Consider the following 56,375-nt stretch of genomic DNA (forward strand, 5'->3'; position numbering starts at 1 on the left):
GCGCACGGGGTCGCGGTCCATGGCGTTGATGGGGCGGCGGTCCATGGGCTCGGCGACCACGTCCTGCAGGGGCCCCTGGCCGTCCAGCGGAATGCCCTGGGGATCGACCACGCGCCCCAGCAGGCCCTGCCCCTGCGGCAGGCGCAGCATGCCGCTGCGCGCGCGCACATCGCGTTCGGGCTCGCCCAGGCGGGGCACCGGCACGTAGGGAGCGGCGGGCACAACGCTGGCACCGGCCGACAGCCCATGCACATCGCCGGCGGGCATCAGGTAGGCCAGCTCGCCGGAAAAGCCCACCACTTCGGCCAGCACCGGCGCGCTGCCGGGCATCACCACCTGGCACTGGGCGCCGATGGGCTCGCGCACGCCGCGCGCCTCCAGCACCAGGCCGGCCACGCGCGTGAGCGTGCCCCGCACCTCCAGGCCGGGCGCCTGCTCGACGCGGCGGCGCGCGTCGTCCATGAAGCGTTGCCACACGGCGCGCTCAGGCGGCATCAACGTCGGACTCCTGTTCGTCCGCCGAACGGGCCGCGGCCGTGGCCGGCACCTGGTCCGCGCCGGGCGCCTCCCAGGGCACGGTCAGGCCCAGGCTGGCCACGGCGCGGGCCCAGCGTGGGGCGATGCCGCCGTCGACCACCGCGCCGGCCGATTCCAGGCGGCAGTCGCCCGGCGGCATCGCACCCTCGGCGACCACGGTCAGGCCGCGGCTGGCGAATTCCTGTTCCAGCGCAGCTGCCAGCCAGGCATGGTCGTCGGGCGAGAGCACCACGCGCACGCTGCGGCCGTCGGCCACCAGCAGGTCGATGGCCTCGCGTACCACGGGCTCCAGCAGTTCGGGCCGGGTGGCCAGTTCCTGGCGCAGCACCTGGCGGGCCAGCGCACAGGCGATGTCCAGCGTGCCGCGGGCGATGTCCTGCTGGGCCGCATCCAGGCCCTCGCGGGCGGCATCGAGCAGGGTGGCGAAGCGCTCGGCCTGCTCGTGCAACTGGCCATCGGTCAGCGCACGCATGGCCTTGTCGGCCTGCGCCCGGGCCTCGGCGGCGCCGGCGGCGTGGCCTTCGGCATAGGCCTGGGCACGGGCCTCGGCCAGAAGCGCCTCGATGTCGATGGGCGGCTCGGGCGGCGGGCCCTCGTCCTCGGCGATGGCCGGTGGCGGCGCATCCATGCGCTCGAAGGTCCAAGGCGCGGCCGTGCCGCCGGCCAGCAGGGCCAGTCGCTCGGCGCTGATCAGTCGGGATCGGCTCATGGGCGCAAGCAAGGCCAGGGACATGGCAGGACGGGCGGCCTCACACCATGCCCGCGCCGCCGCCCAGCACCACCTGGCCTTCTTCGGCCAGACGGCGCAGCGTCTTGAGGATCTCCTTCTGCTGCGCCTCGACCTCCGAGACGCGCATCGGGCCACGGGCCTCCAGGTCCTCGCGCAGGGCCTCGGCAGCGCGCGAGGACATGTTCTTCAGGAACTTGTCGCGCAGCGGATCGGCCGCCCCCTTGAGCGCGACGATGAGCGTCTCGGTGGCCACTTCCTTGAGCAGCAACTGCACCGAGCGGTCGTCGAGCTTGAGCACGTCGTCGAAGACGAACATCAGGTCGGCGATCTCCTGGGCCAGGTCCGGATCCTGGATGCGGATGGCGTCGAGCGCGGAGGTGTCGTTGCCGGCGCCCAGCAGGTTGATCATGCCGGCCGCCGTCCTGGTGCCGCCCGGCGAGGGCTTGCGCACCTTGCCGCCGCCGGCCAGCACGCGGAACATCACGTCGTTCAGGTCTTCCAGCGCGGCCGGGTGGATGCCTTCCAGCTTGGCCACGCGCAGCAGCACGTCGCCGCGCATGTCCTCGCCGAGCTGCACCAGGATGGCGGCGGCCTGCTCCGGCTCCAGGTGGGCCAGGATGGCGGCCACGATCTGCGGATGCTCGTTGCGCAGCACCTCGGCCACGGCCACGGCGTCCATCCACTTGAGGTTCTCGATGCCGGTCAAGTCGCTGGTCTGCAGGATGCGGTCGGCCAGGATGCCGGCCTTTTCCTCGCCCAGGGCATGCTGCAGCACCGTGCGCACGTACTGGTGCGTGTCGGCGGCGTACAGGCCCTGGCCCGACGTCGCGGCGATGAAGCGCTCGGCCACCGCACCCAGGCGCTCGCGCGACACCACATGCGTGCGCGCGATGGTCTCGCCGATCTTCTGCACCTCGCGCGGCGACAGGTGCCGCAGCACCTCGCCGGCCTCCTGCTCGCCCAGCGACATGAGCAGCACGGCGGCGTCTTCGAGTCCTTGTTCGTCCATGGCGGCTCAGGCCTTCTCGGCGTCTGCGTTGATCCAGCCTCGCACGATGTTGGCGACGGCGGCGGGGTTCTGGCGGGCCATGACGCGGGCGCCTTCGAGCTGGGCCTGTTCCAGCAGCAGCTCCGGGCGCGGCAGCGCGATGGGCTCCGGGCCGCCCTCGATACCGGGGGCTTCCAGCGCCGGGCGCTCGGGGTCGTCGCCCACCACGGCGTCCAGCGCGCCGCCCGGGCCCGGCAGGGCCGCGGCGATGGGCCCGCCTTCCAGCGCGAGGGGCTCCTGCGGCGCCTTGTCCTTGGCGGCCTCGGGCTTGGGCGGGGCCAGGGCCTTGAGCGCCGGGCGTACCAGGCCGAAGAGCACGGCCAGGCCCAGCACGGCCAGGGCCGCCGGCCAGGCCAGGCTGCGGGCCAGCTCGTACAGCTCGGGCCGCTTCCACAGGGGCAGTTCGGGCGCCACGGCACCGTCGGCCATGAAGGCGGCATTCATCAGGTTGACCGAATCGCCACGCTCCTTGCTGAAGCCGATGGATTCGCGCACCAGCGCGGTCATCTGCTCCAGCTGGGCCGCGGGCAGCGCGGTGGGCGTGACCTTGCCCTGCGCATCGGGCACACCCTGGTAGTTGACGACCACGGCCGCCGACAGGCGCTTGACGGTGCCCACCGCGCCGCGCACGGTGCGCACGGTCTTGTCGACCTCGTAGTTGGTGATGGACTCGCGCTTGCCCGGCGGGCGCTGGCCGGCCTGGGCCTGGCCTTGTGCCTGGGCACCGTTGGGGGCCAGCGGGGCGGCCTGGCCGTTGATGGGCGCGGCCGGCGCCCCGGGCGGTTGCGGCTGGTTGGAGGCCGCCCCCGGCACGCCCGAGGGCTGGGCCGGCGTGGCGCCCACCGTCTCGATGGTCTGCTGGCTGCGCACCGCGCTGGCGTCCTGCGACAGGTTGGGCCGGTGCTCCTCGCTGGTGGCCTCGGTCTGGGAGAAGTCCACGTCGGCCGTCACCTGGGCCTTCACGTTCTGCTTGCCGACCACCGGCTCCAGCATGTCCAGGATGCGACGGGTGTAGAGCTGCTCCAGCTGCTGCACATAGGCCAGTTGCTGGGCATCGACGCTGCCGTTGGCATTGGCGTCGCCGGTGCTGGACAGCAGCTTGCCGCTGTCGTCCACCACGCTGACGGCCGCGGGGCTGAGCTCGGGCACGCTGGAGGCGACCAGGTGCACGATGCCGGCGATCTGCGCGCGGTCGAGCGTGCGGCCCGGATGCAGCGTCAGCAGCACCGAAGCCGAGGGCTTCTGCTGCTCGCGGAAGAAGCCGTTCTGGTTGGGCAGCGCCAGGTGCACGCGGGCCGACTGCACGGCCGCCAGGGCCTGGATGGAACGCGTGAGCTCGCCCTCCAGCCCGCGCTGGAAGCTCAGCTTCTCCTGGAACTGCGTCATGCCGAAGCGGTTGGCATCGGTCAGCTCGAAGCCGGCGACCGAGCCCTTGGGCAGGCCCTGCGAGGCCAGGCGCAGCCGCACGTCGTGCACCTTGTCGGCCGGCACCATGATGGCGCCCCCGCCCTCGGTGTACTTGTAGGGCACGTTCATCTGCGCCAGCTGGGCGACGATGGCGCCGCCGTCCTTGTCGCTGAGGTTGGAGAACAGCACGCGCCATTCGGCCGAACGCCCCATGACGATGGCGGCGATGGCCACCGCCGCCAGCAGCACGGCGCCGAGCGCCAGCTTCAGGCGCTGGCTGCGGTCCAGGGCGGCGAAGCGGCTGGCCAGGCCGGCCGGCACCAGGGCATTGCCGGGCATGGGGCTGGTGGCGGGAAGCTGGGCGGCAGCGGCGGACATGAGGGGAGCGGCGGCGTTGGAGGGCGGACGCCAGGACAGCCTCCGCATGGCCGCCGATTATTCGAAGCACTGCCGCCGCCAAGCCTTGGATAAGGCCCCGGATTCGGCCTCAATTCCCGCCATGGCATGCCGACGGGCGCCTTAGCATCCGGGCCATCATGGAACTGCGCCTGAACACCGTCACCCCCTCGGCCGCGGGCCTGCGGCCGGCAGGCGCCGCCCGCCCTGCACCCGGCGTGGATGCCGCGGCCGGCGGCGGCTTCTCGTCGGCGCTCTCGGGCGCACTGCGCGAAGTGAGCAATGCCCAGAACGAGTCGTCGCGCCTGCAGAAGGAAGTGCAGATGGAGAACCCGCAGGTCAGCCTGGAGCAGACCATGGTCGCCATCCAGAAGGCCCAGGTGGGCTTCCAGGCCACCCTGAACGTGCGCAACCGGCTGGTGCAGGCTTACACGGACATCATGAACATGCAGGTGTGAGGCGCGGCCGGGCGCTCCCTCAGTGCATGGTCTGCAGGCGAGCGTCGAAGAGCTGGGCCACGTCCGACAGCCAGGGCTCGGCCAGCACGCGGATCTCGGCATCGTTGCGCAGGATGCGCTGCATGATGCGCGCCTTCTCGGCCCGCTCGGTGCGCTCCAGCTTCTCGCTGCGGCCCTTGAAGCGCAGTTGCTCGATCAGCACCGCGCAGGCGCCCTCGCAGCGCACCACCTCGTCCCAGTCCTCGCGGCGTGCGGCCTCCAGCATGCGTACGCTCGCGTCCTCGATCGCCTTGTAGTAGTCCAGCAGTCGATGGGACATCGCGAGCTCCTGCATAGCGGCTTCAGGCCGGTTGGGGGGCCACTGCATGCGCCTGCGGACCGATCTCGCGCCAGGCCTGCGCCACGGGACCGATCAGGGCGGCCACCTCGGCCACGATGGCCGCGTCGTTGCGCAGGTTGGCCGTGGTGAGGCGGCCGATGCAGTAGTCGTACAAGGCGCGCAGTCTACCTGCCAGCTCGCCGCCGCGCGACAGGTCCAGGCCAGCCTTGAGCCCCTCTTCGAGCAGGCGGACGGCGCGCCCGATCTGCTCGCCCTTGGCGGCGATGTCGCCGCGGGCCAGCGCGCCCTGCGCAGCCAGCAGCGACTGGCCGACGCCTTCATAGAGCATCTCCACCAGGCGGTGGGGGCTGGCACCGCCTTCGATGCTGGATTCGACCGCGACGCGCTGGTAGGCACGGGCGACGCGGGCGGCGGGAGGTGTGTACATGGCGGCTCCTGATTCGATGCTTTCCTTCTTTATCGGCCGCCGCCGCCCAAAATCAAGTCAGTTACACGTCAACTGCCCGACTTGTTCCACTGCGCGATCTGCTGCTTGACGTAGGTGTCCAGCGAGGTGAGCGTGCTCAGCTTGGCGTCCAGCGCCGAGTACTGGGCCCGCAGGCGCGACTCGACCAGCGTCATGCGGTCGGTCTGCTTGGTCTGGTCGTCCGAGTTGGCGTCGAGCTGCTTCTGCAGCGCCGCGGTGCGCGTCTCCAGCGTGCCGTCGGTGCCCACGGCGCCCTGGGTGAAGGCCGAGAAGCGCGAGGCCCAGCCGTCCGTCGTGCCGCCGGCACCATCGCTGCCCCCCATGAAGAAGGTCTTGACCGCATCGGGGTTGGCCAGCGCTTCGGACAGCTTGGTGCTGTCCAGCGTGAGGCCGCCGTCCGCGCTCTTGCCGATGGAGATGCCCAGCTGCGACAAGGTGGTGAAGGTGCCGCTCGCATTCGCGGTCCCTACCAGCCGCCGCATCATGGTCTGCAGGCCGGTCACCATGCTGTCGCCCTGCATCAGCCCCGCCTTCTTGCTGGCCGCGTCGTACGAGGTCAGCGAGTTGATCTGGCTGTTGATGTTGTTGTAGGCGTTGACGAAGCCCTGGATCGCGTTGGTGAGCGCATTGGTGTCGGTGCTGGCGGTGACGGTGACCGGATCGGCACTCAGCTGCGACAGCGTCAGCGACAGGCCCGGGACGGCGCCCGTGACGGTGTTGGTGGCCGAGGTGACGGTCACGCCGTCCACCGTCGCGACGGAGTTGGCCGCCCACTGCACGCTGTTGGCCGCCATGCCGGCGCCCGAGCCCGGCGCGTCGAAGGCCAGGCCGCTCAGGGCGGTGCCAGTGCCCGAGCCGCTGGCCGAGACCTGGAAGCCCGCGGCCTCGCCGGTGGTGGCCGAGCGCATCACGAGCCGCTGGCCGCTCAGGTCGGTGACCACGCTGGCCGTCACCCCGGCGCCGGCCGCGTTGATCTTGGAGGCGACGGTGGAGAGCGTGTCGCCTTCGCTGATGGCGACGTCCACGGCAGCGGCACTGCCGGCCGCGAAGCTGGGGCTCGTGCCCGAGGTGCCGCTCCAGGTGCCGACCTGGATCGACAGCGTGCCCGCCTGGAAGCCATCGGTGGCGGCCACCGCCGAGGACGACACCGACTGCGAGCGCGCCAGTTGCGACACGCTCACCTGGAAGCTGCCGGCGGCCGCCAGGCTGGAGTCCAACACCTTCACGCCCACCGCCGCGGAAGAAGAACTGGCCGTCTTCGTGGCCCACAGCGTCGCCTTGGTCAGCGCGGTGGCCGAATCCGACAGCGTGGACAGCATCGACTTGACCGTGCCCACCGCCGACACCTGGCTCTGGATGGTGCTCGCCTGGTTCTGCAGCTTGGTGACCGAGGTCTGCTCGATCGACATCAGCTTGCTGACGATGGAGTCGATGTCGATGTTGGTGCCGCTCGACGTCACGGTGCCGGTGCTGGCCATGTGCGGTGCTCCTCAATGGTTGAAGGCGGCGGGCGAAGAATCGCCAGCCGCCTCGATGGAGACGCCCTGCCGGGCGGCAGCGCGCCCCTCGTCCTGCGAACGATCAGCCCAGCAGCTTCAGCACGGTCTGGGGCATCTGGTTGGCCTGCGCCACCATCGAGGTGCCGGCCTGCTGCAGGATCTGCGCGCGCGACAGGTTGGCCGTCTCGACGGCGAAGTCGGCATCGGTGATCCGGCTCTTGGCGGAGCTGGTGTTCTCGGCCGCGGTCTGCAGGTTGGTGATGGTGGCCTCGAAACGGTTCTGGGCGGCACCGAAGGTGGAGCGCGAGTTCGAGATGCTGTCGATGGCCGAATCGATCGCCGTCATGGCGGTGCGTGCACTGGCGGCGGTCGTGCCCAGGGTTGCCGAGGCGCCCTGGGTGGCGGTGGTCATCGCGCCTGCCACGTCGGTGGTGGCGACGGAGATCTGGTTGTCCGCCGACGTGTTGGCGCCCACCTGGAAGGTGAACGTGCCGCTGGAGCCCCCCGTGCCGGTCAGCAGCGACTGGCCGTTGAACTTGGTGTTGGTGATGATCCGCGAGTTTTCCTGGGCGAGCTGCTTGAACTCGTTGTCCAGGGCCGTGCGGTCGGTGCTGGTGTTGGTGTCGTTGGCCGACTGCACGGCCAGTTCGCGCATGCGCTGCAGGTTGTTGCCGATCTGGGCCAGCGCGCCTTCGGCCGTCTGCGCCAGCGAGATGCCGTCGTTGGCATTGCGGGCCGCCACGTTCATGCCGCGGGCCTGGGCGTCCAGGCGGGAGGCGATGGCGAGGCCGGCGGCGTCGTCCTTGGCGCTGTTGACGCGCAGGCCGGACGACAAACGCTGGATCGAGGTCGCCAGCGAGTTCTGGCTCGCGGCCAGGTTGCGCTGGGCGTTGAGCGAACCGATGTTGGTGTTGATGATCGAGGCCATGGTGACTACTCCTGTTGCAAGCCGGTGGATCCGGCATCCGTTGCCAATGTCTGCCAGTGCCGACACTGGCTGCCAGACGGACCGGTGAGGCCCGTTGCCTGGATTTCGGGTCTCGCGGGGCTCGACTTGAGCACTTTATTTTTCGGTGCAGACCCTAAAGATTCCGGCCCTGCGCAAGACACCCGGCCCGTTGTCCGGCAGTCGGCGGCGGCCTGCCCAACACCGATACGACCTGTTACTGTTCTAACGCATTGCCCGCGACAGCTGTAACTCGCTAGAACTTTCGCTGACTCGACGCCAAAACCCCACAGTGTCCTTGACAGCGCCATCCATCGCGGGAACGCTGACACCTGGTGTGACAAAGTTAATGCGTAGGCACTAGATGCACCGGATTGCTGGCACCAAGTCTTGGAATGAATACTTTCCGTGTAACCAAAAATCTCGCGAAGTTGCAGCTTGGATGACACCAAGTACCGCCTGCTTCGCATTAAGTTTTTTGTTACCAATCTCACAATTACTTCCATCGACTGACACAGTTCCTTGGGGGCCCACCATGACCAGCGACCAGATCCTTTCCGAGATCAAGGAAGCCAACCTCACCTACCTGATGCTGGCCCAGAGCCTCATCCGCGAGGACCGCGCGCAGGCGCTCTACCGCCTTGGCATCTCCGGCGAATCGGCCGACCTGATCGCGGCGCTGTCGCCGGCCCAGCTGATGAAGATCGCGTCGGGCAACATGCTGCTGTGCACCTTCCGCGCGGACGACGACATGGTCTGGAGCCTGCTGACCAACCACAACGTCGGCCACCGCACCATCAACGAGGCCACGGCCCGGCTACATGCCAACATCGTCATGTCCAGCCGCATCGCGGAGCAGGGTCTCTGAACCTGTCACCTCGTGGATAGCAAGAAGATGCCTACCCCCAAGAGCGTGCTCGACGAGTCGCGCCAGATCGACCGGGCCGTCAGCCTGATCGAGATGGGCGCCCGGCTGCAGGTGCTCGAAAGCGAAACCGATCTGTCCTACGAGCGCCTGCTGCGCCTGTACAAGGAAGTGGCCGGCCGCTCGCCGTCCAAGGGGCAGTTGCCCTTCTCGACGGACTGGTTCCTCACCTGGCAGCCGAACATCCACGCCTCGCTGTTCCAGAACATCCACGCCTACCTCAGCCGCTCCAGCGCCGACCTGGAGAACGTCGACGTGATGATCAAGGCCTATGGCCTCTATTCCGAGCAGGTCGGTGCGCAGGGCCTGGAGCCGCTGCTGACCATCACCCGCGCGTGGCGCCTGGTGCGCTTCGTCAAGAACAACATGCTCAAGATGGTGCCCTGCACGCGCTGCGGCGGCCACTTCGTCGCCGATGCCTACGAGAACCCCCGCCACTTCGTGTGCGGCCTGTGCGAGCCGCCGGCTCGGGCGGGCAAGGGGGCGGGTGCAGGTGCGGCCAATGGTGTGCATCTTCAGTGAATTGAACCCCAGGCACCCTGCCTCCGAACTGTCGATATGGGCCCGTGATCGGGCCCTTTTTGCGGGACCGGTTCAGCCCGCCGTCAGGCCCAATAGCACCACCTGATCTTCGATCTCCACCATGTTCGTCATCCTCGGTTACCTGGTCGCCCTGGGCTGCATCTTCGGCGGCTTCATCGCGCACGGCGGCAACATCGGCGTGGTGCTGCATGCCCTGCCCAACGAGATCCTGGTGATCGGCGGCGGCGCCATCGGCGCCTTCGTGGTCAACAACCAGCCCAAGGTGCTCAAGGCCACGATGAAGGCCCTGCCCGCCTCGCTCAAGGGCTCCAAGTACACCAAGGCGCGGTACATGGAGCTGATGGCGCTGCTCTACGACATCCTCCAGAAGGCCCGCAAGGACGGGCTGATGTCCATCGAGAAGGACGTGGAGTCGCCGGCCGAGTCGCCCATCTTCCAGGCCTATCCCAAGGTGGGCAGCGACCACCACGTGGTGGAGTTCACCACCGACTACCTGCGCATGATGGTCTCGGGCAACCTCAACGCGCACGAGATCGAGTCCCTGATGGACAGCGAGATCGAGACCCACCACCAGGAGGCCCATGGCCCCGTGGCCGCCCTCACCCGCCTGGCTGGCGGCCTGCCGGCCTTCGGCATCGTGGCCGCCGTGCTGGGCGTGGTGAACACCATGGGCTCAGTGGGCCAGCCCCCGGCCGTGCTCGGCGCCATGATCGGCTCGGCGCTGGTGGGCACCTTCCTGGGCATCCTGCTGGCCTACGGCGTGGTGGAGCCGCTCGCGGGCCTGCTGGAGCAGAAGGCCGAGGACGCGGGCAAGGAGCTGCAGTGCATCAAGACCACGCTGCTGGCCAGCATGCAGGGCTACAACCCGACGACGGCCATCGAGTTCGGCCGCAAGGTGCTGTTCTCCACGGAGCGGCCGACCTTCAGCGAACTGGAAAACCACGTCAAGAAGAAGCCAGCTTGAGGCCCCTGAACGCCGCGCCGCCCCGTCACTGAAGCACGAACGCAACCATGGCCACCGGCTCGTCGGGGCGCAAGCTCCAGCCCATCATCGTCAAGCGCGTCAAGAAGACGGTGCATGCGAGCCATGGCGGCGCCTGGAAGATCGCGTACGCCGACTTCGTGACGGCCATGATGGCCTTCTTCCTGCTGATGTGGCTGCTGGGCTCGACCACCAAGGGCGACCTGCAGGGCATCGCCAACTACTTCAACTCGCCGCTCAAGGTGGAAATGGCAGGTGGACCGGGCACCGGCAGCAGCTCCAGCATCGTGACCGGCGGCGGCAACGACCTCACCCGCACCACCGGCGAGATGCGCCGCAGCACCGAGGTGGGCAAGGACCCGACCCGCTCGCACACGGCCGAGGCCCGCGCCCAGGCCGCGCGCGAGGACGCACGCAAGCTCGAAGCCCTGCGCGGCCGCATCGAGGTGCTGATCACCAGCGACGTGAAGCTGCGCGAGTTCCGCTCGCAGATCCGCCTGGAGACCACGCCCGACGGCCTGGAGATCCAGATCGTCGATGCCCAGCAGCGGCCGATGTTCGACACCGGCAGCGCGCTGGTGAAGCCCTACATGCGCGACATCCTGGGCGCCATCGGCGGCTCGCTCAAGGGCATCGACAACAAGGTGAGCCTGGCCGGCCACACCGATTCCACCCCCTACGGCAACGGCGAGCGCGGCTACAGCAACTGGGAGCTGTCGGCCGACCGCGCCAACGCCTCGCGCCGCGAACTGGTGGCCGCCGGCATGCCCGAGGACAAGCTGATCCGCGTGGTGGGCTTGGCCGCCAGCGACCCGCTGGACAAGAACGACCGCACCGCCGCCATCAACCGGCGCATCAGCATCACCGTGCTCACCCGCGAGGCCGAGGCCCGCATGGACGGGCGCCGGAGCATGGAGGCCGGCGATGCCGTGAAGGCGTTGCAGGAGCAGGCGACGCCCGCGCCGGCCGCCGCGGCCAGCGCGCCGGCGGCAACGCCCCGGCAGAACGTGGCGGACGCCAAGCCCTGAACCGGCGCACGCGTGCGCCGGACGGCCCGCCGAAGGCCCGAACAGCCACGCCACGCCGCCGCATATCGGCCCTTCGGCGCACGGATGCCGCCCCTACAGTGGCAAGGCCCCGATTGCGTCGAAAGCGACCATGCCTCCTTCCACCCTCCGGCCCTCCGAGTTGCCCGCACTGCTGGCGCTGCTGCCGCCCGGCGTGCGCACGCTGTCGCTGGACTGCTTCGACACGCTGCTGTGGCGCCGCGTCGCGCAGCCCATCGACGTGTTCCATGCCCTGCAGCAGCGGCCTGCGGCCCAGGCAGCGGGCCTGACGGCCGCCTGGCGCGCCATCAGCGAAACCCAGGCCCGGCGCCGCAAGGAGCTGCGCACCGGCCTGCCCGAGGTGACGATCGACGAGATCTACCGGCAGGCCTTGCCCCAGGCCACGACCGCGCATCGCCAGGCGCTGTGCGACGCCGAGTTCGACTGCGAGGCCGAGGCGGGCTTCATCCATCCACGCACGCTGGCACTGATCCGCGAGGCCAAGGCCCGCGGCCTGCGCGTGATCATCGTGAGCGACACCTACTGGAGCGCCGCCGAGCTGCGCCGCCTGCTGTGCCGGGTGATGGACGACCCCGACTGCGCGGGCATCGACGCCATCCACTGCTCCAGCGAACTGGGCCGCGGCAAGAGCGCCGGCGGCTGGAAGGAGGTGCTGCGGCGCGAAGGCGGCAACCCCGCCCATCTCTTCCATGTGGGCGACCATCCGGTGGCCGATGCCGAGGCCGCACGCCAGGCCGGCATCGGCGCGGCCCAGTTGCTGCCGCTCGACGAGACCACCACGGCCCAGGCGGGCGACCGCCTGCAGGCCGCGCTGCAGCTGATGCCGCAGCTGCGTGCGGAACGCCCCGTGCCCAGCCTCTTCCACGGCGTCCTCTCGCTGGGGGACGAGCAGGCGGCCACGGTGGCCGATCGCATCGGCCATGGCGCCGTCGGACCGATCCTCGCGGCCTTCGCCGAATTCATCCTCCAGCAGCAACAGGCCCTGGCCGCACGCGGGCCGCAGGTGCGCACGGCCTTCCTGATGCGCGACGGGCACCTGCCGCAGCGGGCCTGCGAGGCCCTGGCGCCGGGCGTGCTGGACGCCAGTGCGCTGCACATCTCGCGCTTCGCGGCCATCGCCGCCTCGCTGCGCACGCAGGACGACGTGCTGGGCGTGCTGGCCAGTTCGCTCAGCGTGCACACGCTGGACATCCTCGCGCGCCAGCTGCTGCTGCCGCCCGACATGGCGCGCCAGCTGGTGGCCCAGGCCAGGCGGCAGCCAGACCCGGCCCGCGCCTTCGCCAATGCCGTGCAGCAGCCGGCCGTGTTGCGCACCATCTTTGCGCAATCGCAGACCTACGGCCGCCGGCTCGTCGCCCATGTCCGCAGCCGCACCGGCGTGCAACCGGGCGAGCGGCTGATGCTGGTGGACCTGGGCTATGCGGGCACGGTGCAGACCGCGCTGGCGCCCGTGCTGAAGGAAGCCCTGGGCGTGGAGCTCTTCGGTGCCTACCTGCTCGCACGCAATGCCACGCTGCATGGATCGGACCGCCGCGCCCTCATCGATGCGCACTGGGCGGACGAACGGCTGGTGGTCGCGCTCACCACGTTCATCGGCATCTTCGAGAAGATCTGCGCCCTGACGGCCCCCAGCACGGAGGACTACGACGACGACGGCACGCCGCGGGCGGCGGCCGGGGCGCGCCCGCGGGTGGCATCGCCGCAGGTCGAGGCGATGCAGGCGGCCTGCCTGCGCTTCGTCGCACAGTGGCGCGATTGGCCTGCAGCCTGCCGCGGCCCGGCGGACCTGGTGGAGCTGGGCATCAATGCCGCAGCCGACCTGGGGCGGCTCGTCTACTTTCCCTCGCCCGAAGAGACCGAATGCCTGGCCGGCCTGCAGTTCGACATGAACCTCGGCTCGTCGCTCGCCCATCCGGTGATCGACCTGGCGGCGGCAGCGCAGGAGTTCCGCCGGGAGGGCTTCGCCATGCTGACGCACGACTTCCGCGATCTCCGCGTGGGGCATCCCGCCGAATTGCGGCACCTGGATGCGGGACTGTCCAACCTGCTGCTCGACGCCGTGCGCTTCGGCTTTGCGCTGGACGCCGGCCGCGGTGGCCAGCGTCGGCAGCAACTGGCCGTCCTGCTGGCCAACCGCACGCAGCATGCCCTGCAGGAAGTGACCGCCATCGCCACCCATGACGGCTACCACCAGCTGGTGCTGCCCCTCAGTGCCAGCTTCGACATGAGCGTGCTCTGGGGCCGCCATCTGCGCTGCATCCAGCTCGACGCCATCCAGCGCCTGACCCTCGGCACCCTGCAGGATGCGCCGGTCGACTTGCAGCTGGGCCGCGATGTGCTGCTGGACCAGGCCGCCTTCGACGACGACGGCCTGCTGCGCCTGGAACCGGGCGGAATGATGTACGTCCCCGCCGCCCGCGCCCCCGTGGTACCGGGCACCGTGCTGCGCATCGTCTACCGACCCCTCGTCGAGCGCGGCACCGTGCCGGCCGCCCATCCCTCCCCCGCGGCCGATGCCGCGGCACCGGAGCTCGTTTCGTGAACGCCCCGCTCGCCGCCTTGCCCGCGCCCTTGTTCGCCCGGCGCGCCGCGCAGCTCTGCCTGGGCCCGACCGCGCCGCTGTGCCTCGGCAGCTCGGCCGAACTGCTCGCCGAGCTGCTGGGCCCTGCCGATGCCGGCGCCCCGCGGCTCGTGGGCGCCGACGCTGCGATGGACGTGCAGGCAATTCGCAGTGCACTGGGTGAATGGCCGCGCGCGCGCGGCGCTAGCACCCCTGGCATCGCCTGGGCACTGCGCTGGGCGGACGCGGACGGCCCCGGCCTGCGGGCCCAGCTCGATGCACTGCGCGCCGCGGGCGCGCAGGATCTGCTGGCCCTCGTGGCCGAACCGCCCGCCGGACTGCCGGCCGCCGCCGCCCGCGCGCACATCGAGCGCCAGGCCTTCGCCGCGGGCTTCCGCAAGCATCCGGCCTACCACCTGTGCCTGCCCTACGAGGCACTGGACGCCGACGCGTGGCCGCTCGTCGTGCCGCTGCAGCGCATTCCCGATGCGGCCTTGGCGGCGTATCCGCAGGACCAGCTGCTGGCCGAGCGCGACCTGCACATGGACATGCTGCGCGAGACCGGCGAGCGCGCCGATGCCCACCTCATCCGCTACCAGTGGGCCGCCAGCCTGGCCCGTGCCGGCGACCGCGTGCTCGATGCCGCCTGCGGCCTGGGCTATGGCAGCTACATCCTGGCCCGGCACAGCACCTGCGCCAGCGTCACCGGCATCGACGGCAGCGCCTATGCCATCGACTATGCGCGGCAGAACTTCGCCACGCAGGACCAGCGCCTGGCCTTCCACGCCGGCTACCTGCCGCGCGACCTGGCGCAACTGCCCGACGCCAGCTTCGAGCTCATCGTGTCCTTCGAGACCCTGGAGCATGTGGAGGAGCCGCAGCAGACGCTGGCCGCCTTCGAGCGCCTGCTGGCGCCGGGCGGCCGCATCGTGGTCAGCGTGCCCAACGACTGGAGCGACGAGACCGGCGAAGACCCCAACCCGCACCACCTGCATGTCTACACCCTGGACCGGCTGCGGCGCGAGTTCTCGACGCATTTCGTGCGCGACCGGCTGGTGCAGCAGATCGCCAGCGGCTGCAAGTCCGGCCTCAACGGGGGCCAGTGGATGCGCATGCCGCGCACCTGGCGCGAACTGCCGGCCGAGACGCGCATGCCACCGGACAGCGAATGGTGGATCATGGGTGGCCACAAGCCGGCACTGCAGCCGGCGGTCGACCTGTCGCACATCAGCTATGCCACGGCCCAGCGTCCCTGGCGGCGCGTGGCCGGCGCGGCCCAGGCCCCCATCGCCCGCGGCTTGGTGCTGGCCATGCACTGCGTGCCTGCCAGCGTGGACCCGCGCATCGAAGCCTTCTGGCTGGCGCTGGCAGAGCAGTTGGCCAGCCAGGGCCTGCGCCTCGTGCTCCTGGCCACCACGGCCATCGAGACGCCAGGGCTGGACGCCCTGCCCATCCCCTTCGCGCTCATCGACTTCGCCCGCTGGCGCGGCCAGCCCTCTCAGGGCATCGCCATCGAAGAGCAGGACATCCTCGACACCGTGGCCTGGTACCGCTGCAGCTATGCCGAGGCCGAAGACGCGCAGCGCGTGGCCCATGAGTTCCTGGGCGATGTGCTGGACCAGCTGCGGCCCTGCGCCGTGCTGGGCTGGCAGAGCCTGAACCCGGTGACGCGCCGCCTGCGCCACCTGAGCCGTGCGCGCGACATCCCCTTCTGGTCGGTGGAGCGCGGTTGGCTCAAGTACACGCTCATGGTCGACACGGGCGAAAACAACGGCCTGAGCGAGCAGACCACCAGCCTGGCGCTGGGCCGTGCCGTCGCCACCTGCGCCGAAGAGCCAGGCCAGGTTGCCGCACTGGTCGAGCGCACGCGGGCCATCGACTCGCCCGACCGCTACGACGCGCCCGCCGAACTCGACCGGGCGGCCGCAAGAAGCGCCTGGGGCATCGGCGACGAGGACTGGGTGCTCGCCTTCTTCACGCACGGCGAGCCCAGCCTGCACGGCCGTGACCAGGACTGCCTGGCCGACCTGCACGATTGCAGCCACGCCAGCCTGCAGGCGCGCGTGGACGCCCTGTGCGAACGCGTGATGGCCGACGGTCACTGGCTGCTGGTGCAGGAGCATCCCTTCAACCTCGCCGCCGGACGCGTGCTGGCCTTGCCGGCCCATCCGCGCATCCTGCGCGTGCAGCAGAGCACGGCCACCGTATTCGGTGCGGCTGACGCCCTGCTCTTCACGCTCAGCACGCTGCAGTTCGACGCCGTCTTCACCGGCAAGCCCGTCGGCCTGCTGGCGCGCAGCCTGCTCGCCCCGGTGGAGGGCATGCCCTGGATGCGCGAGGCCGCACAGGCCCAGGACTTCCTGGGCCTGCTGCGCGACACCGCGGCCTGGCCGGCCACGCAACAGCGGCTGCTGCAGCGCCTGGCGCACTGGCAGGCGCAGGCGCTGCTCGATCTCCATGGCGACGCGCTGGCACCCGCGGCCGGCCGCCTTGCGGCGCACCTGTCGCAGTTCGAACGGCCGCTGGACGGCGGCTTCGACCAGCGCGTGGACCGGCTGCTCCAGCGCTGGGGCGGCTGAATAAGGGGCACGGGCCGCCCCTTATCCGGCTTTTGAAACATCACCCGCTGCCGAGAATGCCCCGAACCGCCCACCGCCGTTCGCGCCCATGTCATCCAGCAGCCAGGACAAGAAGCTCCCCGCCACGCAGCGGCGCCTGGACCAGGCCCGCCGCGACGGGCAGGTGCCCCGCTCGCGCGACCTGACCCACCTGGCCGTGGTGGGCACCGGCGCGGTGGCGCTGCTGCTGCTGGCCCCCACCGCCTTCGGTGCGCTGCGCGACGCGCTGGCCGCGGCCCTGCATTTCAATGCCGCCGATGCCATGCGCCCCGCCGCCATGGGCGAGCGGCTGACGCAGCTGGGCCTGCTCGGCATCGCGGCCTGCGTGGGCTTTGCCGCCATCGTCATCGCGGCCTCGGTGATCGCCACGCTGGCCACCGGCGGCTGGGTGATGAGCGCCAAGGCCATCACGCCGGACCTCGATCGGCTCAACCCCTTCTCCGGCCTCGGCCGCCTCTTCAGCAAGCAGCAGGCGAGCACCGTGCTCAAGCTGGTGCTACTGTCGGCCATCCTGGCCTGCGTGGGCTTCGTGTACGTGCGCGGGTCCATGGACGCGCTGGCGCGCATGGTGCTGATGCCCGCCCCCGGTGCCCTGCCCTACTTCGCCGACTGGCTGGTGCAGGGCACCGCGCTGGCGATGCTGGTGCTGGTGGCCGCCGCCGTCGCCGACGTGCCGCTGCAGGGCTGGCTGCACCGCTCACGCCTGCGCATGTCGCACGAGGAGGTGAAGCAGGAGCACAAGGAGACCGACGGCAACCCGCACGTCAAGGGCCAGCAGCGCAAGGCCGCGCGCGCGATCCTCCAGCGCGCCAGCATCACGGCGGTGCCGCGCGCCGACTTCGTGGTGATGAACCCGACCCACTTCGCCGTGGCCTTGCGCTACGACGAGACCAACATGGCCGCGCCGCACGTGATCTCCAAGGGCTCAGACCTGCTGGCCATGAAGATCCGCGACATCGCCAAGTCGCACGACATCCCGGTCATCCAGTCGCCGATGCTGGCCCGCGCGCTGTATGCCCATGCCGAGATCGACCAGCCCATCCCCAGCCAGCTCTTCACCGCCGTGGCGCAGATCCTCGCCTATGTGTACCGCCTGAAGGCCGCCATCGCCGGCCGTGGCGCCTGGCCGCAGACCGTGCCCGAACCGGTGGTGCCGGCCGAGCTCGATCCGCTCAACGACCCCAAGGCCCTTGCCGACCTGGAGGATGAGGCATGAACGCCCTCCAGCGCACCATGCAGGGCCTGTTCGGCGACGGCCCCGACTCCGCCGGCCTGCAGCGACTGGCCGCGCCGCTGCTGGTCATCGCCATCCTGGCGCTGATGGTGCTGCCCATTCCGGCGTGGATGCTGGACGGCTTCTTCACCCTCAACATCGCCGCCGCCCTGATGGTGATGATGGTGGCGGCCTATATGACGAAGCCGCTGGACTTCGCCGCCTTCCCCACGGTGCTGCTGCTGACCACGCTGATGCGCCTGTCGCTCAACGTGGCTTCCACCCGCGTGGTACTGCTCGAAGGCCACACCGGCCCGGGCGCGGCCGGCGCGGTGATCGAGGCCTTCGGCCACTTCCTGATCGGCGGCAACTTCGCGGTCGGCCTGATCGTGTTCGCCATCCTGGTGGTCATCAACTTCGTGGTGGTGACCAAGGGCGCGGAACGGATCGCCGAGGTGTCGGCCCGCTTCACGCTGGACGCCATGCCCGGCAAGCAGATGGCGGTGGATGCCGACCTCAATGCCGGCACGATCAACGAGAAGGAGGCCCGCCGCCGCCGCGCCGAAGTGGCGGAAGAGGCCAACTTCTTCGGCGCCATGGACGGCGCCTCCAAGTTCGTGCGCGGCGACGCGATGGCCGGCATCCTGATCCTGGTCATCAGCGTCGTGGGCGGCTTCACCGTCGGCGTGCTTCAGCACGGCATGCCGGCCGGCGAGGCGGCCAACAGCTATGTGCTGCTGGCCGTGGGCGACGCGCTGGTGGCGCAGATCCCGGGGCTCCTGATCTCGGTGGCCGCGGCCATGGTGGTCTCGCGCGTGGGCAAGGAAGACGACGTGGGCCGGCAGATCGTGCAGCAGGTCTTCACCTCGCCGCGCGCGCTGGGCCTGACGGCCGCCATCCTGCTGCTGCTGGGCAGCGTGCCCGGCATGCCGCATGTGGTGTTCCTGAGCATGGCCGCGCTGCTGGGCTGGGGCGCATGGACGATGGCGCGCCGCCGCCGCATCGAGGCCGAGACGCCCAAGCCCAGCGAGCCACCGCCCGAGGCCGACGCCACCTGGGCCGACCTGCAGCCGGTGTCGCTGCTGGGCCTGGAGCTGGGCTACCGCCTGATCACGCTGGTCGACAAGAACCGCCAGGGCGACCTGCTCACCCGCATCAAGGGCGTGCGCCGCAAGTTCGCGCAGGAGGTGGGCTTCCTGCCGCCGGCCGTGCATGTGCGCGACAACCTGGAGCTCAAGCCCAGCGCCTACCGCGTGACGCTGCGCGGCGTGGTGGTGGCCGAGGGCGAGGCCTTCCCGGGCATGTTCCTGGCCATCAACCCCGGCGGCATCGGCACGCCGCTGATCGGCACCGCCACCACCGACCCGGCCTTCGGCCTGCCCGCCACCTGGATCGAGGCGCGTTACCGCGACAGCGCACAAATGGCGGGTTTCACGGTCGTTGATCCAGAGACCGTGATGGCCACCCATCTGTCACATTTGATGCAGACCCAGGCAGGACGCCTGCTCAGCCGATCCGAAACACAGCAACTCGTGGAACACGTCAGCCAGTACAGCCCCAAGCTGATCGAGGAAGTGGTGCCCAAGCTCATCCCGATCGCCACCTTCCAGAAGGTGCTCCAGCTGCTGCTGGAGGAAGGCGTGCACATCCGCGACATCCGCACCATCGTCGAGACCCTGGCCGAGCATGCGGCCGTGGTGACCGATGCCGTGGAGCTGGCCCGCCGCGTGCGCGTGGCGCTGGCACCGGCCATCGTGCAGCAGATCTACGGCCCGGTGAAGGAGCTGGACGTGATCGCCATCGAGCCCGGCTTCGAGCGCCTGCTGATGCAGGCCCTGGGCAACGCACAGGGCCCGGCACTGGACCCCGGCGTGGCCGACACCTTCACCCGCAGCGCGGCCGACATCGCCAACCGGCAGGAAGAGCGCGGCGTGCCCGCCTGCCTGCTGGTGCCCGACGCCATCCGCGGCGCCATCGCCCGCCTGGTACGCCGCACGGCGCCTCGGCTGGCGGTGCTCTCGCACAGCGAGATCCCCGAGACCCACACCATCCGCATCGGGCCCATCCTGCGCGGTGGCGGCGCGGCCGCCTGACGCGCGCCGTGCCCCCCGCATCGCCCCCATCGTCCGCCTTCAGCCGCTGCCCGCCTGAATCATGAACATCCAACGCTTTCTGGCCCCGACCGCACGCGAAGCCATGGCCATGGCCCGGGCTGCCTTCGGCGACGACGCGCTCATCCTGTCGAACAAGCAGACCGAGCAGGGCGTGGAGGTGATGGCCGCGTCCGAGGAGTCTCTGGCCGGCCTGCAGGAGGCCGCCTCCGCGCGTCCTGCGACGGCGTCCGCGCCGGCCGCCCCGGTGACGCCTGCTGCAGCGGCCGTCGTGCCCCCACGCACGCCCAACCTCGCGGAGACCTCGGTCGAGGAAGACGCCAACCGCCTGGCGATGAGCACCCTCTCCTTCCAGGACTTCGTGCGCGAACGCATGCTGCGCAAGCAACTGGGCGACGCGGCCGCATCGACTGCCGCCGCCCTGCCCGCCGGCCCGGCCGCGGTGGCCGCGCCCAGCCAGGCCGCCGTCGCGCGTGGGGCAGCTCCCGTGGCCGCGATGCCCTGGAACCCCGCCGCCGCACAGCGACCCGCGCCGCTGACCGGCATGCCCTTGTCCGCGCAGCGCCCGGCTGTTGCTGCCGCCGCCGAACCCGCGCCGGCCGGGGCGATGGTTCCCGCCCAGGCCCTCTCCGAGGTGATGGCCGAACTGCGCGCCCTGCGCCAGATGGTCGAGACCCGCTTCGAGGCGCTCTCCTGGCTGGGCCGCGCGCGCCAGGACCCGGCGCTGGCCGATCTGATGCTGCGCCTGGTGCGCGCGGGCTTCTCGGCACCGCTGGTGCGCGCCGTGCTGCAACCCATTGCTGCCGGCACCGACGCCGCCGCGGCTGAGGCCCATGTGCTGGCCACCTTCACGCGCCTGCTGGCCATCGACGAGCAGGCCGTGCCGCTGGAGGACGAAGGCGGCATCCTGGCGCTGGTGGGCGCGACCGGCGTGGGCAAGACCACCGCCATCGCCAAGCTCGCCACACTGTGCGCGCGCAACCATGGCGCCGCCAGCGTGGGCCTGATCACGCTCGACACCCAGCGCGCTGGCGCCCATGAGCAACTGCGCGCCTTCGGCCGCAGCATCGACGTGGTGGCCCACCAGGCCCATGACACCGCCGCGCTGCAGGAGCTGCTGGCCCTGCTGGCGCACAAGCGGATGGTGCTGATCGACACCGCGGGCCATGCCTCGCACGATCCGCGCCGCCAGCAGCAGATGGCGCAACTGGACCTGCCCGGCGTGAAGCCGCTGGTCGTGCTCAATGCCGGCGCCCAGGGCGACGCACTGGACGAAGTGGCCCAGGCCTTCCGCGAAGATGGCGCGCGCCACGCGCTGCTCACCAAGGTCGACGAGGCGGTCAAGCTCGGCCCCGCGCTGGACGTGCTGATGCGCCATGGCCTGCAGTTGCGCGGCCTGGGCTGCGGCCAGGTGGTGCCGGACGACTGGCGCATGCCGCGCACGGCCGAACTGCTGCGCGAGACCTTCAACGCCCCGTTGCGTGGTGCCTTCGAGCCCCGATGCGTGGACGACCTCGACCTTCTGCTTTCCCCGGCACAATGCAGCACTCGGCGCTGAACCACGGGGACAGACCCGCCATGCTCGCCGCCGCCGCTCTCCAGAAGATGTACACCGCCAAGGGCCGCCTCGACCGCGACGCATTGATCCGCCAGTATGTGCCGCTGGTGCAGCGCCTCGCCCACCACATGGTGGCCAAGCTGCCGCCCAACGTCGAGGTGGACGACCTGATCCAGGTCGGCATGATCGGGCTGGTCGACGCCCTCTCGCGCTTCGACGCCACGCAGGGCGTGCAGTTCGAGACCTTCGCCACGCAGCGCATCCGCGGCGCCATGCTCGACGAACTGCGCGATGGCGACTGGATGTCGCGCGGCTCCCGCAAGAGCCAGAAGCAGATCGAGCAGGCCGTGGTGCGGCTGGAGCACAAGCTGGGCCGCGCCCCGCACGAATCCGAGATCGCCGCCGAGCTGAACATGCCGCTGGCCGAATACCAGTCGCTGCTGGGCCGCGTGCGCGGCACCCAGCTGCTGTACCTGGAGGACATGGGCGGCGAGGGCCGCGACGACGAGGAGGCCTTCCTCGAACGCCATGTGGCCGACAACGAGGCCGACCCCATGAGCGTGCTCAAGGACCAGCGCCTGCGCAGCGCGCTGGTCGCGGCCATCGAGTCGCTGCCCGAGCGCGAGCGCTACATCATGGGCATGTACTACGAGCACGACATGAACCTCAAGGAGATCGCGGCCGTGCTCAGCATCACCGAATCGCGGGTGTGCCAGCTTCATAGTCAAGCCGTCGCGCGGTTGCGCGCCAAGATGCGCGGGCACTGACGACGCGAGCGCCTGAAGAGCGCCGCGTGGCCTCTCAGCCAGCGTGCTGAGATCCGGCAGCTTCCTCGGATCGCGCGCGCGCCAACGCTGGCGCGCGCTTGGCCAACCAGACGCCGTGCCGCACCGGCCAGCGCCGGAACTGCGGATCGGCCCCCAGGGCCTGGGCCGCGTGGTGGGCCCAGTACGGGTCCCACAGCGCCTCGCGGCCGAGCGCGACCAGGTCGGCCTGGCCGTCGCGCAGCACCGCCTCCGCCTGCTGTGCGTCCACGATCATGCCCACGGCCTGCGTCCTCACACCGGCAGCCTCGCGGATGCGTGCGGCGAAGGGCACCTGGAAGCCCAGCCCACGCGGCACGGGCAGCGCCTTCGTCTCTTCGGTGAGGCCACCCGAGGAGCAGTCGATCACGTCCACGCCACGCTCGGCCAGGGCGCGGGCGAGCAGGACCGAGTCCTCCAGCCCCCAGCCACCCACGCTGCCATCGACCGCCGACAGGCGGCAGAACAGCGGCTTGGCGGCGGGCCACACGGCGCGCACCCGCGCGGCGATGTCCAGGGCCAGCTTCATGCGCCCCTGCAGGCCGCCGCCCCAGGCGTCCTGCCGCTGGTTGGCGTGGGGCGAGAGGAAGGCGGCGACCAGGTAGCCATGGCCGAAGTGCAGTTCCACCACGTCGAAGCCCGCGCGGTCGGCGCGCACGGCGGCCTGCACGAAGGCCTCGACCACCGCCTCGATCTGTGCCTCGTCCATGGCCTCGGGCGCCGACCAGCCCGGTCCCGCCGGCAAGGCGCTCGGGCCCAGACGGGTCCAGGGCAGACGGTCGGCCTGCATCTGCGCATCGCCGAGCGCGGCGCCACCCTCCCACAGCGGCTGGCTGCCGGCCTTGCGGCCGGCATGGGCCAGCTGCACGCCGATGGCTGCGCCGTTGTCGTGCACGAAATCCACCACGGCCTGGAGGGGCGCGATCTGGCTGTCGGACCACAGCCCCAGGTCGGCCGTGCCGATGCGCCCGCGCGGGTCCACCGCCGTGCTCTCGGTCAGGATGAGGCCGGCACCGCCCAGCGCGAACTTGCCCAGGTGCACCAGATGCCAGGCCCCGGCCTGCCCGTCCTGGGCGGCGTGCTGGCACATGGGCGAGATCACCACCCGGTTGGCCAGGGTGAGGCCGCGCAGCTGGAGGGGCTGAAAGAGCCGAGGCCCCGACGCGTCCGGCGTCCCGGCACCAGCGTCCATGGTGGCGCCGCTCAACCTTCCAGCGCCTTCCACATCTCGAGGTCGCGCTCGGCGGTCCAGATGCGCGGGTCGGCGTACTGCGTGGCCTCGTCGTAGCAGCGGGTCACGTCGAAGGGCATGCAGTGGTCGAAGATCACCCAGTGCCCGTACTTGGGCTTGAGCGCGGCATAGGTGGCGCGGTAGACGGCATTCAGGTCCTGCCCCGCCGCCACGCCGGCCTGCACGCTGGCGTACACGTCGGCGATGAACTGCCGCGTCTCGGCCAGGCCCTGGGCCACTTCCTGCGGCGTGGTGAGCGCGGCGCCACGGCCCGGCACCAGCACCTGGGGCTTCAGTGCCTCCACGCGGCGCAGGGTCTCGGGCCAGTCCTTGAAATAGGCGTCGCCCGCATAGGGCGTGGCGCCGAACTCGACCAGGTCGCCCGACAGCAGCGCCCCCTCGCTCGGCAGCCAGGCGACGGTGTCGCCCTTGGTGTGGCCGCGGCCCAGCTGCAGCAGTTGCACCTCCAGCTTGCCCAGCCACAGGGTCATGCGGCCGGTGAAGGTCATCGTGGGCCAGGTCATGCCGGGCGGCACGGTCTCGACGTTGCTGAACAGGCGAGGGAAGCGGCCGATCTCGCTGGCCTTGTCGGCCTCGCCGCGTTCGACGATGAGGTCGTAGGTGTCCTGGCTGGCGATGATCTGCTCGGCCCCGTAGGCACTGGCGCCCAGCACACGCACCGCGTGGTAGTGGGTGAGCAGCACGTAGCGGATGGGCTTGTCGGTGACCTCGCGGATGCGACGGATCACGTCCTGCGCCATCGCGGGCGTGGCCTGGGTGTCGGCCACCAGCACGGCGTCGTCGCCGATGATCACGCCGGTGTTGGGGTCGCCCTCGGCGGTGTAGGCCCAGGCATGTTCGGAGATCTGGGTGAAGCTGATCTTCTTTTCTTCCAGGTCGGCCTGGCTGGCGAATGTCTTGGTGGCGGTCATGGGGGTCCTTGGATGAAGGGGAATGGGACGGGGCGGAAGGTCAGTGCGCGCCCAGGTAGGCGGCCCGCACCTTGGCGTCGCCCAGCAGCGCGCGGCCAGCGCCTTCGAGCGTGATGCGGCCGGTTTCCAGCACGTAGGCGCGGTCGGCCACGCCCAGCGCCTGCCGCGCCATCTGCTCGACCAGCAGGATGGTCAGGCCCGAGCGGCGCAGCTGCCGGATGGCCTCGAAGATGTCCTTGATGATCAGCGGCGCCAGGCCGAGCGAGGGCTCGTCCAGCAGCAGCAGGCGCGGCTCGCTCATCAGTGCGCGGGAGATGGCCAGCATCTGCTGCTCGCCGCCGGACAGCGTGCCCGACAGCTGGTGCTGCCGCTCGGCCAGCCGCGGAAAGCGCTGGAACTCGCGGGCGATGGCAGCCTCGACGGACACCGGGTCCTTGCGCCGGCCATAGGCGCCCAGCATCAGGTTCTCGCGCACCGTCTGGTCGGCGAACACGCCCCGGCCTTCGGGCGACATGGCCACGCCCATGGCCACGCGCCGGTGCGGCGGCACGCGGGCCAGGTCCTCGCCGTCGAGCAGGATTCGACCGCCGGCCACAGGCTCCAGGCCGCAGATGCTCTTGAGCAGCGTGCTCTTGCCCGCGCCGTTGGCACCGATGATGGCCACGACCTCGCCGGCGCGTACCTCCATGCTGACGCCCTTGACGGCCTCGATGGCGCCGTAGGACACCTGGACGGATTCGATCTTCAACATGGCGGGCTCCTCAGGCGGCGCAGCGTTCCGGCGCGGGGACGGGCTCCGGCTGCGCCTCGGGTTCCGGTTCATCGGTGCCGAGGTAGGCCTCGACCACGCGCGGATTGCACTGCACCTCGGCCGGCGTGCCTTCGGCGATCTTGATGCCGTAGTCCAGCACGATGACATGGTCCGACACGGCCATCACCAGGTCCATGTGGTGCTCCACCATCAGGATGCTGACGCCGCAGCGGCCGATGCGCAGCAGCAGCTGGCCCAGCTCGGCGGTCTCCTGCGGGTTGAGGCCCGCGGCCGGCTCGTCGAGCAGCAGCAGCTGCGGCTCGGTGGCCAGCGCCCGCGCCAGCTCGGCGCGCCGCTGCAGGCCGTAGGGCAGGCTGCCGGCCGGCTGGTGGGCCAGGTGGGCCAGGTCCACCAGCGCCAGCAGCTGCAGGGCACGCTCGCGCGTAGCCGTCTCCTCGCGCCGTGCCGCCGGCATGCCCAGGAGCGAGGCGAAGAAGCCGTTGTGCATGCGGCTGTGCCGGCCCAGCATCACGTTGTCGAGCACGGACAGCTCGGAGAACAGCCGCAGGTTCTGGAAGGTGCGGCCCATGCCGAGGCCGCAGATCTCGTGCACCGGGCGGCCCGCGATCTCGCGGCCCAGGAAGCGGATCGATCCGGCGCTGGGCTCTACGACGCCGGTGAGCATGTTGATCATCGTGCTCTTGCCGGCGCCATTGGGCCCAATGAGGGCATGGATGTGACCGCGCTGCAGCCGGAACGACACGTCCTGCGCCGGCTTGACGCCGCCATAGGCCTTGGTCAGCCCGTGCACCACCAGCAGCTCGCCGTCGGCCTGCGGCCCGATGCGTGGAACCGCCGCAGGGCCCGTCGGGGCGGGCGCCTGCGCCGGTGACAGGGCGGCACCGCGGCCGACCTTGCGCCGGAACAGGCCCGTGACCCCGCCCGGCATGGCATAGAGCGCGAACAGCAGCAGGAAGCCGTAGAGGAAATGCTGCGCCGACGGCCAGCGCGACAGCGCGGCATCCACTGCCGTCAGCACCACCGTGCCCACCAGCGGCCCATAGGTGGAGCCCGCCCCGCCGAACAGCACCAGCAGCAGGATGAAGATGGACAGGTGGAAGGTGATGAAGTCGGAGTTGATGTACTGGTTCTGCTGCGCCACGAGCGCACCCGCCACGCCGCAGGTGACCGCGGCCACCACGAAGGCGATCACCTTGGCCCGGTACACCCGCACACCCACCGACGAGGACGCGATCTCGTCCGCCTGCAGCGACAGCAGCGCCCGCCCGAAGCGGCCCGCCAGCAGGTTGCGCAGCAGCAGGTGCGTCAGCGCGCACAGCACCACGCCGAACCACACCCACTGCGCCGAGCTGAGCGGCTGACCGTTCCAGGTGACCGGGCGGATACCGTAGATGCCCTGCGCGCCGCCGAAGACGTCGGTCCACTCCCCCACCAGCTTCTCGACCACGATGCCGAAGGCCAGGGTCACCATCGCCAGGTAGGGGCCCTTGACGCGCAGCGACGGCAGCGCGATCAACACGCCGCACAGGGCCGAGACGGCCGCGGCGGCCAGCAGCGCCAGCCAGGGACTGATCTCGGTGCGGCTGGTGAGCAATGCCACGGCGTAGGCGCCCGCGGCGAACAGTCCAGCCTGGCCCAGCGACTTCTGCCCGGCAAAGCCGACCAGCACGTTCATGCCCGCCGCGCACAGGTAGTAGACGCACATCATGAACACGATGCGCAGGTAGTAGTCGTTGTCGACCAGTGCCGTGGCGCCGATGACGGCGGCGGCCGCCAGCAGCACGCCGACCAAATGCCGGGCGTTCATACCTTCTCCACCACCGGCTTGCCGAACAGGCCCGTGGGCCGGAAAGCCAGCACCAGGATGACCAGCGCGAACACCGCCACCTCGCGCCACTGCGCCTGCCACAGGTTGACCAGCGACTCCAGCACGCCCAGCGCAAAGCCGCCGATGACGCAGCCGCGCGGATTGCCCAGGCCGCCGATCATGGCGCCCGAAAAGCCCTTGAGTCCCACCGTCAGGCCCATGAAGAGCGAGGCCTGCGCGATGGGCGCCAGCAGGAAGCCCGACAGGCCCGCCAGCGCCGAGCTGGCGACGAAGGCGCCGATCATCACGGCCTGCGTATTGATGCCCATGAGGCTCGCGACGTTGCCGTTGGCCGCCACCGCGCGCATGGCCTTGCCGATCATGGTGCGGTTCATCACCCAGTCGAAGCCCAGCATCACCACCGCCGCCACGCCCAGCGTGAGCAGCTCCTGCGGGCGCACGCCCACGCCCAGGATGCGGATCACCGAGTCGCCCACCGGGCCCGGCACCACCACCGGCTTGGGCCCCCAGATGGCCAGGCCGATGCTCTGCAGGATGACGCCGAAGCCCAGCGTGCTCATCACCCAGGCCATGCCCGGCCGGCCGGCAAAGGGTCGCACGCCCACCATGTACAGCAGCCACCCCAGCACGCCCATCACACCCAGTGCGCCGGCCAGGGCCAGCAGCTGCGCACTGGCCCCGGGCTGCGCGCTGCCGAAGCTGGTGGAGCTCACCGGCAGCCCCAGCACCAGGAAGAGCGCGCTCATGCCGATGAAGGCGCCGGCGGAGACGAACTCCCCGTGCGAGAAGTTGAGCGTCTTGGTGGTCGTGAAGGTGATGCTGAAGCCCAGCGCCACCAGCGCGTAGGCACCGCCCACGGCCAGGCCGCTGAGAATCGCCTGCAGGAGCGCCTCTGTCATGTCTGCCTCCGAAGAAAGAGCCGGTCCGGCCGTGGCCGGACCGCGATGCCGCCCGACGGCAGCGCCTTACTGCTTGAAGTCCGCCTGGGCCAGGCCGCCGATCACGGGGTCGGTGTAGGGCATCAGCTTGCCGTCCTTCCAGCGGATCCAGACCAGGTCCTTGGCGGTCAGGGCCTCGTGGTTGGTCTTGCTGAAGGGCTTGTCGTAGGTCTTGAGCACGCCTTGAACCGGTGCCTTGAGATCCTCCAGCGCGGCGCGCACGGCCGGACCGTCGACGCTGCCGGCCTGCTTCGCCGCCGCGGCATACAGCATGACCGAGTCGTAGCCATGCAGCGCGAAGGAGAAGGAGCCCGGCGCCTTCAGCCGCGCGCCGATGCGGTCGAACAGCTTCTGCTGCACCGGCGTGCGGGTTTCGCTCACCGTGCGCATGAAGATGGGCTTCTCGGCCAGCGCCTTGCCCGCCGCGTCGTAGAAGGTGATGTTGTCAGCCGCCCACGAGGTGAGCACCAGCGGGAAGTAGTCGATCTTCTCCATGCTGCGCACCAGCTGCGCGATGGGCGTGCCCTGGGCCCAGACCACGACGGTGTCCACGCCAGCCGACTTCATCTTGCCCAACTGCGAGGTCATGTCGGTGTCGCCGACGCCGAAGCGCTCGGTGGCCGCGACCTTGATGCCCTGCAGCTTGGCGATCTCCTCCATGTCCTTCAGGCCGCCCTGGCCGTAGCCGGTGGTCTCGGCCATCAGGCCCACCACCCTGGACTTCTCGGCGTTCTTCTTCACATAGGCCATCAGCGCCGCCACCTGCTCGCGGTCCACCATCGAGACGCGGAACATGTAGTTGTCGGCGCCGGGGCTCATGGGCTTGGTGATGTCGGTGCCCGAGCCCACGTTGCCGATCACCGGCACCTTCTTCTGGTTGGCGATGTGCTTCCAGGCCATGGCATTGCCGGAATTGGTGGGGCCGAACACCGCCGCCACCTTCTCGTTGTCGACCAGCTCGCTCATGTTCTGGATGGACTTGGGTGGCGCCGAGGTGTCGTCGCGCGTCACCAGCACCAGCTTGCGGCCGAGCACGCCGCCGGCCGCGTTGATGTCGGCGATGGCCGCCTCCATGCCCAGCACCGCGGCCTGGCCGCTCTGCGCGGAGGGCGAGGCCGAGAGGTCGCCGTTGTAGCCCAGCTTGATGTCCTGCGCGCTGGCGGCCGCGGCAGCGGCGGCCAGGCCGGCGGCGAGCAAGGCCCGCTTGAAGAAGGTCGGAAGGCGCATGTCTGTCTCCTGCTGTGTTGTTCGAAGGGAAAGGGAACCCGGCGTGTTCCCGCGTGATGCCGGTGTGCGATCAGGCCGCGAGGAAGCCGCCGTCCACCGGCAGCGTGACGCCGGTGACGTAGCTGGCCATGGGCGAGGCCAGGAACACGACGGGCCCCACCAGTTCCTCGGGCTGCCCGACGCGGCCCATGGGCGTGCGCTGCATGAAGCGCTCGAGCCGCTCGGGCGCCTCGCGGGTGTAGGCCGTCATCGGCGTCTCGATGACACCGGGCGCGATGGCGTTCACGCGCACGCCGTCGCGCGCCAGTTCGACGGCCAGCGCCTGGGTCATGAGCCGTACCGCGCCCTTGGAGGGCGAATAGCCCACCACGCCCGGGATGCCGACGCTGGCGGCGATCGACGCCACGTTGATGACGACCCCGCGGGTGCGCCGCAGCGCCGGCAGCCAGGCCTGGGTGGGATGGAAGGTGCCCATGACGTTCACGTCCAGCGTGCGCGACAGGTTCGACGCGGCCTGCGCGCTGTCCATGCCCTCGCGCACCAGGATGCCGGCGTTGTTGACCAGGATGTCCAGGTCCGCCACCTGGGCCGACACCGTGGCGGCCAGCGCGGCGCAGGCCTCGGGCGAGGTGACGTCGAGCCCATAGGCGCAGGCCCGGCCGCCTGCGGCCTCGATCTCGGCCGCGACGGCCTGCGCATTGCCTTCGTGCAGGTCGGTGACGACCACGGTGGCGCCGGCCCGGGCCAGGCCGCAGGCGATGGCCCGGCCGTTGCCCTGCCCGGCCCCGGTGACGAGCGCGGTCCGGCCCGCCAGCACACGCGGTGCCGTGAGTTCTGAGATGTCCATGGAGTGAAGGAAGGAAGCGTCGAGGGAAAGTGCAGCCGCCGTGCTCAGGCCGGCAGCGTGTCGAACTGTGCGAAGGCGGGCGCCAGCGCGGGCGTGGCGGCGGGCGCACCCAGCTCGCCCTGCCGGGCCAGCACATTGCCCACCACGTAGCCGAAGGTCAGCGCCGGGCCCAGCGTGATGCCCGCACCGGGGTAGTTGCCGCCCATGACGCTGGCCGCGTCGTTGCCGACCGCGAACAGGCCCGGAATCGGCCGGCCCTGCTGGCTCAGCACGCGGCAGCTGGCATCGGTGGCCAGCCCCGCGAAGGTGCCGATCTCGCCGACCACCAGCCGGATCGCGTAGAAGGGCCCGTTCTGGATCGGCGCCATGCAGGGATTGGGCTTGACCAGCGAGTCGCCCTGGTAGCGGTTGTAGGCGGTGCTGCCCTTCTGGAAGCGGCTGTCGTTGCCGCTGGCGGCGTCACGGTTGAAGGCCTGTACCTCCTCCTGCAGGGCCGCGGGCGGCACCTCGATGACACGGGCCAGTTCCTCCAGCGTGCGACCACGGCGCAGGTAGCCGTTGCGCAGGTATTTGCCGATGGGCAGCGGGAACGGCGCCACCGCACCCATGCCGTATTCGCGCAAGTGTTTGTGGTCGCAGACGAGCCAGCAGCTCACCGCCGGCAGGCCCGCGCAGGCCTTGACCAGGCGCTGCACGAAGTCGTGGTACGACAGCGCCTCGTTGGCGAAGCGGCGACCGTCGGGCGTGACGGCGATGACGCCCGGCTTGGCCCGGTCGATGAAGTGGGGCATCACGCCCTGCGAGCCGTCCTTGCGCTGCAGGACCGAGGTGGGGCACCAGGCCGCCGCGTTCGGGATGGTCGGATCGACCCAGCCACCCACCGATTCGCCCAGGCGCAGGCCGTCGCCGGTGTTGAGCGGTGGCGAGGGCGTGAAATGCTCCCGCCCTGTGGGCGCATGCGGAAAGAGCTGCTTGCGGCGCTCCACGTCGTAGGGAAAGCCGCCGCAGGCCAGCACGACGCCACGGCGCACCCGCACCTCGGTAGGCACGCCGTCGCGCACGACGGTGGCGCCGACCACGGCGTCGCCCTCCACGAGCAGCTTGCTGACCGGCGCGTTCAGCCACACGGGAATGCCCAGGTCCATGCCGGCCTTGGCCAGCCGGCCGGCCAGCGCATTGCCGTTGGTCAGCGTCATGCCGCGGCCATGGCGCAGCACGTCCAGCAAGTGGCCGCCGAAGCGCCGTGCCACATACAGGAAGGATTCGAGCGACTTGAAGGCCCGCAGGAAGTGCCACAGCTCCTTGCCCGAGCCCAGCATCATCCCGAACACCGTGAGCTCGGGCACCGGGGGCGCCAGTTGCGCCACGCGCTCGCCCAGCTCGCGGGCGTCGAAGGGACGGGTGACCATGGAGCGCCCGCCCGGCTGGCCGCCGGGCGCCTCGGCGTGGTAGTCGGGGAACACCGGCGGCATGTCGAACTGCACGCAGGTGTTGCGGGTGAAGAAATCGATGGCCTTCGGGCCGTTCTCCAGGAAGGCGTCGACGCGGGCCGCGTCGAAATGGGTGGTCGCCTCGTGCTGCAGGTAGGTCCGTGCGGCGCCGGGCGGTTCGTGGATGCCCTGCTCCGTGGCCAGCCGGGTGCCGGGAATCCACAGCCAGCCTCCCGACCGTGCCGTGGTGCCGCCATACAGCGGGGCCTTGTCCACCACCAGCACCTTGAGCCCCTGGTGCGCCGCCGTCACTGCGGCGGACATGCCGGACGCGCCGGTGCCGACCACCAGCACGTCGTAGATCTCTTGTCCTTCAGTCATTCGCCATGTCTCCTCGGCCCACACGGTTCAGGAGGAACGCGTTGCCGTGTCGTTAGTATTGAGCTAACGCATCTTTCTCAATCTAATCGTTTACCCTGGGATAATGTGTTTGATAAGATCGAAGCGTTAGGAGACATCCATGGGCCTTTCGGACAACGACCCGGGCGAATCGAACGCGGAAAAGGAACGGCGGGGCATCCAGTCGGTGGAGGCCGGCGGCCAGCTGTTGCTGGCGCTGGGCGCACATGGCCGGCCCATGCCGCTGCGCGAACTGGCCAAGGCGGCCGACATGGCGCCGGGCAAGGCGCACCCCTACCTCGTGAGCTTCTCCAAGCTGGGGCTGGTGACGCAGGAGGCCTCCACCGGCCATTACTGGCTGGGGCCCACGGCCATGCAGCTGGGCCTGGTGACGCTGCGCATGCTCAATCCGGTGCGCGAGGCGGTGCCCTTCGCCGAAGACCTGGCCCGCGAGACGGGGCACAGCGTGGCGCTGTCGGTATGGGGCAACCAGGGGCCGACCATCGTGTTCCTGTTTGACGCCATCTACCCGCTGCACACCAACATCCGCACCGGCACGGTGATGTCGCTGGCCTCCACGGCCACCGGCCGGCTGTTCGCGGCCTACCTGCCGGCGCGGCTGATCGAGGAATCGCTGCTGGAGGATGCGCGCCGCCTGGGCCCGGACATCGCCCAGCCCGCCGAACCCGACAACCTGCAGGCCCTGCTGCAGGAGGTGCGCGAGCACGGCGTCTCCCGCGCCGTCAACAACCCCACGCCGGGGGTGTGCTCTTTCGCGGCGCCGGTGTTCGACTATTCGGGCAACATCGTCCTGGGCATCACGCTGATGGGGCGCTCGCGCTCCTTCGACACCGACTGGAACGGCACCCAGGCCAAGGCTGCCAAGGCCTGCGGGGCCGCGGTGTCACGGCGGCTGGGCCACCAGTCGCTGCGGCCGACCTGAACCGGACGCACATGAAAAAGCCCCGCGCCATCCGGCCGGGGCTTTTTCATGGGGCGCGCCGGACGGGCGCGCGGACCGGCTCAGTGCATGCCGGCCGAGGCACCGCGCGCCGCGGCGCCGAACATGGCGCGCTGGCCCAGGCCGGCGCCGTAGGTGGGCATGTCCTGTGTGCCCAGCAGGGCCGACAGGCTGCGCTCCACGGCGGCGGCGCGGCGGGCGATGCCGGCACGCATCACGCGCAGCCGCTGGGCGACGCCTTCGATGCGGTCGCGGAAGTCGGCGTCGAACACCTCGGCCGACAGCGCCGACTCCAGCACGTTGCTGAAACCGCTGGCAACCTGGCGCATGCCGTTGCAGGCGGCCTCCAGCGCCGGGGCGTCGCCTTCGAGCAGGCGGGCATCCACGGCGTCGAGCTGGCGCTCGACTTCCTGCAACAGCTCTTCGGTGGACTCGCGGGTGTCGATCATCAGGGGGGCATGCATGGCGTTCAACCTCTTGTGCGGCTCAGCATTTCCTGAGCGTTGGCGAGCATCTTGTCGGCCACGGCGCCGGCATCGACGGTGAAAGTGCCGTTGGCGATGGCTTCGCGCATCGAGGCGACCTTGGCCTCGTCGATGCCCGAGCCCGAACCGGTGCGGCCGAGCGACTGCACCGTGGACGACACGTCGACCGACACCCCGGCCTCGGCCCGGGCGCCACCCGACTCCGCCGCGGTGGTGGCGGCGCGGTCCGACCGCACCGCACCGGTGGCGATCAGGCCGACTTCATTGCTTGCACCGACTTTCATGACTGGACTCCATGCGCCCTTGGAAGGGCGGCGTCACTGTTTTTCGGCGGCCTCCCGGGGAACTTGAGGACTTTTTTTCGACTTTCTTCGATCGCCCGCGTCCGCAGATGCCCACCACGCGCGCGTTCGTGAAGCGCATTCCTAGAGCGCCATGCGCACCGTCCCGGCGTCGACCACCTGTCCGGTGGCGATGCGTCCGTTGGGCATGCGCACGCGCACCGCCTCGCCCACCCCGCCCGCACTGAGGGCCTGGCCCTCGGTGCTGACCTCGAAGCCGCGCCCACCCGCCAGGATGCGGACCGAGGCGCCCGCCTGCAGCACCTGCTGCGTGCGCACCATGGCCTGGCGGATCGGCTGGCCGGCCGCCAGCGCCCGGGTGGCGACGCGCCCCACCCACTGGGCCGGATCGGCCACCACCGGCGACGCATCCGCGGCCCAGTCGGCCTCGGCCTGCACGGCGTCGCCCGCCTGCAGCACCGCCCCCGGCGCCACGCCGTCGCGCAGCACCCAGGCCGGGCCGATGGCCTTGACCGTCACGGGCAGGAAGACGTTCCAGCGCACGGCGCCGTCCACGCAGCGCAGGCCGAGCCGGCTGCGGCCCCACAGGCGCTGGCCGGGTGGCAGGTAGGGCTCGACGCTGGCGCAGGGCGCCAGGCGCAGCCGGCTGTCCAGCGTGCCAACGCTCACCTCCATGCGCAGGGGCGCCATGTCGGTGCCGGCGGCGCCGCGGCCCTGGGCCACGGCATCGTCCACCCAGTGCTGGGCGGCGGCCACGAAATCGGCGCCCATCTCGCCGCCGATGCCCGGCAGCGTACCGGCGCCGCCGGGGGTCTGGGCGAGCGCCGGAGCCAGGGCGGCCAGGGCGAGACCCAGGGCGGCGGCCAGGTTCTTCAGGAAGCAGCGGTGCGAGCGGGACATGGCAGGACGGCGGCAAGGGTCGGCCGGGGCCGGGGGCAAGAAAGGCGCCGACCGGGTGCACGGGCACCGGCGGCATGGCGCCATGGCTCGGCGCGCAGGCCGGCCATTGGCGGGATGCGATGCACTGTAGACAGGGGCCCGCCGTGCCAAAGCCGGAAACAGCCCGGAAAAGCCGCCTTTGTTCCCGCCATTCGCCCCGGGGCCTCCCGCCCACAATTTCCGCACGGTGGCGTCCGTCCCTTCACGGGGTGGCACACCGCCCTCCTCCCTTCGCCACACCAAGGATCACGCATGCTGGACAAGCTGACGCAGTCGATGGACTTCCAGGGCCAGGCACTGATGCTGCGCGCCGAGCGCCAGCGCGTGATCGCCGGGAACATCGCCAATGCCGACACGCCCGGCTACGCCGCGCGCGAGCTGGACTTTGCCGCCGCGCTGTCCGAGGCCACCGCCGGCGACCGCAGCGGCGCCGCGGGCAGCCCGGCGCAGGCGACCGCGGCCGACGATGGCCGCAGCGACGGCCGGCACTTCCGGCTGGCGCCGCGCACCAGCGATGCCGGCGGCAGCCTGGCCTACACCGCCCAGGTGCAGCCCGCCATGGACGGCAACAGCGTGGACCTGGACCGCGAGCGCGCCGCCTTCGCCGACAACGCCGTGCGCTACGAGGCCACGCTGCGCTTCCTCAATGGCCAGGGCAAGACGCTTCTGTCCGCCATCCAGGGGCAATGACATGGAACACCCCCAATCTGCGCGCTTCGCGCTCCGCCGACCCCCTCGAAGGGGCGCGCCCGGCGGCCCGGCAAAGCCGGTTCCGCGGACGCTCTGGCATGGCCTGCTCCGCGGCCGCTCGATCCACCCGACAGACCACGAAAGATAGGGCGCGGCCGCCATGTCCATGTTCTCCATCTTCGGCATCTCCGGCAGCGCGGTGAGCGCGCAGTCGCAGCGCCTGAACGTCGTGGCCAGCAACCTGGCCAATGCGGACGCCACGGCCGGGCCGGACGGCAAGGCCTACAAGGCGAGGCAGGTGGTCTTCCAGACCGTGGACCTGGGCGATGCCGGCGCCGAGGGCGACCCCACGACCGCGGGCAAGAGCTATTCGGCCGGCGTGCGCGTCGACGCCGTCACCGAACGGCAGGACCCGGGCCGGCGCGTGCACGAGCCCGGCAATCCGCTGGCCGACGCCGACGGCTATGTCACCTATTCCAACGTCAACGCGGTGGAGGAGATGGTCAACATGATCTCGGCCTCGCGTTCCTACCAGAACAACGTCGAAGTGATGAACACGGCCAAGAGCCTGCTGCTCAAGACGCTGCAGCTGGGCCAGTGACCCGCATCCCCGACATCGCCACCGCCGCAGGAACCTCCGCATGAGCACCGTCACCGGCACCACCGCCAGCAACAGCACCACCGGCAGCACGGGCGGCGCCTCGTCGCTCGCCTCCACCTCGGCCGCGGACCTGCAGGACCGCTTCCTGAAGCTGCTGGTCGCCCAGCTGAGCAACCAGGACCCGATGAACCCGATGGACAACGCACAGCTGACCTCGCAGATCGCGCAGATCAACACCGTCACCGGCATCGAGAAGCTCAACAGCACCGTCAGCGGCCTGGCCACCCAGGCCTCGACCACGCAGACCCTGCAGGCCGCCGCCGTGGTGGGCAAGAACGTGCTCACCGAAGGCAAGACGCTGGCCTACAGCAGCGACGGCAAGACGGCCATGGGGGCCGTCGTGCTGGACGCGGCCGCCACCGAGGTCACGGTCAAGGTCACCAACGCCGCCGGCCAGGTGATCGATACCAAGTCGCTGGGCGCGCTGCCGGCCGGCGAGCACGACATCACGCTCGACGCCTCGGGCTATCCCAGCGACCAGGAGCTGAGCTTCAGCGTCACCGCCACCAACAAGGGCGATGCCGTGGGCAGCACCACGCTGATGTACGACAGCGTGACCTCGGTGAGCACCACCAGCGACGGGCTGACGCTCAACCTCAGCCGCAACGGCAGCAAGCCGTATTCCGCCATCTACTCGATTCTCTGACCCAGGAGCCTTCCATGAGCTTTCAGCAGGCCATCGCCGGACTCAACGCCGCCAGCCGCAGCCTCGACGTGATCGGGCACAACATCGCCAATGCCGGCACCACCGGCATGAAGTCCTCCCGGGTCGAGTTCGCCGAGGTGTATGCGGCCGCCGCGGCCGGCACCAACAGCGTGACCGGCGGCATGGGCGTGATGGTGGGCAACGTGTCCCAGCAGTTCACGCAGGGCAACATCAACGCCACCAACAACGCGCTCGACCTGGCCATCAACGGCAACGGCTTCTTCGAGGTGACGATGCCCGACGGCAGCGCCGCCTACACCCGCGCGGGCAACTTCAAGAAGGACGCCTCCGGCACCATCGTGACGGCCACCGGCGCCAAGCTGATGGGCTATCCGACGGATGCCAAGGGCAACCGCACCAGCTCCACCCTCCAGACGCTGGTGGTGCCCACCGGCACCGTGCCGGCCAAGCGCACCTCGGCCGTCAGCGCCGACATCACGCTGGACGCATCGGCCGCCGTGTCCACCAGCACCGCCGACCTGTCCAAGTACAGCACCTCGATGACCGCGTACGACGCCCAGGGCCTCAAGGTGGAGGTGGGCATGTATTTCCAGAAGACGGCGAACAACACCTGGAACGTCTACACCAGCGTCAACGGCAGCACGCCGTCGGCCTCCACCCCCTTCCAGATCGGCTTCGACGCCTCGGGCAACCTGACCAGCGGCGGCACGCAGACGCTCACGCTGTCGTCGCCCAACGATCCCACGCAGACCTTCACCGCCTCGCTGGACCTGAGCAAGCTCAAGCAGGTCAGCTCCAGCTTCACGGTCAACGACCTGACGCAGGACGGCTACACCGCCGGCCAGCTCACCAGCCTGACCATCGACGACACCGGCACGCTGATGGCGACCTATTCCAACAACCAGACGCAGGCGGCCGGCCAGGTCGCACTGGCGGACTTCCGCAATCCGCAGGGCCTGGGCATCACCGATTCCGGCTATTGGTTCGAGACCACCGCCTCGGGTCAGCCGCTGCTGGGCGCGCCGGGCGAAGGCGTGTTCGGCTCGATCCAGAGCAAGGCGCTGGAAGACTCCAACGTCGACCTGACCGCCGCGCTGGTCGACATGATGACCACGCAGCGCGCCTACCAGGCCAATGCCCAGACGATCAAGACGCAGGACCAGGTCCTGCAGACGCTGGTCAACCTCCGCTGATCGACGGACGGGCTGAGCACGCATGGACCGCCTGATCTACACCGCGATGACCGGCGCCAGCGCCGCGGCGCAGCGCCAGTCCGTGCTCGCGAACAACCTGGCCAATGCCTCGACGCCGGGCTTTCGCGCCGAACTGGCCAACTTCCGCGCGGTGCCGCTGCGCGGCGACGGCGCCACCACGCGCGTGTTCGCCATGGAGACCACCACCGGCTACGACAGCCGCCCCGGCGCGCTGCAGCGCACCGGCCGCGACCTGGATATGACGGCCCAGGGCAACGCCTGGTTCGCCGTTCAGGGCCTGGACGGCACCGAGGCCTACACCCGCAGCGGTGCCTTCCAGATCTCGCCCGAGGGCGCGCTGACCACGAGCGGCGGGCTGCTGGTGCTCTCCGACGGTGGCTCGCCCATCGACGTGCCGGCCGGCGCCAGCCTCACCGTGGGCACCGACGGCACGATCAGCGCGCAGCAGACCGGCCAGCCGGCCGCGGTGCTGGGCCGCATCAAACTCGCCACGTCCGAGACGCCGCTCACCCGCGGCACCGACGGCCTGTTCCGCCCCGGCGAGGGCGATGTGCTGCCCGCCGATGCCAATGCGCGCCTGGAGACCGGCGCGCTCGAAGGCTCGAACGTGAACCCGGTCGAGACCATGGTCGGCATGATCGCCGCCGCCCGCCAGTTCGAGCAGCAGATGCGCCTGCTGCAGACCACCGAAACCGCCGACAAGTCCGCCGCCCAGCTGCTGAGCGTGCAGGGCTGATTCCACTTTACACCGCAGGCACACCGCCATGATCAATTCGCTCTGGATCTCGAAGACCGGCATGGAGGCCCAGCAGACCCAGCTGGACGTCATCTCCCACAACCTGGCCAACGTCTCGACCACCGGCTACAAGCGCGCCAACGCGGTGTTCCAGGACCTGATGTACCAGAACCTGCGGCAGGTGGGCGCCAATGCCAACGAGCAGACGCAGCTGCCCACCGGCCTGCAGCTGGGCCTGGGCGTGCGCACCATCGCCACCAGCCGCTCCTTCACCCAGGGCAGCCTGCAGTCCACCACCAACCAGCTGGACATGGCGATCAAGGGCAACGGCTTCTTCCAGGTGACCATGCCCGACGGCAGCACCGGCTACACGCGCGACGGCTCCTTCCAGGTGGATGCGCAGGGTCGCATCGTCACCTCCTCGGGCCTGCCGATCGCCAACGGCATCACCGTGCCGACCACCGCCACCAGCGTGAGCGTGGCCACGGACGGCACCGTCACGGCAACGCTGCCCAACAACGCGACGCCGCAGAACATCGGCACCATCGCGCTGGTCAACTTCATCAACCCGGCCGGCCTGGAGCCGCGTGGCGACAACCTCTTCGCCGAGACGGCGGCCTCGGGCCAGCCCAATGGCGGCACCGCGGGCACCAATGGCCTGGGCACGGTGGTGCAGGGCATGCTGGAGACCTCGAACGTCAACGTGGTCACCGAGCTGGTGTCGATGATCCAGACGCAGCGCGCCTACGAGATGAATTCGAAGGCGATCCAGACCAGCGACCAGATGCTGCAGAAATTGGGGCAACTATGACCCCCACCGTTTCTTGCTCATTTCATGTAGCCGAATCCCCCCTCAAGGGGGCGCACCCGGCGGCCCAGCAAAGCCGGCTCCGCGGGTGCCTGCGCATTGCGCGCTTTGCAGCGCTGGCGTTCTCACCCATCGTGTTCGTTGGCTGCTCCACCCTGGCCAACACGCCGCAGGTGGACATTCCCGACACGCGCCCGCAGATCACCTATCCCACGCAGTTGCAGACACCCCGCGCGGCCACGGGCAGCCTGTACCACAACGCGAGCTACCGGCCGCTGTTCGAGGACCGGCGCGCACGCATGGCCGGCGACACGGTCACCATCAACATCGTGGAGACGCTGACCGCCAGCCAGAAGTCCACGTCGACGGTGAACAAGAAGGACAGCCTGAGCGCGGGCGTCACCGCCCTGCCCTTCATCAGCGCCAACTCCTTCACCCGCGCCAGCGCGGCCGGCAACTCCGCCACCGACTTCGCCGGCAAGGGCGGCACCGAGGCCGCCAACACCTTCTACGGAACCATCACCTCGACGGTGGTGGACGTGCTGCCCAACGGCCACCTGGTGGTGGTGGGCGAAAAGCAGATCGGCGTGAACCAGAACGTGGACGTGCTGCGCTTCTCGGGCACGGTGGACCCGCGCGCCATCGGCCCGGGCAGCGTCGTCAACTCGACGCAGGTGGCCAATGTGCGCATCGAGTCGCGCGGCCGCGGCGCCCAGGGCGAGGCCCAGGTCATGCCCTGGCTCAGCCGCTTCTTCATGAACGTGATGCCCTTCTAGCGGCAGCCGCGACGCACGACAGGATCGAGGGGAAATGAACAACACGACAAAGACCATCCACCGCCTGCTGGCGGGTGCCGCACTGGGCCTGGCCCTGCTGGCGCCGGCGCAGGCGGTGCGCATCAAGGAAGTGGCCGCCGTGCAGGGCGTGCGCAGCAACCAGTTGACCGGCTACGGCCTGGTGGTGGGCCTGGATGGCACCGGCGACCAGACCACGCAGATGCCCTTCACCACGCAGAGCGTGGCCAACTACCTGCAGCAGTTGGGCATCACGCTGCCCGACAACCGGGCCAGCCAGCTGCAGCTCAAGAACGTGGCGGCCGTGATCGTCACGGCCCAGCTGCCGGCCTTCGCGCAGCCGGGCCAGGCGGTGGACGTGACGGTCGCCTCCATGGGCAATGCCCGCTCGCTCAAGGGCGGCATGCTGGTGGCCACGCCGCTGCGCGGTGCCGACGGCGAGATCTACGCCATCGCCCAGGGCAACGTGGTGGTGGGTGGCGCCGGTGCCGCGGCCGCCGGCAGCAAGGTGCAGATCAACCACCTGAGCGCCGGCCGCGTGCCCGAGGGCGCGCAGGTGGAACGGGCCGTGCCCACGCCCCTGCTCGATGGCGACACCATCAACCTGGGCCTGAACGCGGCCGACTTCCAGACCGCCAGCCGCGTGGCCGAGGCCATCAACCGCCGCATGGGCAGCGGCATGGCCCGCGCCATGGACGGCCGCACGGTGCAGGTGCGTGCGCCCGGCGACTCGGATGCACGCGTGAGCTTCATCGCCCAGCTCGAAGAGTTGACGCTGGAGCAGGCCGCGCCCGCGGCCAAGGTGGTGATCAACGCGCGCACGGGCTCCATCGTGCTGAACCAGGCGGTGACGCTCAACCCCTGCGCCATCGCCCATGGCAACCTGTCGGTGACCATCAGCTCGCAGCCGGTGGTGAGCCAGCCGGCGCCGCTGTCGGGCGGCCAGACGGTGGTGGCCCAGCAGGCCGCCATCCAGATCAAGCAGGAGCCGGGCATCCTCTACCAGGTGCCGGCCTCGCCGCAACTCGCCGACGTGGTGCGCGCGCTCAATGCACTGGGCGCCACGCCGCAGGACCTGCTGGCCATCCTGCAGGCCATCAAGGCCTCGGGCGCGCTCAATGCCGAGCTGGAAGTGATCTGACGCGGCCCGCATCGCCATGAGCATCGGCACCTCCACCTCCAACAGCCTGGCCGCCGACGCGCGCTCGCTGGACGCGTTGAAGTACGCCACGGGCAACGACCCGAAGGCGGTGCGCGAAGCCGCCAAGCAGTTCGAGTCCCTCTTCATGCGCGAGCTGATCAAGAGCATGCGCGAGGCGACCACCAAGTCGGGCCTGCTCGACAGCGACGGCGAGAAGCTGGGCACCGACCTGCTGGACCAGCAACTGTCGGTGCAGCTCTCGGGCCTGCCCGGCGGGCTGTCGGACGCCATCACGCGGCAGCTGACGCAGCAGATCCAGGGCAGGCAGACGCCCTCCACGCTTTCGTTGGCCGCGATGGGCGGCATCGGCAAGGCACCCGTCGGCACGACCGCCACCCAGGGCAACTTCGTCGCCCGCCACCAGGACGCGGCCGAACGCGTGGCGCAGGAGACGGGCATCCCCGCGGCCTTCATGATCGGCCAGGCCGGCCACGAGACCGGCTGGGGTCGCAGCGAGATCCGCAACGCCGACGGCAGCAGCGCCAACAACCTGTTCGGCATCAAGGCCACGGCCGGCTGGACGGGCAAGGTCGCCACCGTGACCACCACCGAGTACATCCACGGCGAGCCGCGCAAGGTGAAGGCGAAGTTCCGCGCCTACGACTCGCCCGAGGAATCCTTCCGCGACTATGCGCGCCTGATCGGCGAGAACCCGCGCTACGCGCAGGCCCGCGCCAACACCCATTCCGCCCAGGCCTATGCGGCGCAGCTGCAGAAGGCCGGCTATGCCACCGACCCGGCCTATGCCCGCAAGCTGGGCCGCGCCATCCAGGCGACGCAGGCCCTTCAGCAGCGGCTGCAGACCACATGAGCTCCCTCCTCAACATCGGCCTGTCCGCGCTGCAGGCCAACCAGGCGGCGCTGACCACCACCGGCAACAACGTGGCCAACGCGGGCAGCGTGGGCTACTCGCGCCAGTCGGTGGTGCAGCAGCAGGCCATCACCACACCCACCGGCAGCGGCTACCTGGGCAACGGCGTGCGCGTCGTCACGGTGGAGCGCGCGTACAGCAGCTACCTCACGCAGCAGGCCAACCAGACGGCGGCGGTCTCGGCGGCGGACTCGGCCCGCTCGGACCAACTGGCCTCGCTCGAGTCGGTGTTCCAGACCGGCAGCGCGGGCCTGGGTGCGGCGATGAACTCGCTGCTCAATGCCTTCACTAACGTGGCGAGCGCCCCGACCGACCTGTCGGCGCGCACGGTGGTGCTGACCCAGGCGGGCGCCCTGGCCTCGCGCTTCTCCAGCGCGCAGAGCCAGCTCGACGAGATGGGCAAGTCCACGCTGGAGCAGCTGGGCACGGCGGCCGACACGGTCAACCGCCTGGCCGCGTCCATCGCCAAGATCAACGGCCAGATCCAGCGCGCCCGCGGCACCGGGCAGGAGCCCAACGACCTGCTCGACCAGCGCGACGCGCTCGTCACACAGCTCAACGCCCAGGTGCAGACCAGCACCGTGCAGGCCGACGACGGCACGCTGTCGGTCTTCGTCGGCAACCAGGCGCTGGTGCTGGGCAGCAGCACCGGGCAGGTGTCGGTGGGCACGGCGGCCGACGGCAGCACCACGCTCGACATCGCGCGTGGCAGCGTGGTGGCCCACCTGGACGCGGACACCCTCGGCGGTGGCGCCGCAGCGGGCCAGTTGCGCTTCCTGAACGAGGACCTGCCCGACACGCGCAACCTGCTGGGCCGGCTGGCCCTCACGATGACCAGCACGGTCAATGCCCAGCATTCGCTGGGCGTCGGCCTGAACGGCGAGACCGGCAACAAGCTCTTCGGCGACATCGGCGTGCCCGCTTCGACGCCGGCCGCCACCAACACCGGCAACGCGGTGTTCGCGGCGACTGTGAGCGACGTGTCGGCGCTCGTGCCCTCGTCCTATGCGCTGAGCGTGCAGCCCGACGGCAGCTACCAGGTGCGTCGCCTGTCGGACAACACGGTGAGCAGCTTCGCCAGCCTGCCCGCGCAGATCGACGGGCTGTCGCTCGATCTGCAGTCGGGCGCCGGCGCACCGGGGGACGTCTACCGCATCGAGCCCTTCGCGCAGGCCGCGGGCAAGGTGGCGGTGGCGCTGGGCTCGGCCAGCGCGGTGGCGGCCGGCAGCCCGGTGCAGGCCAGCACCGGCACCGCAAACGCGGGCAGCCTGGCCGTGTCGGGCGTGTATGCCAGCGCGCAGAACGCCAACCTCACCGCCACGGCCACCCTGACCTTCAATGCCGACGGCACCTACAACATCAGCGGCACCGGCACGGGCAACCTGAGCAACCAGCCCTACACCGCGGGCGAGGCGATCTCGGTCAACGGCTGGTCGCTGACGCTCACCGGCGTGCCCAGGGCGGGCGACACAGTGACCGTGCAGGCGGCCACCGCGTCGATGACGGCGCAGAACAGCGGCAATGCCAAGGCCCTGCAGGGGCTGGCCGACGAGAAGGTGATCGACGGCTCGCCGCTGTCGGACGGCTATGCCGGCCTGATCGCGCGCGTGGGCGTGCGGGCCCAGGGCGCCAAGTACGCGGCGCAGGTGTCCTCGGCCATCGCCACGAGCACCGAGACGGCACGGGCCAACAGCACCGGCGTGAACCTGGACGAGGAAGCCACCAAGCTGCTGGCCTACCAGCAGGCCTACCAGGCCTCGGCACGGGTGATCCAGATCGCGCAGAACATCTTCGACTCGCTGCTGTCCAGCGTGCGCTGAGGGCAAGGGGCCACCGCATGACCATCCAACGCATTTCCACCCCCAACCTGCGCGAGACGGCCATCCAGCGCCTGGCCGAACGCCAGGCCCAACTGGCCGACCTGCAGGAGCAGGTCAACACCGGCAAGAAGATCAACCGCCTCAGCGACGACCCGCTGGCCGCGGCGCAGGCCGAGCGCGCCACCACCCGCGTGGCACGCGTCGAGACGCAGCAGCGCGCGCTGCAGGCCCAGACGGCCTCGATGACCAGCGTGGAGTCGACGCTCGGCGATTCGGTGACCGCCCTGCAGTCCTTCCGCTCGCTGCTGGTGCAGGCTGGCGGCGGCGCGCTCTCGGAGACCGACCGCCAGTCCATCGCCCAGCAGATGACGGCGCTGCGCGACCAGTTGCTGTCGTATGCCAACACCACCAATGCCGACGGCCTGCCGCTCTTCGGCGGCCTGGGCAGCACCGCCCGGCCCTTCACCGATGCCGGCGGCACGGTGAGCTACCAGGGCGTGTCGGGCCAGGCCGCCGCCTCGGACAGCAGCGTGCCCGGCGTGCTCGATGGCTTCGCGACCTGGATGGATGTGCCCACCGGCAACGGCGTGTTCGAGGTGAACCAGGCCACCGGCACGACCCAGGTGCACACCGACACCGGCCAGGTGCTGGACCCGGGCGCGCTCACCGGCCACGGGTACCAGGTGAAGTTCTCCGTCGCCACCGACGGCACGACCACCTACGACGTGCTCGACACCAACACCCAGCAGGCGGTGGTCTCCGGCGCCGCGTACAAAAGCGGCCAGGCGATCAGCTTCGGCGGCATGTCCTTCACGGCCAGCGGCACGCCGGCCAGTGGCGACACGCTGGAGGTCAAACCCTCAGGCAGCCAGAGCCTCTTCGCGGTCATGGACCAGGCCATCGCGGGTGTGCGCAGCGCGGCCAATGGCCAGGTCACGCAGGCCGTCTCGCGCGGGCTGGCGCAGGTGGATTCAGGCCTGGCCAAGCTGTCCGCCGCGCGCAGCCAGGCCGGCGAGTTGCTCAACCGGGCCGATACCATCGGCGACCGGCTGACCACCCGCAGCGACCAGCTCGAGAAGGTGCGTGCCGACGCCGAGGATGCCGACCCTGTCAAGGTTCTCTCGGATATCAGCAGCCAGCAGACGATGTACTCTGCCGCCCTGGGCACCTATGCCCAGATCCAGAAGCTCTCTCTCTTCAACTACCTGAGCTGAGGCCTGTCGCCAGGCTTCCTCCCTCTTCCGCATCGTGGCCCAATCCGTTCTCGGCAGTCTCACCCTTTGCTACCAGCTTCTTTGGAATCGCAGGCGCGACATGGCGGGGATACGGCTGCTGGCCTACGAGGACGGTGAACATGCCGACGGCGGCCATCTGCTGCGCAGCCTCACCGAGATGTGGATGGCCGAATCGCCCAAGCTGCTGGTGGCGCCGCGCTCGCCCCGGCTGCTGCACGGCGTGCTGGAGCAGGCCGATGGCGAGTCGCCGATGGTCGAGGTGCCGGTCGACTGGCTGGCCGACGAAGCCCTGGCCCTGGCCGCCACCGAGGCCCGCCGCCGCGGCGCCGCACTCATCGCCTCGGCCGGTCCCGGACCGCGGCGCACGGACTTCCCGGGCCGCAGCTCGCCCCGCGTGATGGAGCTGGAGGTCGACCATGCGGCCGCCGCCCTGCAGGCCGTGCTGCGCGCGCGCGAGGCCGATCCGCGCCATCCCGCGCAGCGGGCGGCGGCACAGGCGCAACTGGCCGCCAGCCCCATCGAGCCCGAGCAGATCGTGGTGGGTGCCGCCAGCATGGCGCTGGTCGAACATGCGCTGGACCAGCGCGCGGCCTGGGCCGTGGCCGGCTGGCCCATCGAGGACGTGCTCCACCGCAACAAGGGCCAGCCGCTGCCGCCCACGCGCCGCGGCGTGGTGCGCACCATGCAGGCGCTCGAATCCGAACAGTCGCTGGATCAGCTGGAGCTGCAGTTCGGCCAGGAGCCGGCACTGGCCTATCGCCTGCTGCTGCATCTCAACTCGGCGAGCCTGGGCCTGCGGCGCCGCATCACCTCGCTGCGCCACGGCGTGATGATGCTGGGCTACCGCACACTCGACGCCTGGCTGGCCGAGCAGTTGCCCCACACCAGCGACGACCGCAACCTGCAGCCCGCCAATGCCACCATGGTGCTGCGGGCGCACCTCACCTCGCAACTGATGGAAGCGGGCGTGGAAGAGGAGTTGCGGCGGGAGGTCTATCTGTGCGGGCTGTTCGCCCAGCTCGACCTGGTGATGGACGAGCCCATGCGCACGGCGGTCGGTCGGGTGGCGCTGCCCGAGCGACTGGTGGAGGCGGTGCTGCGCGGCACCGGGCCCTACGCCAGCGTGCTGCAGGTGGCCCAGGCCCTCGGCCAGGACAACCCGGCCGTGGTGCGCGCCACCCGCGCGCGCTTCGACATGGGTGCCGAGGAAATCAACCGCTCGCTGCTGCGCACGCTGGCGGTGGCGACGGTCTGAGCGTCGACGCGGATACGGGCACGCCCGGCCCGCAGCATGCCAACGGGCCCGCCAGGCCGCAGGGCCCGGCGAGCGGGGCGCCAGCTTACTTGAGCGCCTTGAAGCGCACCCGCTTGGGGGCAGCGCCCTCTTCGCCCAGGCGCTTCTTCTTGTCGGCCTCGTACTCCTGGTAGTTGCCGTCGAAGAACACCCACTGCGAGTCGCCTTCGGCGGCCAGGATGTGGGTGGCGATGCGGTCCAGGAACCAGCGGTCGTGGGAGATGACCAGCACGGTGCCGGCGTACTCCAGCAGGGCGTCTTCCAGCGCGCGCAGGGTTTCCACGTCCAGGTCGTTCGACGGTTCGTCCAGCAGCAGCACGTTGCCGCCCTGGATCAGCGTCTTGGCCAGGTGCAGGCGGCCGCGCTCACCGCCCGACAGGTTGCCGACCTTCTTCTGCTGGTCCTGGCCGTTGAAGTTGAAGCGGCCGGCGTAGGCCCGGCTGGCCATCTGGAACTTGCCGACGTTGATGATGTCGAGGCCGCCGGAGATGTCTTCCCACACGGTCGCCTCGTTGGCCAGCGCGTCGCGCGACTGGTCGACGAAGGCCATCTTGACGGTCTGGCCGATCACGACCTCGCCGCTGTCGGGCTGCTCGCGGCCGGCGATCAGCTTGAACAGCGTGGATTTACCCGCGCCGTTCGGGCCGATGATGCCGACGATGGCGCCGGCCGGGACGTTGAACGACAGGTTGTCGATCAGCACGCGGTCGCCGAAGCTCTTGCTCACACCCTTGAACTCGATGACCTGGCTGCCCAGGCGGTCGGCCACGGGAATGAAGATTTCCTGCGTCTCGTTGCGACGCTGGTATTCGTAGTCGCTCAGTTCCTCGAAGCGCTGGATGCGGGCCTTGCTCTTGGCCTGGCGGCCCTTGGCGTTCTGGCGCACCCACTCCAGTTCCTTCTTGAGGGCCTTGGCACGGGCTTCCTCGCCCTTCTGCTCGGCCTCCAGGCGGGTCTGCTTCTGCAGCAGCCACTCGGAGTAGTTGCCCTTGTAGGGAATGCCGCGACCGCGGTCCAGCTCAAGAATCCACTCGGCGGCGTTGTCGAGGAAGTAGCGATCATGGGTGATGGCCACCACGGTGCCGGTGAAGCGCTGCAGGAAGATCTCCAGCCACTCGACGGATTCGGCGTCCAGGTGGTTGGTGGGTTCGTCGAGCAGCAGCATGTCGGGCTTGGACAGCAGCAGCTGGCACAGGGCCACGCGGCGCTTCTCGCCGCCGGAGAGCATGCCGACCTTGGCATCCCAGGGCGGCAGGCGCAGCGCGTCGGCGGCGATCTCGATCTGGTGCTCGCTGTCGGTGCCGGCGGCGGCGATCACCGCCTCCAGCTCGCCCTGCTCGGCGGCCAGCGCGTCGAAGTCGGCATCGGGTTCGGCGTAGGCAGCGTAGATCTCTTCGAGGCGCTTCTTGGCGTTGTTGACCTCGCTCATCGCCTCTTCGATGGCCTCGCGCACGGTGTGCTCGGGATTGAGCTTGGGTTCCTGCTCGAGGTAGCCGATGGACAGGCCGGGCATCGGCAGGGCCTCGCCCTCGATCTCCTTGTCCACGCCGGCCATGATCTTCAGCAGCGAGGACTTGCCCGAGCCGTTGAGGCCGAGCACGCCGATCTTGGCGCCGGGAAAGAACGAGAGGGAGATGTCCTTCAAGATCTGCCGCTTGGGCGGCACGGTCTTGGAGACATGATTCATGGTGTAGACGTACTGGGCCATGGCTTCTTGTCGGTGCGGGGTGGGGAACGCGCTCGGATGAGGGAGGGGCCCGGTGCCGGGCGAGCGCGAAAACCATCGATTATCCCTCCTCGACGCGGCCCACGGGCGCGCCAGCGCTGAACTCATGCCACAATCGGGGCGTTGCCGGGCACAGTCACCCGCAACACGGCTCTTCGCCGGGGACGACGGATTCGCATCCTTCCAGGCTCCCGCCTTACCTCCCTTTCCACCTCGACTGGCCCGGTTCGCGCCCAAGCAGCGCCATCGCGGCGGGTGGACGCAAGAAGAACACCGCGCCGTGCATGGCGCCCGTAAGTAACTACCGAATGAACTTCGACGAACTGAAGCTGGCCCCCGCCATCCTCAAGGCCGTGCGCGAGCAAGGCTACGAAACCCCCACCCCCATCCAGGCCCAGGCCATCCCGGCCGTCCTCGAAGGCCATGACCTCCTCGCCGGTGCGCAGACCGGCACCGGCAAGACGGCCGCCTTCACCCTGCCCATGCTGCACCGCCTGTCCAAGGGCGAGGGCAAGATCAACAAGTTCGGCAAGGACGGCATCGCCGCCCTGGTGCTGACCCCCACGCGCGAACTCGCCGCCCAGGTCGAGGAATCCGTGCGTACCTACGGCAAGTACCTGCCGCTGAGCTCCACCGTCATCTTCGGCGGCGTGGGCATGAACCCCCAGATCGAGCGCATCAAGCGCGGCGTGGACATCCTGGTGGCCACGCCGGGCCGCCTGCTCGACCTGCAGCAGCAAGGCCACCTGGACCTGTCCACAGTCGAGATCCTGGTGCTCGACGAAGCCGACCGCATGCTCGACATGGGCTTCATCCACGACGTGAAGAAGGTGCTGGCCCTGGTGCCCAAGGACAAGCAGAGCCTGCTGTTCTCGGCCACCTTCAGCGACGACATCCGCGAGCTGGCCAACAGCCTGCTGCGCAATCCGCAGAGCATCCAGGTCACGCCGCGCAACACCACGGTGCAGCGCATCACGCAGGTGGTCCACCCGGTGGGCCGTGGCAAGAAGAAGCAGCTGCTGGCGCACATCATCCAGCAGCACGACTGGAGCCAGGTGCTGGTGTTCACGCGCACCAAGTTCGGCGCCAACCATGTGGCCGAGTTCCTGGAGAAGAACGGCATCACCGCCATGGCGCTGCACGGCAACAAGAGCCAGAGCGCCCGCACGCAGGCGCTGGCCGGCTTCAAGAGCGGCGAGATCCGCGCCCTGGTGGCCACCGACATCGCGGCCCGCGGCATCGACATCGACGACCTGCCGCACGTGGTGAACTACGAGATCCCCAACGTGCCCGAGGACTATGTCCACCGCATCGGCCGCACCGGCCGCGCGGGCAAGGAAGGCCAGGCCGTGAGCCTGGTCTGCCTGGACGAGGAAGGCTTCATGCAGGAGATCGAGCGCTTCACCAAGCAGCAGATCCCCTCTGAAACGCTCGAAGGCTTCGGCCCCGACGAAGGCGAGATCGCCGAGCCCATCGCCATGGGTCGCCAGACCCTGTGGGGCGGCGCCGGCAAGCCGCCGAGCCGCGAGGTGATGGCCGCCGCGGCACGTGCTGCGCGCCAGGAGATGATGACCCGCATCCGCGAGAACAAGGCGGGCCAGGGCGGCGAGCGCGGCCAGAAGAAGGCCGGTGGCGGTCAGGGCCAGGGCGGCCGTGGCCAGCAACCCCAGCAGCAACGCGCCGGCGGCCAGCCCTCGGGTGGCGGCAATGGCGGTCCGCGCCCGCCGCGTCAGAACAACGGGCCCAAGCGCCACCATGGCGGCGCGGGCGGCCACGGCGGCGGCAACGCGCCGGCCCATGCCCTGTACGAGGACCGTCCGGAGCGCCAGCCCAAGCACTACGGCAACACGACCAGCCCCTCGCATGCGGACGTGGTCGCGCACCGCCGCGCCGAAGCCTACGGCGGCCCGTCGGGCCAGCCCGATCCGCTGCGCACCAGCGTCGAGGCGACCTTCGGCCGCGGCCGTCGCAATGGCGGCGGCGGTGGTGGCGGCAACGGCGGTGGTGGTGGTGGTGGTGGTGGCAATCGCCGTCGTGGCGGCGGTGGCGGTGGCTACTCCGGCGGTGGCGGTGGCGGCTACTCCGGCGGCGGCAAGCGCTACTGATCGAGTCCTGCCTGCACTGGCGAAGAACGAAGCGGCCCATCGGGCCGCTTTTTCTTTGGCTGCTCGATTGACGCGGCCAAGCCATTTACATAGCATGATATGGAAATAGCCATGATGGAGACCGCATGATCGAGGACGTCGTCAAGGAGCTGGGCCACCTGACGCTCGGCACCCGCCTGAAGCGTACCGGCGAGTTGCTGCAGGCGCAGACGCAGACCGTGCTCGCGAGCTACGGTTTCGAACAGCCGGCAGCGCACTTCCCGCTGCTGGCGGCGCTGGACCGGTTGGGCGCCTTGAGCGTCGGCGAGCTGAGCCAGGCCGTGGGCGTGAGCCAGCCCGTGGTCACCCGCTCGCTCAAGGGGCTGGAGGACGAAGGCCTCGTGCAGTCGGAGACGGGCGACGAAGACCGCCGCGTGCGCCGCGTGACCTTGAGCCGCAAGGGCAGAAGCCTTGTGCAGCGTGCCCGGCGCGAAGCCTGGCCGGCCATCGAGTCCGCTGTCGCGCAGGCCTGCGCCCGAAGCCGGGGCGATCTGCTCTCGCAGCTCGCCGCACTCGAAGACGCGCTGGCCACCACCGCTCTGTTGCAGCGCATCCAGGAGGCCTGACCATGTCCGCACTCGACCGGCCCGTCTGGGCCAGCCTGCAGCATCAACCGCATTGGGCACTCGGGGGTGAGCGTGCACGACGCTTCGTGCCCGATCTCCACGGCTTTGCCGCCACGGCGGATGAAAGTGCGGCCAGCCTCGACGCACTCGTCGGCCTTCTCGGCCCCGCTGGCGACAGCGTGTATCTGCTGCAGGTGCCGGCCATCGCCGTTCCTCCGGGCCTTGAAGTCGTGAAAGCAGCCGCAGGCGTGCAGATGGTGGCCACACGCCGCCTCCACGCCGATGACAACGTGGTGGTGCTGGGCGATGCGGATGTTGACGAGATGCTGGCCCTGGCCCGGCTCACCGAGCCCGGCCCCTTCTTCGCCCGCACGCACACGCTGGGGCGTTTCATCGGCGTGCGCATCGGCGGCCGTCTGGCCGCAATGGCCGGCGAGCGCATGCGCTTTCCCGGGCATGTGGAGATCAGTGGCGTCTGCACGCATCCGGACTTCCGCGGACAGGGCCTGGCGCGCCGCCTGTCGGCCGCCGTGGCAGCCGACATCCAGCAGCGCGGCGACCTGCCCTTCCTGCATGCGTGGACGACGAACACCGCCGCGATCTCGCTGTACGAGGACCTCGGCTTCGTCGTGCGCACGCCGGTCCATGTCGCGGTGCTTCGGCGAAAGCGGTCATGAGGCCCTGCACGCGGTCGAGATGATCGACCTGCGCACAGGAAGGCATTCCCCGGCGACACGGGGCGCATCCTTAGGCCAGCCTTAAGCGGCCCACCAGAAGGCCGCGTCCGACTGGTATCGCCCGCGCCATCGGCCTAGAGTGGCTCCACGCTGCACACCGACACCGGCGGTCGTTCCTCCTCCGTGCCAGGCGCAACGCTTGCACAACCCAAGGAGAACACCCCATGACCTGGACCCGCGAGCAGATCCACGTGACCACCGCCAGCTACCTCGGCTGGACCCTGGACGCCTTCGACTTCTTCCTGATGGTCTTCATCCTGAAGGACATCGCCGCCGAGTTCCACGCGCCGCTGCCCTCCGTGGCGCTCGCCATCACGCTCACGCTGGCCATGCGGCCGGTGGGCGCGCTGATCTTCGGGCGGCTGGCCGACCGCTTCGGTCGCCGGCCGACCATGATGGCCAACATCCTCTGCTATGCGGTGCTGGAGCTGCTGTCGGGCTTCTCGCCCAACCTGGCGACGCTGATCGTGCTGCGCGCGCTGTTCGGCATCGCCATGGGCGGCGAATGGGGCGTGGGCTCGGCCCTCACCATGGAGACGGTGCCGGCGCGCTCGCGCGGCTTCGTCTCGGGGCTGCTGCAGGCGGGCTATCCCACCGGCTTCCTGCTGGCCTCGCTGGTGTTCGGCCTGTTCTATTCGCACATCGGCTGGCGCGGCATGTTCTTCGTCGGCATCCTGCCCGCGCTGCTGGTCATCTACGTGCGTTCGCATGTGCCCGAATCGCCCGCATGGAAGCAGATGGCCAGCCAGCCGCGGCCGAGTCTGCTGGCCGGCCTGCGCCAGCAGTGGAAGCTCGCGCTGTACGCCGTGGTGCTGATGACCGCCTTCAACTTCTTCTCGCACGGTACGCAGGACCTGTACCCCACCTTCCTGCGCGTGCAGCACGGCTTCGACGCGCACACCGTGTCGCTCGTGACCATCGTGCTCAACATCGGCGCCATCGTGGGCGGACTGGCCTGCGGCACGCTGTCGGAGCGCATCGGCCGCCGGTGGACCATCTTCGGCGCCGCCCTCTTCGCGCTGCCCGTGCTGCCGCTGTGGGCCTATTCGCACTCGGCGGCCGCGCTGGCTGCGGGCGCCTTCCTGATGCAGCTGAGCGTACAGGGCGCCTGGGGCGTGATCCCGGTGCACCTCAACGAGATCTCGCCGCCCGCACTGCGCGCCACCTTCCCGGGCCTGGTCTACCAACTGGGCAACCTGCTGGCTTCTGTCAACGCGACGATGCAGGCATCGCTCGCGACCTCACGCGGCAATGACTATGCGTTTGCAATGGCGGTGGTGGCGGGCACGGTCGCGGTGGTCATCGCCGGCCTGATCCTGTTCAGCCGCGAGCACCGCGGCGTGGACATGGGCGTGCAGGCGCCCCTCACTCCGGCCAGCGGCGGTGGCGTGCATCCCGCCCTCGCCCACCGCTGACGACTGCACGGTGGCTGGCGGTCAGCACTCGACCACATTCACCGCCAGACCGCCCAGCGAGGTTTCCTTGTAGGTGGACTTCATGTCCTCGCCGGTCTGCTTCATGGTGCGGATGACCGTGTCGAGCGACACGCAGTGCTGGCCGTCGCCGCACAGTGCCATGCGTGCCGCATTGATGGCCTTGACCGCACCCATGGCGTTGCGCTCCACGCAGGGGATCTGCACCCGGCCCCCCACCGGGTCGCAGGTGAGGCCCAGGTTGTGTTCCATGCCGATCTCGGCCGCGTTCTCCACCTGCTGGGGCGTGCCGCCCTGTACCGCGGCCAGTGCGCCGGCGGCCATCGAGCAGGCGACGCCCACTTCGCCCTGGCAACCGACCTCCGCCCCGGAGATCGAGGCATTGGTCTTATAGAGCATGCCGATGGCTGCCGCGGTGAGCAGGAAGTCGATGACGCCCTGCTCCGTCGCCCGCGGCACGAAGCGCCAGTAGTAGTGCAGGACAGCGGGCACGATGCCGGCCGCTCCGTTGGTGGGCGCCGTCACCACGCGACCGCCTGCGGCGTTCTCTTCGTTGACGGCCATGGCGAAGGCATTGACCCAGTCGATGGCAGCGAGTGGATCCTGGTCGCGCTGCTCCTGCATGAGGCGCCGGTAGAGCTCCGGCGCCCGACGGCGCAGGCGCAGAGGTCCGGGCAGCGGCTGGCCGGCTGACTCGTGGCCGATGCCCAGGCCGCGGGCCACGCAGTCCTGCATCACGCGCCAGATGCGCAGCAGCCCCTTGCGCACCTCGGCCTCCGGCCGCCAGGCACATTCGTTGGCCATGACCAGGGCGGCGATGCTCTGCGACCGTGCCTGCCCCAGCAGTTGCTCAGCGCTGGCGAAGGGATACGGCACGGGCGCCAGCGCGTCCGCACGCGGACCATCCGCCCCAGCCTCGACCACGAAGCCGCCGCCCACCGAAAAGTAGTGCGCATCGCGCAGCAGGCCGCCATGGGCGTCGAAGGCCGCCAGACGCAGGGCATTGGGATGCTCGGGCAGCGACCGCTCGCCCAGGAAGGCGATGTCCTGCAAGGCGTCGAAGCGGATCGGCTGCAGGCCGAGCACATGCAGCAGGCCCTCGCGCCGCACTGCGGCCAGACGTGGGGCGACCTGTTGCGGCTCGACCGAGTCGGGCGCCTCGCCCATCAGGCCGAGCATGACGCCGATGTCGGTGTCATGCCCTCGGCCGGTGGCACCGAGCGAGCCATAGAGATCGACCTGCAACCGCGCCAGCGCATTCAGCAGCCCGGCGGCCTGCAGTCCGCGCGCGAACAGAAGCGCCGCACGCATGGGCCCGACGGTGTGCGAGCTGGAGGGACCGATCCCGATCTTGAAGATGTCGAAGACGGAAAGCATCGGCCGATCATGCCGCGGGCAATTGCTGCCGCACCAGGGCAACCCAGTAGGCGGCGCCCAGCGGCAGGATGTTGTCGTTGAAATCGTAGTAAGGGTTGTGCACCGGCGGATCGTCGGCGCCCTCGCCCGCGCCGATGCCGATGTAGGCGCCGGGTCGCTTCTGCAGCATGAAGGCGAAGTCCTCCGAGCCCATGGCCGGCGCAATGTCCGTGTGCACCTGCCCCTCACCGACCAGGCTGGCTGCGGCGGCGATGGCCGCCTGCGTCTCGGCCGGCGTGTTGACCACGCCGGGATAGCCGCGCATGTACTTGAGCGACACCGTCGCGCCGTGCGTACGGGCCACGCCCTCGCAGATCTGGCGCATGGCGGCCTCGGTGCGGTCCTGCACGGCCGCGTCCAGCGTGCGCACGGTGCCGCGCAGCACGACCTCTTCGGGGATCACGTTCCACGTGTCGCCGCCATGGATCTGCGTGACGCTGACCACGGCCGACTGGGTAGCGGCGGTGCGGCGGCTCACGATGGTCTGCAATGCATTGATCAGCTGGGCCGCCACCACCACCGAGTCGATGCCGGTCTCGGGCATGGCGCCGTGGCTGCCCTTGCCGGTGACGACGATCTCGAACGTGTCGAGAAAGGCCGTCATGGTGCCGCTGCGGATGGCGAAGTGCCCGCGCGGCAGTTGCGGAAAGTTGTGCATGCCGTAGACGGCGTCGGCCGGGAACTGGTCGAACAGCCCCTCCTCCACCATCACGCGGCCGCCGCCCTCGTTCTCCTCGCCGGGCTGGAAGACGAAGTGCACCGTCCCGCGGAAGGGCTTGTGCCGTGCCAGATGGGCCGCCGCGCCCAGCAGCATGGCGGTGTGGCCGTCATGGCCGCAAGCGTGCATCTTGCCGTTGCAGCGCGAGGCATGCGGCTGGCGGCCCAGCTCCTGCATGTTGAGTGCGTCCAGGTCGGCACGCAGCGCGATGCTGGGGCCATCGCCGTTACGGAGCGTGGCGACCACACCCGTCACGGCCAGGCCACGATGCACGGGCAGGCCCATCAGCGCCAAAGCCTGCGCCACCACGTTGGCGGTGCGGTGCTCCTCGAAGGCGGTCTCGGGATTGGCATGGATGTCGCGGCGCCAGGCGACCATGCTCTGGCGGATGTCGTCGGCGATCTCGGGATTTCGGTACATGGTGGGAGCGTGGGTCAGTGGAAGAGCTCGGCGATCAGCGTCGCGCCGAGGAAGGTGCCGGCCGTCGCCGTCAGCGACACCACCACGATGCGCCAGCCCAGCTGGCGGAACAGCGGCAGGTCCTTCGCAACCGAGAAGCCGGCCATGGCCAGCACGGGCGTGGTGAAGGCCAGGAAGTTGAGCTTGCCGGTCAGGGCCAGCACGGTGTCGGAAAAGGGAAGGAGTCCGGGCACGCCGATCATGGTGGCCAGCACCGACAGCGCGAGAACCATGGGCAACCGCGGCATCAGGCGCTTGAGCGCTTCGACGACGGCGACGATCAGCACCACCACCAGCATGCCCTCCAGCGAAGTCAGCAATGGCACTTTGTACGACAACAGGTTGCCCACCATCACACCGCCGGTCATCACCACCCAGGCCAGTGCGGTGTCGCGCAAGCCAAGTGCGGCGTGGGCCGGCATGGCGGCTTGCGCGGGATCTGCCTGCGCTTCCACGGCCGGGCGGCGCCCGCGCGCCGTCGCACGACCGAGCAGCGGTTCGAGCCGCCCATAGAGCCAGGAACAGGCCGGCAGCGACAGGAAGAGCGTGAAGTAGAAGCCCACCACCGAGGTCAGCAAATTGGAGGCGGCGGCAATGGCGGTGAGCTGGGGCACCAGCTCGGCCGGTTGCTGCGCTGTGATCGCGCCCAGCGCCGCCGCCATCAGGCTGCCCGAACCCACGCCTGCC

General features: G+C 70.1%; 51 protein-coding genes (2 of these 51 only partly in view). 28 read left to right on the forward strand and 23 right to left on the reverse strand.

Annotated features, from left to right (window positions below; translation table 11 throughout):
* The 4 genes in view from fliI to fliF are tightly spaced (at most 40 nt apart) and all read right to left on the reverse strand, a layout consistent with a single transcriptional unit that may run on beyond the window.
* Positions 1 to 462, reverse strand: the 5' portion of a protein-coding gene (gene fliI, locus ABIC63_RS03420) for a flagellar protein export ATPase FliI (RefSeq protein ID WP_502935844.1). Its footprint begins 912 nt before the window's first position; only the first 462 of its 1,374 coding nucleotides appear in the window; its start codon is at positions 460 to 462; its stop codon lies beyond the left edge, outside the window.
* Positions 463 to 484: 22 nt separating this feature from the next.
* Positions 485 to 1,246, reverse strand: coding sequence for a flagellar assembly protein FliH (locus tag ABIC63_RS03425; RefSeq protein WP_354318683.1), 762 nt, complete (start codon positions 1,244 to 1,246; stop codon positions 485 to 487).
* Positions 1,247 to 1,286: 40 nt separating this feature from the next.
* Positions 1,287 to 2,276, reverse strand: a complete 990-nt coding sequence (fliG, locus tag ABIC63_RS03430) for a flagellar motor switch protein FliG (RefSeq protein ID WP_017759319.1) — start codon at positions 2,274 to 2,276, stop codon at positions 1,287 to 1,289.
* A gap of 6 nt (positions 2,277 to 2,282) precedes the next feature.
* Entirely contained in the window at positions 2,283 to 4,100 is a 1,818-nt protein-coding gene (gene fliF, locus ABIC63_RS03435; protein WP_502935842.1) for a flagellar basal-body MS-ring/collar protein FliF, read from the reverse strand.
* Between the two features lie 158 nt (positions 4,101 to 4,258).
* Here fliF and fliE point away from each other — a divergent pair, with 158 nt between their 5' ends.
* Complete coding sequence (fliE, locus tag ABIC63_RS03440) at positions 4,259 to 4,576, forward strand: flagellar hook-basal body complex protein FliE (protein WP_294369614.1); 318 nt, start codon at positions 4,259 to 4,261, stop codon at positions 4,574 to 4,576.
* A 19-nt stretch (positions 4,577 to 4,595) separates the two neighbouring features.
* On the opposite strand, the gene ABIC63_RS03445 is transcribed toward fliE, so the two are convergent.
* The 4 genes from ABIC63_RS03445 to ABIC63_RS03460 all read right to left on the reverse strand — a co-directional run bounded on the left by ABIC63_RS03445 (position 4,596) and on the right by ABIC63_RS03460 (position 7,809).
* Complete coding sequence (locus ABIC63_RS03445) at positions 4,596 to 4,895, reverse strand: flagellar protein FliT (protein WP_043114550.1); 300 nt, start codon at positions 4,893 to 4,895, stop codon at positions 4,596 to 4,598.
* Positions 4,896 to 4,917: 22 nt separating this feature from the next.
* On the reverse strand, positions 4,918 to 5,343 hold the full coding sequence (gene fliS, locus ABIC63_RS03450) for a flagellar export chaperone FliS (protein ID WP_017759946.1): 426 nt from the start codon (positions 5,341 to 5,343) through the stop codon (positions 4,918 to 4,920).
* A 68-nt stretch (positions 5,344 to 5,411) separates the two neighbouring features.
* Positions 5,412 to 6,860, reverse strand: a complete 1,449-nt coding sequence (gene fliD / locus ABIC63_RS03455; protein ID WP_294369631.1) for a flagellar filament capping protein FliD — start codon at positions 6,858 to 6,860, stop codon at positions 5,412 to 5,414.
* A gap of 103 nt (positions 6,861 to 6,963) precedes the next feature.
* Positions 6,964 to 7,809, reverse strand: a complete 846-nt coding sequence (locus tag ABIC63_RS03460) for a flagellin N-terminal helical domain-containing protein (protein ID WP_234192324.1) — start codon at positions 7,807 to 7,809, stop codon at positions 6,964 to 6,966.
* Between the two features lie 553 nt (positions 7,810 to 8,362).
* Here ABIC63_RS03460 and flhD point away from each other — a divergent pair.
* From flhD to ABIC63_RS03510, 10 genes are all read left to right on the forward strand, one after another.
* Positions 8,363 to 8,695: a flagellar transcriptional regulator FlhD gene (flhD, locus tag ABIC63_RS03465; protein WP_017760131.1), complete on the forward strand. Its 333-nt coding sequence runs from the start codon at positions 8,363 to 8,365 to the stop codon at positions 8,693 to 8,695.
* Positions 8,696 to 8,722: 27 nt separating this feature from the next.
* Positions 8,723 to 9,274 (forward strand): flagellar transcriptional regulator FlhC, encoded by a 552-nt coding sequence (flhC, locus tag ABIC63_RS03470; protein ID WP_354318684.1) that lies wholly within the window; start codon positions 8,723 to 8,725, stop codon positions 9,272 to 9,274.
* Positions 9,275 to 9,395: 121 nt separating this feature from the next.
* Positions 9,396 to 10,259, forward strand: a complete 864-nt coding sequence (motA, locus tag ABIC63_RS03475) for a flagellar motor stator protein MotA (protein WP_234192326.1) — start codon at positions 9,396 to 9,398, stop codon at positions 10,257 to 10,259.
* Positions 10,260 to 10,306: 47 nt separating this feature from the next.
* A complete protein-coding gene (gene motB, locus ABIC63_RS03480) occupies positions 10,307 to 11,305 on the forward strand; it encodes a flagellar motor protein MotB (RefSeq protein ID WP_354318685.1) in 999 nt (332 codons plus the stop codon).
* 130 nt (positions 11,306 to 11,435) lie between these two features.
* Positions 11,436 to 13,886 carry an HAD family hydrolase gene (locus ABIC63_RS03485; RefSeq protein WP_354318686.1) on the forward strand — a complete coding sequence of 817 codons (2,451 nt, stop codon included), beginning with the start codon at positions 11,436 to 11,438 and terminating at the stop codon, positions 13,884 to 13,886.
* A complete protein-coding gene (locus tag ABIC63_RS03490) occupies positions 13,883 to 16,483 on the forward strand; it encodes a methyltransferase domain-containing protein (protein WP_354318687.1) in 2,601 nt (866 codons plus the stop codon). The genes ABIC63_RS03485 and ABIC63_RS03490 overlap by 4 nt, the downstream gene beginning before the upstream one ends.
* 88 nt (positions 16,484 to 16,571) lie before the next feature.
* Entirely contained in the window at positions 16,572 to 17,738 is a 1,167-nt protein-coding gene (locus tag ABIC63_RS03495) for an EscU/YscU/HrcU family type III secretion system export apparatus switch protein (protein WP_294369654.1), read from the forward strand.
* A 17-nt stretch (positions 17,739 to 17,755) separates the two neighbouring features.
* Positions 17,756 to 19,828, forward strand: coding sequence for a flagellar biosynthesis protein FlhA (gene flhA, locus ABIC63_RS03500; RefSeq protein ID WP_476345105.1), 2,073 nt, complete (start codon positions 17,756 to 17,758; stop codon positions 19,826 to 19,828).
* A 61-nt stretch (positions 19,829 to 19,889) separates the two neighbouring features.
* A complete protein-coding gene (gene flhF / locus ABIC63_RS03505; protein WP_354318688.1) occupies positions 19,890 to 21,404 on the forward strand; it encodes a flagellar biosynthesis GTPase FlhF in 1,515 nt (504 codons plus the stop codon).
* A gap of 47 nt (positions 21,405 to 21,451) precedes the next feature.
* Positions 21,452 to 22,171, forward strand: a complete 720-nt coding sequence (locus tag ABIC63_RS03510) for an RNA polymerase sigma factor FliA (RefSeq protein WP_294369901.1) — start codon at positions 21,452 to 21,454, stop codon at positions 22,169 to 22,171.
* 34 nt (positions 22,172 to 22,205) lie between these two features.
* Here the strand turns inward: ABIC63_RS03510 and ABIC63_RS03515 are convergent, their stop codons facing one another.
* From ABIC63_RS03515 to ABIC63_RS03550, 8 genes are all read right to left on the reverse strand, one after another.
* Positions 22,206 to 23,414, reverse strand: a complete 1,209-nt coding sequence (locus ABIC63_RS03515; protein ID WP_354318689.1) for an NADH:flavin oxidoreductase/NADH oxidase — start codon at positions 23,412 to 23,414, stop codon at positions 22,206 to 22,208.
* Positions 23,411 to 24,370 carry an MBL fold metallo-hydrolase gene (locus ABIC63_RS03520; RefSeq protein WP_354318690.1) on the reverse strand — a complete coding sequence of 320 codons (960 nt, stop codon included), beginning with the start codon at positions 24,368 to 24,370 and terminating at the stop codon, positions 23,411 to 23,413. The genes ABIC63_RS03515 and ABIC63_RS03520 overlap by 4 nt, the downstream gene beginning before the upstream one ends.
* A 40-nt stretch (positions 24,371 to 24,410) precedes the next feature.
* Positions 24,411 to 25,121: an ABC transporter ATP-binding protein gene (locus ABIC63_RS03525; protein WP_234192335.1), complete on the reverse strand. Its 711-nt coding sequence runs from the start codon at positions 25,119 to 25,121 to the stop codon at positions 24,411 to 24,413.
* A gap of 10 nt (positions 25,122 to 25,131) precedes the next feature.
* Complete coding sequence (locus ABIC63_RS03530) at positions 25,132 to 26,949, reverse strand: branched-chain amino acid ABC transporter ATP-binding protein/permease (protein ID WP_354318691.1); 1,818 nt, start codon at positions 26,947 to 26,949, stop codon at positions 25,132 to 25,134.
* Complete coding sequence (locus ABIC63_RS03535; protein ID WP_354318692.1) at positions 26,946 to 27,869, reverse strand: branched-chain amino acid ABC transporter permease; 924 nt, start codon at positions 27,867 to 27,869, stop codon at positions 26,946 to 26,948. The genes ABIC63_RS03530 and ABIC63_RS03535 overlap by 4 nt, the downstream gene beginning before the upstream one ends.
* A gap of 66 nt (positions 27,870 to 27,935) precedes the next feature.
* Complete coding sequence (locus ABIC63_RS03540; protein ID WP_354318693.1) at positions 27,936 to 29,135, reverse strand: ABC transporter substrate-binding protein; 1,200 nt, start codon at positions 29,133 to 29,135, stop codon at positions 27,936 to 27,938.
* 70 nt (positions 29,136 to 29,205) lie between these two features.
* Positions 29,206 to 29,982 (reverse strand): SDR family NAD(P)-dependent oxidoreductase, encoded by a 777-nt coding sequence (locus tag ABIC63_RS03545; RefSeq protein ID WP_354318694.1) that lies wholly within the window; start codon positions 29,980 to 29,982, stop codon positions 29,206 to 29,208.
* 44 nt (positions 29,983 to 30,026) lie between these two features.
* Positions 30,027 to 31,793, reverse strand: coding sequence for an FAD-dependent oxidoreductase (locus tag ABIC63_RS03550; protein WP_354318695.1), 1,767 nt, complete (start codon positions 31,791 to 31,793; stop codon positions 30,027 to 30,029).
* Between the two features lie 139 nt (positions 31,794 to 31,932).
* Here ABIC63_RS03550 and ABIC63_RS03555 point away from each other — a divergent pair, with 139 nt between their 5' ends.
* Positions 31,933 to 32,754, forward strand: a complete 822-nt coding sequence (locus ABIC63_RS03555; RefSeq protein WP_234192340.1) for an IclR family transcriptional regulator — start codon at positions 31,933 to 31,935, stop codon at positions 32,752 to 32,754.
* A gap of 80 nt (positions 32,755 to 32,834) precedes the next feature.
* On the opposite strand, the gene ABIC63_RS03560 is transcribed toward ABIC63_RS03555, so the two are convergent.
* The 3 genes from ABIC63_RS03560 to flgA form a co-directional block, all read right to left on the reverse strand.
* The gene (locus tag ABIC63_RS03560) at positions 32,835 to 33,236 is read right to left on the reverse strand and encodes a hypothetical protein (RefSeq protein WP_234192341.1); all 402 of its coding nucleotides are present in this window, start codon (positions 33,234 to 33,236) and stop codon (positions 32,835 to 32,837) included.
* Positions 33,237 to 33,241: 5 nt separating this feature from the next.
* Positions 33,242 to 33,541, reverse strand: a complete 300-nt coding sequence (flgM, locus tag ABIC63_RS03565; protein ID WP_294369665.1) for a flagellar biosynthesis anti-sigma factor FlgM — start codon at positions 33,539 to 33,541, stop codon at positions 33,242 to 33,244.
* Between the two features lie 141 nt (positions 33,542 to 33,682).
* Positions 33,683 to 34,459 (reverse strand): flagellar basal body P-ring formation chaperone FlgA, encoded by a 777-nt coding sequence (gene flgA, locus ABIC63_RS03570; protein WP_234192343.1) that lies wholly within the window; start codon positions 34,457 to 34,459, stop codon positions 33,683 to 33,685.
* Positions 34,460 to 34,750: 291 nt separating this feature from the next.
* Here flgA and flgB point away from each other — a divergent pair, with 291 nt between their 5' ends.
* The 12 genes from flgB to ABIC63_RS03630 all read left to right on the forward strand — a co-directional run bounded on the left by flgB (position 34,751) and on the right by ABIC63_RS03630 (position 46,450).
* Entirely contained in the window at positions 34,751 to 35,188 is a 438-nt protein-coding gene (gene flgB, locus ABIC63_RS03575; protein ID WP_294369669.1) for a flagellar basal body rod protein FlgB, read from the forward strand.
* A 160-nt stretch (positions 35,189 to 35,348) separates the two neighbouring features.
* The gene (gene flgC / locus ABIC63_RS03580) at positions 35,349 to 35,789 is read left to right on the forward strand and encodes a flagellar basal body rod protein FlgC (protein WP_017757311.1); all 441 of its coding nucleotides are present in this window, start codon (positions 35,349 to 35,351) and stop codon (positions 35,787 to 35,789) included.
* Positions 35,790 to 35,829: 40 nt separating this feature from the next.
* Positions 35,830 to 36,495, forward strand: coding sequence for a flagellar hook assembly protein FlgD (locus tag ABIC63_RS03585; protein ID WP_294369674.1), 666 nt, complete (start codon positions 35,830 to 35,832; stop codon positions 36,493 to 36,495).
* Between the two features lie 14 nt (positions 36,496 to 36,509).
* The gene (flgE, locus tag ABIC63_RS03590; RefSeq protein WP_294369677.1) at positions 36,510 to 37,709 is read left to right on the forward strand and encodes a flagellar hook protein FlgE; all 1,200 of its coding nucleotides are present in this window, start codon (positions 36,510 to 36,512) and stop codon (positions 37,707 to 37,709) included.
* A gap of 22 nt (positions 37,710 to 37,731) precedes the next feature.
* On the forward strand, positions 37,732 to 38,466 hold the full coding sequence (locus ABIC63_RS03595) for a flagellar basal body rod protein FlgF (RefSeq protein WP_354318696.1): 735 nt from the start codon (positions 37,732 to 37,734) through the stop codon (positions 38,464 to 38,466).
* Positions 38,467 to 38,494: 28 nt separating this feature from the next.
* Positions 38,495 to 39,277 (forward strand): flagellar basal-body rod protein FlgG, encoded by a 783-nt coding sequence (flgG, locus tag ABIC63_RS03600; RefSeq protein WP_294369682.1) that lies wholly within the window; start codon positions 38,495 to 38,497, stop codon positions 39,275 to 39,277.
* A 131-nt stretch (positions 39,278 to 39,408) separates the two neighbouring features.
* The gene (locus ABIC63_RS03605) at positions 39,409 to 40,050 is read left to right on the forward strand and encodes a flagellar basal body L-ring protein FlgH (RefSeq protein ID WP_354318697.1); all 642 of its coding nucleotides are present in this window, start codon (positions 39,409 to 39,411) and stop codon (positions 40,048 to 40,050) included.
* Between the two features lie 34 nt (positions 40,051 to 40,084).
* The gene (locus ABIC63_RS03610) at positions 40,085 to 41,209 is read left to right on the forward strand and encodes a flagellar basal body P-ring protein FlgI (protein ID WP_294369688.1); all 1,125 of its coding nucleotides are present in this window, start codon (positions 40,085 to 40,087) and stop codon (positions 41,207 to 41,209) included.
* 16 nt (positions 41,210 to 41,225) lie between these two features.
* Positions 41,226 to 42,080: a glucosaminidase domain-containing protein gene (locus ABIC63_RS03615; RefSeq protein WP_354318699.1), complete on the forward strand. Its 855-nt coding sequence runs from the start codon at positions 41,226 to 41,228 to the stop codon at positions 42,078 to 42,080.
* The gene (gene flgK, locus ABIC63_RS03620) at positions 42,077 to 43,960 is read left to right on the forward strand and encodes a flagellar hook-associated protein FlgK (protein WP_354318700.1); all 1,884 of its coding nucleotides are present in this window, start codon (positions 42,077 to 42,079) and stop codon (positions 43,958 to 43,960) included. The genes ABIC63_RS03615 and flgK overlap by 4 nt, the downstream gene beginning before the upstream one ends.
* Before the next feature lie 17 nt (positions 43,961 to 43,977).
* Entirely contained in the window at positions 43,978 to 45,174 is a 1,197-nt protein-coding gene (flgL, locus tag ABIC63_RS03625; protein ID WP_294369696.1) for a flagellar hook-associated protein FlgL, read from the forward strand.
* 100 nt (positions 45,175 to 45,274) lie between these two features.
* Complete coding sequence (locus ABIC63_RS03630; protein ID WP_234192355.1) at positions 45,275 to 46,450, forward strand: HDOD domain-containing protein; 1,176 nt, start codon at positions 45,275 to 45,277, stop codon at positions 46,448 to 46,450.
* Between the two features lie 85 nt (positions 46,451 to 46,535).
* Here ABIC63_RS03630 and ettA read toward each other — a convergent pair whose 3' ends face one another.
* Positions 46,536 to 48,197 (reverse strand): energy-dependent translational throttle protein EttA, encoded by a 1,662-nt coding sequence (gene ettA / locus ABIC63_RS03635; protein ID WP_354318701.1) that lies wholly within the window; start codon positions 48,195 to 48,197, stop codon positions 46,536 to 46,538.
* Between the two features lie 326 nt (positions 48,198 to 48,523).
* On the opposite strand from ettA, the gene ABIC63_RS03640 reads away from it, so the two are divergent.
* From ABIC63_RS03640 to ABIC63_RS03655, 4 genes are all read left to right on the forward strand, one after another.
* Positions 48,524 to 50,320 (forward strand): DEAD/DEAH box helicase, encoded by a 1,797-nt coding sequence (locus ABIC63_RS03640; protein ID WP_354318702.1) that lies wholly within the window; start codon positions 48,524 to 48,526, stop codon positions 50,318 to 50,320.
* A gap of 125 nt (positions 50,321 to 50,445) precedes the next feature.
* Positions 50,446 to 50,925, forward strand: coding sequence for a MarR family winged helix-turn-helix transcriptional regulator (locus ABIC63_RS03645; protein ID WP_354318703.1), 480 nt, complete (start codon positions 50,446 to 50,448; stop codon positions 50,923 to 50,925).
* Positions 50,926 to 50,927: 2 nt separating this feature from the next.
* Positions 50,928 to 51,602 carry a GNAT family N-acetyltransferase gene (locus tag ABIC63_RS03650; protein ID WP_354318704.1) on the forward strand — a complete coding sequence of 225 codons (675 nt, stop codon included), beginning with the start codon at positions 50,928 to 50,930 and terminating at the stop codon, positions 51,600 to 51,602.
* A 224-nt stretch (positions 51,603 to 51,826) separates the two neighbouring features.
* A complete protein-coding gene (locus ABIC63_RS03655; protein WP_354318705.1) occupies positions 51,827 to 53,077 on the forward strand; it encodes an MFS transporter in 1,251 nt (416 codons plus the stop codon).
* Positions 53,078 to 53,098: 21 nt separating this feature from the next.
* Here ABIC63_RS03655 and ABIC63_RS03660 read toward each other — a convergent pair whose 3' ends face one another.
* The 3 genes in view from ABIC63_RS03660 to ABIC63_RS03670 are tightly spaced (at most 14 nt apart) and all read right to left on the reverse strand, a layout consistent with a single transcriptional unit that may run on beyond the window.
* Positions 53,099 to 54,472 (reverse strand): L-serine ammonia-lyase, encoded by a 1,374-nt coding sequence (locus ABIC63_RS03660; RefSeq protein WP_354318707.1) that lies wholly within the window; start codon positions 54,470 to 54,472, stop codon positions 53,099 to 53,101.
* A 7-nt stretch (positions 54,473 to 54,479) separates the two neighbouring features.
* Positions 54,480 to 55,649, reverse strand: a complete 1,170-nt coding sequence (locus ABIC63_RS03665; protein WP_294369710.1) for a M20 aminoacylase family protein — start codon at positions 55,647 to 55,649, stop codon at positions 54,480 to 54,482.
* A 14-nt stretch (positions 55,650 to 55,663) separates the two neighbouring features.
* Positions 55,664 to 56,375: the 3' portion of a DUF3100 domain-containing protein gene (locus tag ABIC63_RS03670; RefSeq protein ID WP_354318708.1), read on the reverse strand. It continues 632 nt past the right edge of the window; 712 of the gene's 1,344 nt are visible here — the last part of the coding sequence; its start codon lies beyond the right edge, outside the window; it ends in the stop codon at positions 55,664 to 55,666.

It is taken from the genome of Pseudacidovorax sp. 1753 (assembly GCF_040544975.1).
Lineage (GTDB): Bacteria > Pseudomonadota > Gammaproteobacteria > Burkholderiales > Burkholderiaceae_C > Xenophilus.

Bases quoted from the DNA above. Each gene is read 5' to 3' on its own strand.
- ABIC63_RS03540 (WP_354318693.1), bottom strand. From the start codon at position 29,135: ATGCGCCTTCCGACCTTCTTCAAGCGGGCCTTGCTCGCCGCCGGCCTG.
- ABIC63_RS03495 (WP_294369654.1), top strand. From the start codon at position 16,572: ATGTCATCCAGCAGCCAGGACAAGAAGCTCCCCGCCACGCAGCGGCGC.
- ABIC63_RS03650 (WP_354318704.1), top strand. From the start codon at position 50,928: ATGTCCGCACTCGACCGGCCCGTCTGGGCCAGCCTGCAGCATCAACCG.
- ABIC63_RS03445 (WP_043114550.1), bottom strand. From the start codon at position 4,895: ATGTCCCATCGACTGCTGGACTACTACAAGGCGATCGAGGACGCGAGC.
- flgA (WP_234192343.1), bottom strand. From the start codon at position 34,459: ATGTCCCGCTCGCACCGCTGCTTCCTGAAGAACCTGGCCGCCGCCCTG.
- flgM (WP_294369665.1), bottom strand. From the start codon at position 33,541: ATGAAAGTCGGTGCAAGCAATGAAGTCGGCCTGATCGCCACCGGTGCG.
- ABIC63_RS03520 (WP_354318690.1), bottom strand. From the start codon at position 24,370: ATGACCGCCACCAAGACATTCGCCAGCCAGGCCGACCTGGAAGAAAAG.
- flgE (WP_294369677.1), top strand. From the start codon at position 36,510: ATGAGCTTTCAGCAGGCCATCGCCGGACTCAACGCCGCCAGCCGCAGC.
- ABIC63_RS03525 (WP_234192335.1), bottom strand. From the start codon at position 25,121: ATGTTGAAGATCGAATCCGTCCAGGTGTCCTACGGCGCCATCGAGGCC.
- ABIC63_RS03545 (WP_354318694.1), bottom strand. From the start codon at position 29,982: ATGGACATCTCAGAACTCACGGCACCGCGTGTGCTGGCGGGCCGGACC.
- motA (WP_234192326.1), top strand. From the start codon at position 9,396: ATGTTCGTCATCCTCGGTTACCTGGTCGCCCTGGGCTGCATCTTCGGC.
- ABIC63_RS03560 (WP_234192341.1), bottom strand. From the start codon at position 33,236: ATGCATGCCCCCCTGATGATCGACACCCGCGAGTCCACCGAAGAGCTG.
- ABIC63_RS03630 (WP_234192355.1), top strand. From the start codon at position 45,275: ATGGCGGGGATACGGCTGCTGGCCTACGAGGACGGTGAACATGCCGAC.
- ABIC63_RS03485 (WP_354318686.1), top strand. From the start codon at position 11,436: ATGCCTCCTTCCACCCTCCGGCCCTCCGAGTTGCCCGCACTGCTGGCG.
- ABIC63_RS03610 (WP_294369688.1), top strand. From the start codon at position 40,085: ATGAACAACACGACAAAGACCATCCACCGCCTGCTGGCGGGTGCCGCA.
- ABIC63_RS03425 (WP_354318683.1), bottom strand. From the start codon at position 1,246: ATGAGCCGATCCCGACTGATCAGCGCCGAGCGACTGGCCCTGCTGGCC.
- ABIC63_RS03655 (WP_354318705.1), top strand. From the start codon at position 51,827: ATGACCTGGACCCGCGAGCAGATCCACGTGACCACCGCCAGCTACCTC.
- ABIC63_RS03595 (WP_354318696.1), top strand. From the start codon at position 37,732: ATGGACCGCCTGATCTACACCGCGATGACCGGCGCCAGCGCCGCGGCG.
- ABIC63_RS03530 (WP_354318691.1), bottom strand. From the start codon at position 26,949: ATGAACGCCCGGCATTTGGTCGGCGTGCTGCTGGCGGCCGCCGCCGTC.
- motB (WP_354318685.1), top strand. From the start codon at position 10,307: ATGGCCACCGGCTCGTCGGGGCGCAAGCTCCAGCCCATCATCGTCAAG.
- flgG (WP_294369682.1), top strand. From the start codon at position 38,495: ATGATCAATTCGCTCTGGATCTCGAAGACCGGCATGGAGGCCCAGCAG.
- ABIC63_RS03640 (WP_354318702.1), top strand. From the start codon at position 48,524: ATGAACTTCGACGAACTGAAGCTGGCCCCCGCCATCCTCAAGGCCGTG.
- ettA (WP_354318701.1), bottom strand. From the start codon at position 48,197: ATGGCCCAGTACGTCTACACCATGAATCATGTCTCCAAGACCGTGCCG.
- ABIC63_RS03645 (WP_354318703.1), top strand. From the start codon at position 50,446: ATGATCGAGGACGTCGTCAAGGAGCTGGGCCACCTGACGCTCGGCACC.
- flgK (WP_354318700.1), top strand. From the start codon at position 42,077: ATGAGCTCCCTCCTCAACATCGGCCTGTCCGCGCTGCAGGCCAACCAG.
- ABIC63_RS03555 (WP_234192340.1), top strand. From the start codon at position 31,933: ATGGGCCTTTCGGACAACGACCCGGGCGAATCGAACGCGGAAAAGGAA.
- fliD (WP_294369631.1), bottom strand. From the start codon at position 6,860: ATGGCCAGCACCGGCACCGTGACGTCGAGCGGCACCAACATCGACATC.
- flgL (WP_294369696.1), top strand. From the start codon at position 43,978: ATGACCATCCAACGCATTTCCACCCCCAACCTGCGCGAGACGGCCATC.
- ABIC63_RS03460 (WP_234192324.1), bottom strand. From the start codon at position 7,809: ATGGCCTCGATCATCAACACCAACATCGGTTCGCTCAACGCCCAGCGC.
- flhF (WP_354318688.1), top strand. From the start codon at position 19,890: ATGAACATCCAACGCTTTCTGGCCCCGACCGCACGCGAAGCCATGGCC.
- ABIC63_RS03510 (WP_294369901.1), top strand. From the start codon at position 21,452: ATGTACACCGCCAAGGGCCGCCTCGACCGCGACGCATTGATCCGCCAG.
- ABIC63_RS03535 (WP_354318692.1), bottom strand. From the start codon at position 27,869: ATGACAGAGGCGCTCCTGCAGGCGATTCTCAGCGGCCTGGCCGTGGGC.
- ABIC63_RS03550 (WP_354318695.1), bottom strand. From the start codon at position 31,793: ATGACTGAAGGACAAGAGATCTACGACGTGCTGGTGGTCGGCACCGGC.
- fliE (WP_294369614.1), top strand. From the start codon at position 4,259: ATGGAACTGCGCCTGAACACCGTCACCCCCTCGGCCGCGGGCCTGCGG.
- flhA (WP_476345105.1), top strand. From the start codon at position 17,756: ATGCAGGGCCTGTTCGGCGACGGCCCCGACTCCGCCGGCCTGCAGCGA.
- flhD (WP_017760131.1), top strand. From the start codon at position 8,363: ATGACCAGCGACCAGATCCTTTCCGAGATCAAGGAAGCCAACCTCACC.
- fliG (WP_017759319.1), bottom strand. From the start codon at position 2,276: ATGGACGAACAAGGACTCGAAGACGCCGCCGTGCTGCTCATGTCGCTG.
- ABIC63_RS03615 (WP_354318699.1), top strand. From the start codon at position 41,226: ATGAGCATCGGCACCTCCACCTCCAACAGCCTGGCCGCCGACGCGCGC.
- ABIC63_RS03660 (WP_354318707.1), bottom strand. From the start codon at position 54,472: ATGCTTTCCGTCTTCGACATCTTCAAGATCGGGATCGGTCCCTCCAGC.
- ABIC63_RS03665 (WP_294369710.1), bottom strand. From the start codon at position 55,649: ATGTACCGAAATCCCGAGATCGCCGACGACATCCGCCAGAGCATGGTC.
- flgC (WP_017757311.1), top strand. From the start codon at position 35,349: ATGTCCATGTTCTCCATCTTCGGCATCTCCGGCAGCGCGGTGAGCGCG.
- fliF (WP_502935842.1), bottom strand. From the start codon at position 4,100: ATGTCCGCCGCTGCCGCCCAGCTTCCCGCCACCAGCCCCATGCCCGGC.
- flgB (WP_294369669.1), top strand. From the start codon at position 34,751: ATGCTGGACAAGCTGACGCAGTCGATGGACTTCCAGGGCCAGGCACTG.
- flhC (WP_354318684.1), top strand. From the start codon at position 8,723: ATGCCTACCCCCAAGAGCGTGCTCGACGAGTCGCGCCAGATCGACCGG.
- fliS (WP_017759946.1), bottom strand. From the start codon at position 5,343: ATGTACACACCTCCCGCCGCCCGCGTCGCCCGTGCCTACCAGCGCGTC.
- ABIC63_RS03585 (WP_294369674.1), top strand. From the start codon at position 35,830: ATGAGCACCGTCACCGGCACCACCGCCAGCAACAGCACCACCGGCAGC.